Origin of the sequence: Streptomyces bikiniensis, from assembly GCF_000716625.1 — a bacterium.
Classification (GTDB): Bacteria; Actinomycetota; Actinomycetes; order Streptomycetales; family Streptomycetaceae; genus Streptomyces; species Streptomyces bikiniensis.
Genome location: NZ_JNXJ01000048.1, coordinates 1 through 57,291, shown reverse-complemented (window position 1 = coordinate 57,291; position 57,291 = coordinate 1). Strand labels below are relative to the sequence as shown.

At 72.5% G+C, this 57,291-nt stretch carries 36 protein-coding genes and 7 pseudogenes; 28 read left to right on the top strand and 15 right to left on the bottom strand.

Annotation, left to right across the window (positions count from 1 at the left end; translation table 11 throughout):
- Nucleotides 1-2: 2 nt before the first annotated feature.
- The 4 genes and pseudogenes from OO47_RS38185 to OO47_RS28450 all read right to left on the bottom strand — a co-directional run.
- Nucleotides 3-167, bottom strand: a pseudogene (locus OO47_RS38185) (IS5 family transposase); the annotation flags it as partial.
- A 22-nt stretch (nt 168-189) separates the two neighbouring features.
- A pseudogene (locus tag OO47_RS33645) lies at nt 190-828 on the bottom strand (transposase family protein); the annotation flags it as partial.
- A gap of 64 nt (nt 829-892) precedes the next feature.
- A complete protein-coding gene (locus tag OO47_RS37025) occupies nt 893-1,186 on the bottom strand; it encodes a hypothetical protein (RefSeq protein WP_158708711.1) in 294 nt (97 codons plus the stop codon).
- A gap of 42 nt (nt 1,187-1,228) precedes the next feature.
- The gene (locus OO47_RS28450) at nt 1,229-2,431 is read right to left on the bottom strand and encodes an IS110 family RNA-guided transposase (RefSeq protein ID WP_030221159.1); all 1,203 of its coding nucleotides are present in this window, start codon (nt 2,429-2,431) and stop codon (nt 1,229-1,231) included.
- Between the two features lie 658 nt (nt 2,432-3,089).
- On the opposite strand from OO47_RS28450, the gene OO47_RS28445 reads away from it, so the two are divergent.
- From OO47_RS28445 to OO47_RS28400, 10 genes are all read left to right on the top strand, one after another.
- The gene (locus OO47_RS28445; RefSeq protein WP_199812352.1) at nt 3,090-3,893 is read left to right on the top strand and encodes a class I SAM-dependent methyltransferase; all 804 of its coding nucleotides are present in this window, start codon (nt 3,090-3,092) and stop codon (nt 3,891-3,893) included.
- Nucleotides 3,894-5,350: 1,457 nt separating this feature from the next.
- On the top strand, nt 5,351-6,532 hold the full coding sequence (locus OO47_RS36520) for a hypothetical protein (RefSeq protein ID WP_051716319.1): 1,182 nt from the start codon (nt 5,351-5,353) through the stop codon (nt 6,530-6,532).
- Between the two features lie 1,104 nt (nt 6,533-7,636).
- Entirely contained in the window at nt 7,637-7,828 is a 192-nt protein-coding gene (locus tag OO47_RS28435) for a hypothetical protein (RefSeq protein WP_030221152.1), read from the top strand.
- A 43-nt stretch (nt 7,829-7,871) separates the two neighbouring features.
- A complete protein-coding gene (locus OO47_RS28430) occupies nt 7,872-8,063 on the top strand; it encodes a hypothetical protein (RefSeq protein ID WP_030221150.1) in 192 nt (63 codons plus the stop codon).
- 381 nt (nt 8,064-8,444) lie between these two features.
- Nucleotides 8,445-10,151, top strand: coding sequence for an alpha/beta fold hydrolase (locus OO47_RS28425; protein WP_234323327.1), 1,707 nt, complete (start codon nt 8,445-8,447; stop codon nt 10,149-10,151).
- Entirely contained in the window at nt 10,148-10,726 is a 579-nt protein-coding gene (locus OO47_RS28420; protein ID WP_030221144.1) for a hypothetical protein, read from the top strand. The genes OO47_RS28425 and OO47_RS28420 overlap by 4 nt, the downstream gene beginning before the upstream one ends.
- Before the next feature lie 50 nt (nt 10,727-10,776).
- The gene (locus OO47_RS28415) at nt 10,777-11,532 is read left to right on the top strand and encodes a class I SAM-dependent methyltransferase (protein ID WP_030221141.1); all 756 of its coding nucleotides are present in this window, start codon (nt 10,777-10,779) and stop codon (nt 11,530-11,532) included.
- Nucleotides 11,529-13,256, top strand: a complete 1,728-nt coding sequence (locus OO47_RS28410; RefSeq protein ID WP_030221139.1) for an ABC transporter ATP-binding protein — start codon at nt 11,529-11,531, stop codon at nt 13,254-13,256. Before OO47_RS28415 ends, OO47_RS28410 begins: the two co-directional genes overlap by 4 nt.
- Nucleotides 13,253-14,737, top strand: coding sequence for a phytoene desaturase family protein (locus OO47_RS28405; protein ID WP_030221136.1), 1,485 nt, complete (start codon nt 13,253-13,255; stop codon nt 14,735-14,737). Before OO47_RS28410 ends, OO47_RS28405 begins: the two co-directional genes overlap by 4 nt.
- Nucleotides 14,734-15,585, top strand: coding sequence for a nuclear transport factor 2 family protein (locus tag OO47_RS28400; protein ID WP_030221133.1), 852 nt, complete (start codon nt 14,734-14,736; stop codon nt 15,583-15,585). The genes OO47_RS28405 and OO47_RS28400 overlap by 4 nt, the downstream gene beginning before the upstream one ends.
- Here the strand turns inward: OO47_RS28400 and OO47_RS28395 are convergent.
- On the bottom strand, nt 15,570-16,397 hold the full coding sequence (locus OO47_RS28395; RefSeq protein WP_033210586.1) for a M23 family metallopeptidase: 828 nt from the start codon (nt 16,395-16,397) through the stop codon (nt 15,570-15,572). The two genes, OO47_RS28400 and OO47_RS28395, sit on opposite strands and share 16 nt — an antisense overlap.
- 146 nt (nt 16,398-16,543) lie before the next feature.
- Between OO47_RS28395 and OO47_RS28390 the strand changes: the two genes are divergently transcribed.
- The 11 genes from OO47_RS28390 to OO47_RS28340 are packed head-to-tail and all read left to right on the top strand — an operon-like array spanning nt 16,544 to nt 44,697.
- Entirely contained in the window at nt 16,544-17,587 is a 1,044-nt protein-coding gene (locus OO47_RS28390; protein ID WP_051716317.1) for a beta-ketoacyl-[acyl-carrier-protein] synthase family protein, read from the top strand.
- Nucleotides 17,584-17,865: an acyl carrier protein gene (locus OO47_RS28385; RefSeq protein ID WP_030221125.1), complete on the top strand. Its 282-nt coding sequence runs from the start codon at nt 17,584-17,586 to the stop codon at nt 17,863-17,865. Before OO47_RS28390 ends, OO47_RS28385 begins: the two co-directional genes overlap by 4 nt.
- Nucleotides 17,849-19,003, top strand: a complete 1,155-nt coding sequence (locus OO47_RS28380) for an acyl-CoA dehydrogenase family protein (RefSeq protein ID WP_051716316.1) — start codon at nt 17,849-17,851, stop codon at nt 19,001-19,003. Before OO47_RS28385 ends, OO47_RS28380 begins: the two co-directional genes overlap by 17 nt.
- Nucleotides 19,000-20,079: an HAD-IIIC family phosphatase gene (locus OO47_RS28375; RefSeq protein ID WP_030221119.1), complete on the top strand. Its 1,080-nt coding sequence runs from the start codon at nt 19,000-19,002 to the stop codon at nt 20,077-20,079. Before OO47_RS28380 ends, OO47_RS28375 begins: the two co-directional genes overlap by 4 nt.
- Nucleotides 20,069-22,123 carry a non-ribosomal peptide synthetase gene (locus OO47_RS28370; RefSeq protein WP_051716315.1) on the top strand — a complete coding sequence of 685 codons (2,055 nt, stop codon included), beginning with the start codon at nt 20,069-20,071 and terminating at the stop codon, nt 22,121-22,123. The genes OO47_RS28375 and OO47_RS28370 overlap by 11 nt, the downstream gene beginning before the upstream one ends.
- A gap of 16 nt (nt 22,124-22,139) precedes the next feature.
- Nucleotides 22,140-26,729: a condensation domain-containing protein gene (locus tag OO47_RS28365; protein ID WP_051716314.1), complete on the top strand. Its 4,590-nt coding sequence runs from the start codon at nt 22,140-22,142 to the stop codon at nt 26,727-26,729.
- Between the two features lie 38 nt (nt 26,730-26,767).
- On the top strand, nt 26,768-27,694 hold the full coding sequence (locus tag OO47_RS28360; RefSeq protein ID WP_234323326.1) for a 3-hydroxyacyl-CoA dehydrogenase family protein: 927 nt from the start codon (nt 26,768-26,770) through the stop codon (nt 27,692-27,694).
- Nucleotides 27,687-34,571 carry a non-ribosomal peptide synthetase gene (locus OO47_RS28355; protein ID WP_051716313.1) on the top strand — a complete coding sequence of 2,295 codons (6,885 nt, stop codon included), beginning with the start codon at nt 27,687-27,689 and terminating at the stop codon, nt 34,569-34,571. The genes OO47_RS28360 and OO47_RS28355 overlap by 8 nt, the downstream gene beginning before the upstream one ends.
- Entirely contained in the window at nt 34,568-43,912 is a 9,345-nt protein-coding gene (locus OO47_RS28350; RefSeq protein ID WP_051716312.1) for a non-ribosomal peptide synthetase, read from the top strand. Before OO47_RS28355 ends, OO47_RS28350 begins: the two co-directional genes overlap by 4 nt.
- The gene (locus OO47_RS28345) at nt 43,909-44,124 is read left to right on the top strand and encodes an MbtH family protein (RefSeq protein WP_030221103.1); all 216 of its coding nucleotides are present in this window, start codon (nt 43,909-43,911) and stop codon (nt 44,122-44,124) included. The genes OO47_RS28350 and OO47_RS28345 overlap by 4 nt, the downstream gene beginning before the upstream one ends.
- A 36-nt stretch (nt 44,125-44,160) precedes the next feature.
- Nucleotides 44,161-44,697: an ArsR/SmtB family transcription factor gene (locus OO47_RS28340; protein WP_051716311.1), complete on the top strand. Its 537-nt coding sequence runs from the start codon at nt 44,161-44,163 to the stop codon at nt 44,695-44,697.
- Here the strand turns inward: OO47_RS28340 and OO47_RS28335 are convergent.
- The gene (locus OO47_RS28335; protein WP_030221097.1) at nt 44,678-44,977 is read right to left on the bottom strand and encodes a hypothetical protein; all 300 of its coding nucleotides are present in this window, start codon (nt 44,975-44,977) and stop codon (nt 44,678-44,680) included. The genes OO47_RS28340 and OO47_RS28335 overlap by 20 nt on opposite strands.
- Nucleotide 44,978: 1 nt before the next feature.
- Nucleotides 44,979-45,407: an aromatic-ring hydroxylase C-terminal domain-containing protein gene (locus OO47_RS33635; RefSeq protein ID WP_199812351.1), complete on the bottom strand. Its 429-nt coding sequence runs from the start codon at nt 45,405-45,407 to the stop codon at nt 44,979-44,981.
- 149 nt (nt 45,408-45,556) lie between these two features.
- Here OO47_RS33635 and OO47_RS28325 point away from each other — a divergent pair, with 149 nt between their 5' ends.
- Nucleotides 45,557-46,114: a hypothetical protein gene (locus OO47_RS28325; RefSeq protein WP_158708710.1), complete on the top strand. Its 558-nt coding sequence runs from the start codon at nt 45,557-45,559 to the stop codon at nt 46,112-46,114.
- A 209-nt stretch (nt 46,115-46,323) separates the two neighbouring features.
- The gene (locus tag OO47_RS28320) at nt 46,324-46,524 is read left to right on the top strand and encodes a hypothetical protein (RefSeq protein WP_030221091.1); all 201 of its coding nucleotides are present in this window, start codon (nt 46,324-46,326) and stop codon (nt 46,522-46,524) included.
- 330 nt (nt 46,525-46,854) lie between these two features.
- On the opposite strand, the gene OO47_RS28315 is transcribed toward OO47_RS28320, so the two are convergent.
- Together OO47_RS28315 and OO47_RS28310 are read right to left on the bottom strand one after the other, a co-directional pair.
- Entirely contained in the window at nt 46,855-47,301 is a 447-nt protein-coding gene (locus OO47_RS28315; RefSeq protein WP_234323325.1) for a hypothetical protein, read from the bottom strand.
- Nucleotides 47,302-47,371: 70 nt separating this feature from the next.
- Entirely contained in the window at nt 47,372-47,815 is a 444-nt protein-coding gene (locus OO47_RS28310; protein WP_030221086.1) for a hypothetical protein, read from the bottom strand.
- A 1,358-nt stretch (nt 47,816-49,173) separates the two neighbouring features.
- Between OO47_RS28310 and OO47_RS28305 the strand changes: the two genes are divergently transcribed.
- Nucleotides 49,174-49,719 (top strand): GNAT family N-acetyltransferase, encoded by a 546-nt coding sequence (locus OO47_RS28305; protein ID WP_030221083.1) that lies wholly within the window; start codon nt 49,174-49,176, stop codon nt 49,717-49,719.
- Between the two features lie 26 nt (nt 49,720-49,745).
- Here OO47_RS28305 and OO47_RS35590 read toward each other — a convergent pair.
- A pseudogene (locus tag OO47_RS35590) lies at nt 49,746-50,404 on the bottom strand (IS5 family transposase); the annotation flags it as partial.
- 151 nt (nt 50,405-50,555) lie between these two features.
- On the opposite strand from OO47_RS35590, the gene OO47_RS28295 reads away from it, so the two are divergent.
- Complete coding sequence (locus tag OO47_RS28295) at nt 50,556-50,867, top strand: hypothetical protein (protein WP_030221077.1); 312 nt, start codon at nt 50,556-50,558, stop codon at nt 50,865-50,867.
- A 1-nt stretch (nt 50,868) separates the two neighbouring features.
- Here the strand turns inward: OO47_RS28295 and OO47_RS28290 are convergent, their stop codons facing one another.
- A complete protein-coding gene (locus OO47_RS28290) occupies nt 50,869-51,711 on the bottom strand; it encodes an IS5 family transposase (RefSeq protein WP_030221074.1) in 843 nt (280 codons plus the stop codon).
- Between the two features lie 215 nt (nt 51,712-51,926).
- Nucleotides 51,927-52,130 (bottom strand): annotated as a pseudogene (locus tag OO47_RS35585) (transposase); the annotation flags it as partial.
- Between the two features lie 234 nt (nt 52,131-52,364).
- On the opposite strand from OO47_RS35585, the gene lanKC reads away from it, so the two are divergent.
- Nucleotides 52,365-55,016 carry a class III lanthionine synthetase LanKC gene (gene lanKC, locus OO47_RS28285; RefSeq protein WP_051716307.1) on the top strand — a complete coding sequence of 884 codons (2,652 nt, stop codon included), beginning with the start codon at nt 52,365-52,367 and terminating at the stop codon, nt 55,014-55,016.
- 259 nt (nt 55,017-55,275) lie between these two features.
- On the opposite strand, the pseudogene OO47_RS38175 reads toward lanKC, so the two are convergent.
- A pseudogene (locus OO47_RS38175) lies at nt 55,276-55,467 on the bottom strand (EF-hand domain-containing protein); the annotation flags it as partial.
- A 49-nt stretch (nt 55,468-55,516) separates the two neighbouring features.
- On the opposite strand from OO47_RS38175, the gene OO47_RS37020 reads away from it, so the two are divergent.
- Both OO47_RS37020 and OO47_RS38170 read left to right on the top strand, forming a co-directional pair.
- Nucleotides 55,517-55,765: a hypothetical protein gene (locus OO47_RS37020; protein WP_078489973.1), complete on the top strand. Its 249-nt coding sequence runs from the start codon at nt 55,517-55,519 to the stop codon at nt 55,763-55,765.
- A gap of 9 nt (nt 55,766-55,774) precedes the next feature.
- Nucleotides 55,775-55,927, top strand: a pseudogene (locus OO47_RS38170) (Scr1 family TA system antitoxin-like transcriptional regulator); the annotation flags it as partial.
- Nucleotides 55,928-56,031: 104 nt separating this feature from the next.
- Here OO47_RS38170 and OO47_RS34185 read toward each other — a convergent pair.
- Nucleotides 56,032-56,454: a hypothetical protein gene (locus OO47_RS34185; protein ID WP_030221067.1), complete on the bottom strand. Its 423-nt coding sequence runs from the start codon at nt 56,452-56,454 to the stop codon at nt 56,032-56,034.
- A 751-nt stretch (nt 56,455-57,205) separates the two neighbouring features.
- Nucleotides 57,206-57,291: pseudogene (locus tag OO47_RS36510) on the bottom strand (IS5/IS1182 family transposase); the annotation flags it as partial.

Here is a 57,291-nt window from a genome sequence, read left to right as displayed (position 1 = left end):
GCTCAATGATTGACGTGTGTGAGGGGTCGGGGGCTTGGTCGGGTTGCCGGTCGGCCGCGGGTGAGTCGGTGGACCATGATGCCGATCACGGCCCAGCGGATCATGGTCTCGGAGTGTGCCGGCTGCTGCTCGTAGTCGCGGGCGAGGCGGCGGTGTGCGGCGATCCACGGCAGTGAGCCTTTTCCAACCTCACGCTGATGCGTGGTGAAGGACGAGGACGGCCTTCACCACGTCGGTGATTCGGTTGGTGCTGCAGCGGAGCTTCCGCAGGAGACGCCAGCCCTTGATGGTGGCCACGGCCCGCTCGCCGTGGCAGCGGATCTTGACGTGGGTGGTGTTGTGGCGACGCTTCTATCTCTTGAGGCCGCGGCCCCGAAACGGTACACGGACAGGTCCGCCGGCGCCTTGATATGCCTTGCCCGTCCAGCATTTGAGTTCCGCATCGGCGAGGGCTTCGATGATGCCGTGCTGCCGCGCGGCGGTCGGGTCGTGAGTCGAGCCGGGCAGGGCTGGCGAGGCCCAGAGCAGACGGCCGAACGGATCGGTGAGGACCTGGACGTTCATGCCGTGGCGTTTGTGTTTCCCGGAGTAGTACGGGGTGTCGGCGGCGATGCGATCGATCGGCAACAGGGTGCCGTCGAGGATGGCGAACGCCTTCGCCCGGACCGTCCGCACCGCCTCGGCCAGGGATGGGGCGAGGGCGGCCAGGGCCTCGACGGCTTCACGTATGTAGCGGTAGACGGTCGCGATCCCGATGTCGAACCCGGCAGCGAGCTGGGCGTAGGTGTCACCGCACCGTAGATGGGCCAGGACGAGCAGTGCCTGACGTGCGGGGGGCCCCTATCTCTTTGGTCAAGCTGTTGGGGTGCCCCCGGTGGCGGCGGAGCGTGCGTCAGCCATCCGCCGCTGTGTCGATGCCTGCGTATTCGTAGATCCAGCCCGCAGAGGTGTCGGGGGCTCGAACTGCCAGGTAGATGTGTTTGGCGGCGGAGTTCCAGGGTCCTGATGTTCGACCGGTGCGACCTCGGAAGCCTGCGGGTGGCAGTCCTGACTGGTCGAGCTCGACGATTTTGGTCCGTCCGTGGAAGGGGCCACTGACGACCTTGATGCCGACGGTGTTGTTGACGGTTTCGCCCGCGAGCCAGCGACGGATGAGTGCCAAGTGCTCGGAATTCTCGTCCCCCATGGCCGTAGCCGACCATGAGCTTGGGCGGAGGGCAAGCAGGTCTCAAGTCGCTCGGACGGGTTGGGGTTCGTAGAAGGTTCCGTCCCGGAGCATCGCGAAGAGGACGTCGGCTCGTCGTCTGGCGAGGCAGAGCAGGGCCTGGGTGTGATGCTTGCCCTGGGCGATCTTCTTGTCGTAGTAGGCCCGGGATGCCGGGTCGCCCAGGGCGGCGAACGCGGAGAGGAAGAAGGCCCGTTTGAGCTGCTTGTTTCCCCGTCTGGAGGGTTGCTCGCCGCGGATCGATGAACCGGAACTCCGGGTGGCAGGGGCGAGACCGGCATAGGCTGCGAGGTGGCCGGCGGTCGGGAAGGTGCTGCCGTCGCCGACCTCGATCAGGATGCGGGCTCCGGTCCTGACGCCGACTCCCGGCATCGACGTCAGGACCTTCGAAAGAGGGTGGTCCTCCAGGAGTTCCTCGATCCGCCCGGCCAGCAGTTTCCGCTGGTCAAGCACAGCGGTCAGGGACCCGGCCAGGCTCGGGACGATCAGCGTGGCCGCCTCGGTCCCCGGAACGGTCACGGTCTGCTCGTCCAGGGCGGCGAAGATCTCCTCGACCAGACGCTCGGCCATTCGCGGTGCCTTCGGCCGCAGCAGCGTGACCAGCCGCCTTCGACCCGCCTTGCGTATCTGTGCCGGTGACCCGAACCGCTCCAGTAGCGTCAGGACGGCCGGGTGCTGCAACCGCGGCCCCAGTACCCGTTCCAGCGACGGGTGGATCTGGGTCAGCAGGCCGTGCAGCCGGTTCGCGACCCGGGTGGCCTCGCCGGCCAGGTCGTCGTCGAACCCGACGATCATCTCCAGCTCGGCGATCGTCTCGTCCTCGCCGTCGATCGCCCGCAGCGTGTGCGGCATGGCGCGGGCCGCGTCCGCGATGATGAACGCGTCCTTCGCGTCCGTCTTCGCCTCACCTGGGTAAAGGTCGGCGATCCGCCGCATCGTCAGCCCTGGCAGGTAGGCGACCGGGCAGCCCATGTCGCGGGCGACTGCGAGCGGCAGGGCTCCGATCGAGGCCGGCTGGTCGACCACGACCAGCACCGTCCCGTGCTTGGCCTGAAGTTTCGCGAACAGCTCGCGGAGCTTGGGTTCGGTGTTGGGCAGGCGCTTGTCGAACGCCTTCTTCCCGGCCGGGGTGACGGCGGTGGCGTGGTGTTCGCCCTTGCCGACGTCCAGGCCGAGGAAGACGTCGATGTCGCCGGTGTCGATCACGCGCAGGCCCCTCCATCACGCTTTTCGTCCGGCTTTGCCTGGGCACCGAGCTGCCACATCCACGTTACGGAGAGCTCTTCCGGCCTTGGGTGAAGCCGGTGCTCAAGCCCCTCATCAGCGGTCCGTCGATGCCTCCGAACCCGGTGACACCACCCCCCGGATCATGAACAACAAGGGGGGGAAGTCATGCCGGACCCGAAGGTCGGAGGCCCCGTTGCGGAGCCACGAAAAAGGTAACGGGGGGGGAAAGGCGCCGCCACCGCATTCCGATCTCCTGACGCCGGGCTGTCAGTTGTCCGGTCAGGAACCGCAAGGTGCGGCTGGACGGATCGATCGAGGACGGGGAGGCAACCACACGAAGCTCCTGGCCGACGTGGGTGATCTTGGTTGAGAACCCGTCTACCAGGAGCTTGGTCGTTGCGCAGGACAGTCCAACTCGCGGTCAGACACCGCAACTGCGCCCATCGTGGCCGATGCGGCGCTGGTGGAGTAGGGACCTGCGTCGGTGCGGCGTGCCGCGGTTTCCCGTGAAATCCGGTGGAGTCTCAGCGACCGGAAGTGGTTGGGTCCTGCTCAATGCTTCGCTGACACGGCCCGGCACAGTGCGAGGCGCAGGGACCGAATCGCAGGCGCGGTCTAGCCCGCGCGTCGTCGAGTGATGGAGGTTATCGCGGTGGCTGGCTATGGGGCGCTCTCCGACGTATACGAGTGGCTGATCGGGGACGACAGGCTGACCCCCGCCCAGGCAGCCGCCGTTTACTACAGCGATGTCGTGGGCTCTCTGCCGTCCAACGCGCGCGTCCTCGACTGCGCGTGTGGAACCGGCCAGCTCGCCGTCGGTCTCGCGAGTCTTGGCCTGGACGTGGTTGCCGCAGACGCCAGTGATGGGATGGTTCGCCGGACCGAGAAGGCCGCCGACGAGCAGGGTGTCTCGCTTCGAGCCCTCCGCGCGAGCTGGGACGAGCTGCCCGACCACCTGGAGGACTCCACGTTCGATCTGGTGTTCTGCGTCGGCAACTCGCTCGGGCACGCCGAGGGCGCAGCCGAGCGCCTGACCGCACTGGAAGCGATGTCGCGGCTGCTGAACCCGGGCGGACGCCTTGTGCTCCACTCACGCAACTGGGAGCTCGTGCGCTCCGCCGGCTCACGGGTAGACGTCCGCGATCGACTCATCCGCCGCAACGACCGCGATGCGGTCGTCAGCTACTACTGGCAGATCGAGCAGCGCTGGGAGCAGGAACACTTCCTCGAGATCGTGGTCGCCCAGATCGAGCCGGATGGGGCAGTGCGAGCCTGCTCGGAGCGGTTGTCCATCTGGCCCTACCAGTACGAGGACCTCGTGGCGCAGTTGCGGAGTGTCGGGCTCACGGTGCAGTCCACCACCTTCGACCCCGAGAGCGATGGATACCTGGTGGTCGCCGGCCGCGACCAGGCGCGAGGCACATCGGAACCGGCGCGCTGATCCGTCTTCCATCGTCGTTGCCGACCTGCCGGCTCGCGACCGTCTGCAGCGCTTCGCGAAGTGTTCAGCGCTTGAAGCGCTTGAAGCGCTTGAAGCGGTTGCTGCGGGTGCGGTCCTCACCCTGTATCTGACCTGCTCAAACTGAGGTTGGAAACAGCTCAGTGTCTGCACGGCTACCGCAAGGGTTTACCCGCAAACCAAACCGCCGCGGTATGAAGCGTATTTCGGGTGGCCGTAGGGTCTGGATGAGAAGGCCACGTGAAGGTGGCAGTTGAATCTCGAGAAGAGGGAGAATCGTGAAGCGTAAGCTTGGAAGTGTTTTAGCTGTCGCTGCCCTTGCGGCCTCCGCCGCCGTAGTTAACGGGGCAAGTGCGTCTGCGAATTCGGTCGACGCCAGGGCGATGCGATGTAGTGTCGTGTGGAACGACTCCAACACCGCGGGTGTCAAGTGTACGGGCGGCGGTGCCTTCATCGGAGTGGCACTCTGCAAGAACGGAAAGACTGCTCAGGGGGCAAAGGCGGCTGCCGGCACTACCTCGTATGCCTACTGCACGTCCGTCAACTCCTCCTTGAAGAAGCCCGTTCAGGCGTGGGGTGTACAGGCCTGAACGGGCTGAAGACTGTTCTGCAACTCTCAGCACCGCTTGCCGATGTCCGGTTCAACCCGCTGGCCGGGGTCCAGTCGAAGGCGCGATGGGGATGGTAACCGGACAAGCCGATCCGTCTATGGCGACTCGACATCCTCTGCTCTGAGTTATGGGACAATGCCTGGCGGGGCCGCTCGATCGTGCTGCTGCCGATGCGCCGGACGGTGCCCTCTCTTTCTCCGTGTCGCCGCGGCGAGGGGGCGAGGCTCCACCGTGGTCGTGGGCGCTCGGATGCCGGCTGTTCACCGCTTCCCGGCTGCCCGTCCACTGGCTTCCTGTCCACCCCTGTACGGGAGGCGGCGGCCGCATCTCGGGGCCTGTCCCACCCCCGGCGCCCCCAGCGAAACCCCCCGCTCATGCGGGGGGTTTCACCGTTCCCGGGGGGTCCTTGTCGATCACCCGTCGGAGTGAATCTCTCCCTCGCGTACGCGAGCGCGGATCCAGCGGCACACCCCCAATCCCCCTGCCACGAACACCTATTTACACATTGCATGAAAATCCGGCATCTTTCGGTTCCGGTCCGGTCGGCGGGCCGCATGCCGGTGCGAGACGAGGAGCGAGAGATGTGGGAGGCGTACGGCGTGTGCGAGGCGGCGGGCCGCCTGAAGGTGTCGGTGGCGGCCTGGCGGTGGGCAGCGGCCTCGGGGGCGTCCCGGCGCCGGATGCCGGGCCGGGCCGGTGGCCGCGGGCCGTGGTGGAGGCCGCCGACGCGGAGGGCATCCGCGCGGCGCTCCCGGGTCCGGCGTCGGCATGGTGGGCGGCGGAGCGGCTGACCGCAGCGCTGGGGGAGCCGTTGCCGTTCGGCCGCCCGTGACCGCCACGGCGATCGGCCACCTCGTCCGCGCCGGCCTCCTCGCCTATCTCGGCGCCGACACCACCACCCCGGACGTGCACCCCGAGCAGGTCGCCGCCCTCGCGCGGCGCCGGGACCTGCCCGCCCTCCTGGATCGCCATGTTCCCCTTGGCCCCGACCGGGCCGCCCGCCGCCTCGGCGTGCGCCGCACCGAGTGGGACCAGATCGTGCGCCTCGGCTGGATCACCCCCATCGGCATGGTGGGGGTCGACTGCAAGCGTGCCCGGGGCGGGGTCATGGACGTCCTGTTGTATTCCGGTCGGGACATCGCCCTGCTGCCCGTCGTACGCCCGTCGGTGGACTGGTGGGCCCTGTGCGCTCTCGCCCTGGGCCGCCGCTCCCGGCTTACCGTGCTCGCCCCCCTCGGCCCCGGCCCGGAGGGGGGTGCGGTGTTCCTGGCGGAGGTCGTGCGGATGGCGGGGGTGGGACGGGCGGTGGTGGTGAACTGGCACCGCCGCCACGACGACTTCCCCGCCCCTGCTCCCGCTGCCGGGGCCGGTACCCGCCCGTGGTTTGGCCGGGCGGTGGTGGTCGCCTGGCTCCTGGCCCACGACAAGATCGCCGTGCCCGTGGACATGCCGTCGGCCACCTTGACCGTGTGGTCCGGCGAGGAGAGGGAGTGCCGGTTCCGGCTTGATGACCCGGTTCTGGAACTGCCCGACGACGTGGCCGATGAAGACCGCCTGACGGGCTGGATCAGCGACGCTGAGGCTGACGCTCTGGCCGTGCTCGCCGCCGCCTACGCCGGGGTGTCCGTCCGTCGTCTTGTCGTGCCTGTCGCGCCCCCGTTTGCGGTGCCGGGCGGGGTGCGGGTGCTTGGCCGGTTCCGGTCCGGGTCGGGAGTTCTTCGCTGTCAGATGAGAGAGGGGTTCCGCTTGCCGTGGCATCACGCCGGTGTGCGGCCAGGTCAGCCGGCGGCCGGTGGTGGGATCGAGGGGCCGGGAATCCTGATCGTTGTGCTGTGCGGTCGCGTCGGCCCTTCCGGTGACTCCGTGGTGGGCGACGTGCCCGCCCGGCTCGTTCCCGGGGGTGAGCAGGTCGCCGGGCGTGACGGTGGAGCTGATGCGGTGCCGCGCACCGCGTCGAAGCCGTCCTTGCCGCTCCCGCAACGACGCCACAGCTCGTCGACGAAGACGTGACTCTCTTGCTTCTCGCATGAGCGCCCGATCCGTCGCGCCGTGGGGAAGGCGACTATCCCGGGTAAATATGCCGGAAGCCTTGGGCGCATCCACCTTCAAGGGGCAAACGAATTTTCGCCACCTTTCAGTTCAGTCTGGTTTCGTTCGAGGCGGCCACCAGGTTTTAGCCAGGTGGCTTACGGGTGGGGGTATCCGAGCCTTGGGTCGCAATGTGGCGTGCGTCGTACTCGTAAAGTATTGCCCAAAGGCAGGTGATGTCCTCATTGATCCGAAACGCTTGGTTTCGGGCTCGCTTGCTGCGCGTGAACGGTCGGGTGAAGGATGTGTGGACGTGATCGTCGGACACGCGGGAAATCGTGCGGCTGACGCCGTTGTCCGTGCTGGTGGAGGGTCGGAACGGGGTGAAGGAGGAAGGTGTGTCCGGGTGCCGGCCGGTGCTCGGCCCACCGCTCGAAGGCCGTACGGGCATGGCTCGCCGGCCGTGAGGGCCAGGTCGGTCCGTACTTCCTGACTTCCGGTTCTTCCATCGCCGGCCGCGCCGGCCCCGCATCGTGCACGGGTGCTTCGGCGGCCGACGCGTCCGCTGGGGCGTCGACGGGTGACCTCCATGATCTTCCGGCCGGAATTAGGTGCTATATGGACAACCTTTACTGGTGCTTTAACTCGGGCATCTTCCGGGAACGGGCACGTAGGGATGCGTCCGGAGCGTCAAGATCTTTAGGTCGGCCGTGCCGGATCAAGTCAGAAGGTTCTGGTGGCCTGTTGCAGGCGATCGATCGTCGGCTAGCGTGATCCGCGCACCATGGGAACAGGCACTCGAAAAACGGATGCCGACGTCTTGACGAGCCGTCAGGCGTTTGTTCCGGGTGGCACGGGCGTGGAACCGGTTTTGGAGGCGTCGCGCGATCACGGAAACGGGAATCAGTGATTCCGGCTTTCTTTGTGACGCGCGTAGGTCGAGAGTCGTGCACCTCGGTCGACGGGGTCCTTCGACTCTTCCGGCACAGTGCGGCGAGCAACCCCTTTCATGTCCTGCGGCCCGGGAGGGCCTTCGGTCCCAGCTCGGACGTCTTACTCGCCACGAACAGACGGGAGATACCGGTAATGGAGCACAAGATCGCCGGATTCATGAACACGCAGGACTTCGGCACCCTGGAGCAGGGCTACCAGGACGACGCCGCGGCGCCGGTCCTGGCCACCCCGGCCGCGGTGGCCACCTGCTGGTACGTCGGCGGTGCCGTGGTCGGCGCCGGCGCCGTGGTCGGCGCCTACGTCACCGGCCGCGTCAACGGCTGACCCCTTTCCATCCCGCACGACCGACTCTCAGGAGGAAACCGAAATGAGCAGGATCGTGGACAGCGTCGTCGCTGTCACCCCGCAGCACCTCTCGGACGAGGCGCACGGCGAGTTCGGCGCCATGATGCCCGTGCAGGCCACCCCGGCGCTGATCGCTTTCGGCGTGGGATTCGCCGGCGGCGCGGGCGCGGCGTGGGTCACCGTCCAGGCGTACGAGGCCGGGGCGAACGACTGAGTGCTCGCTTCCGAGTGAGCACCGCGCGAGGAGTCCTGGCGACTTCTCGGGAACACCCTCCGGGAGCTTGAGTCCGGAGGCGGAGAGACCTGCCGGGCCACGCTGGAATCGTGGCCCGGCAGGCACCCGATCCTACCGTTCGGTAGCACCCGCAGCCGATTCGACGCGGAGTAAAACTTCGGTATGAATGTCTTAAAGCGGCTTTCCCGTGCGATTTTTTCCCCGATACCGATTTCACGAACTCGCGCGATCGGCATATCGGAACGCCTCGCAGCTCTCTCCAGCCTCTCCTCGTCCCTCGAATACCTGCACCAGCACCGGAACCTGAGGCCGGGCGGCCTCAACGACTGGGACATCATGAGGCAGACGCCGGAGAGCAAGATGCCGGCCATTCAGAAGCTCACCGACCTGGTGAGCGGCAGGCGCACCACGATGGCCCTGCACGCCTCGCGCGTGGCGTGCAGCCTGGCGATGCTCGCCCCCGGCAACAGCCGGTGGCGCGCCGCGGGCGACCTCTACCTCGGCCTCACGACCACCGTCCTGCAGGCCCGCCACCGCTACGGCACGGACGGCTCCGACCAGGTGGCCACCCAGGTCCAGGCGGTCACCGGCCTCGCGCGGCTGTCCCGCAGCCCCGAGGTCCAGGACGCCCTGATGTGGTACCTGGCGATCCAGGCGAACATGTCGTACTCGCTGTCCGGCCTGGCCAAGCTGGCCGGGACGAAGTGGCGTGACGGCTCCGCCCTTCCCGGCGTCCTGCGCACCCGCACCTACGGATTCGAGCGCGCCTACCGGCTGACGCAGCGCTACCCGCGCGCCAGCAAGGTCACGCAGCACGCGGTCCTGGCCATGGAGTGCCTCTTCCCCGTCGTCTACCTGGCCGGCGGGCGAATGACCCGGCCGATGATCGGCGCGGTCGGCAGCTTCCACGTGGTCAACGCCTTCGTGATGGGACTGGGCCGCTTCATGACGGCGTTCCCCGCGATGCACCCGATGGTCGCGTACACGTCCGCGCCCAAGACGTTCCCGGTGGTCGCCGGCCGCGACGACCGGATGATCAAGACCGCCCTCGTGCTCCTCGCGGCCGGGGTCACCGCCGCGGGTGTCGTGGCCACGCAGCGCCGCGCCCACGCGCTGGCCGGCTGGCCCAACTCCCGTACCGTCACCACTCGGTACGGCAACACGCTCTCGTACGACGTCGGCGGCCAGGACCTGGCCGACCGTCCCGTCCTGGTCTTCAGCCACGGCCTCGCCTCCACCACCGAGCACTTCTCGTGGATGATCGAGCGGCTCGCGTTCGACATCGGCCAACCGGTGCTCAGCTACGCGCGCGCGGGCTACGGGCCCAGCCGCCGGCTGCGGGACGCCCCCTATTCCGTACAGGAGTCGGTGGACGACCTGGAGGACCTGATCCGCGGTGCCCTGCCGGACGACCGCAAGGTGGTGCTCGTCGGGCACTCCCTCGGCGCCGAGCTCAACCGCCGGGTGGCGCAGCAGCTCGGCGACCGGGTGGCCGGCGTCGTCTACCTCGACCCGACGCACCCGGCGCAGCTGATCCGGTCGGACCGGCAGCGGCGGGGCAGCGAGCTGTTCACCACGTCGCTGGCCGAGCTGGCGCGCTGGACGCGACTGGGCACCGGCGCCCTGATGACCCGCCCCCGCTGGGTGGACCACCTGCCGTACTCGTACCGGGACAAGGCTTTCGCCCTCTACACCGACGCGCGTCTCTGGCAGGCCGCCTCCCGCGAGTGGACGGCCGTCCGCGCGGAACTGGAGGCCTACGAGGGCGAGCTGCCCCCCGTACCGGCCCCGGGCCTGGTCGTCGCCGCGCAGGTCACGGTCGACATGGATCCGGACCAGCTGCTCATGTACCACGACCTCGTCCGCTCCCACCAGGAGGCCGGCAGCCACGGCGAGGTGACGGTCGTCGAGCGGGGCGGGCACGACACGATCCTGACCGACGCCCGGCACGCGCGGACGGTGGCCGACCTGATCGCGGGCTTCGTGGAGGAGCACTGCACACCGCCGGCCGGCGCCGGCGGCGAACCGGCCGGGAGCGTACCGGAGAAGGTGGAGGAGTCGAAGTGAAGGCCGCCGCGTTCCTCAAGGACGCCCTCACGGGACCGGGCGCCGTCACGCGCGCGGCGGGGGCCGCGCTGCTCCTGACGACACTGGCCGCGCAGCACCCGCACCCGGCATTCGAACGCGGGCGGAACAAGGACCTGTTCTCGCTCGTGCCGAACTGGAAGTTCTTCGCGCCGAATCCCGCGACGCACGACTACCACTATCTCTACCGCACCCTCGACGAGAACCGCGAGACCTCGCCCTGGATCGAACTGGACCTGATCGAGAACCGCCGGATGATCCAGGCGTTCTGGTTCTCGTCCCGGCGGACCGAGAAGGCGGTCTTCGACATCTGCAGCGCCATCATCAAGAACATCGCGAAGGGCGAGGACCCGACGGGCTCTCCTTCCTTCCGGGTGCTGACCGAGTTCATCAGAAAGCAGATCAGGGACGCCCAGGACGTCTCCGCCGCGCGGGGATTCCAGTTCTCCGTCGTGCGCGCCAGCGGTCATGACGACAGCGAGGACCCCGAGGTCCTCTACGTCTCCACCTACCAGCCGATGGTCGCTGCCGCGCCCGGATTCCTGAAGGCGGCCTGAGGGCCCGGCATTCCGCACGGCGGCACCACTCACACAGGAACGGAGAAGCGATGACCATCGCGGACATCGGGTACGGCAAGCAGTTCGACGGCTGGTACGACCGCATCTTCCAGGACGACGCCTCCACCCGGGCCACCGTCGACGGACTCGCCGCGCTCCACCCGGACCCCGCCTCGGGGACGCTGGAGCTCGGCGTCGGCACCGGCCGGATCGCCCTGCCCCTGTCGCACCGCGTCGGCCCCGTGCTCGGTGTCGACTCCTCGCCGGAGATGCTGGCCGCCCTGGAGAAGAAAGGCGACAGGGGAGAGGTGACCGCCGAGCTGGCGGACATCCGGACCTATCGCTCCGGCCGCGAGTTCGGCCTGGTCTACTGCGTCTGCTCCACCCTCTCGCTCGTCCTCGACCCCGACGGCCAGCGGGAGGCGATCGCCCGCGCCGCCGAGCAGCTGCGGCCCGGAGGCCGTCTGGTGGTCGAGGCGCACAACCGGCCGGGCGTCGTCGCCCAGCACGAGGGCCGGACCCGCGCGTCGATCTTCCTGCCGTACCCCGAGCCGAACACGGCCATCCACCTGCACGCGATGCTCGTGGCGGACCAGCGGATCTGGCAGGTGTCCACGGTCTGGTACGAGGCGGACGGCACCCACCGCATCGGCACCGAGACGGTGCGGCTGCTGACGCCCGACGAGGTGGACGGGTACGCCCGGGACGCCGGCCTGGTCCCCGAGGGGCACTACAGCGACTGGGAGCGCAACCCGTACGTCCCCGCCGCCGGCCTGTTCATCGCCTCGTACACCAAGCCCGCATGAACCTCCGGGAGATCGTCCGCGGCCACCGGGCCCTGCTGATCGCCGGCGTCGGCATGGGCCTGGTGGGCGCGGCCGCCACGCTTGCCCAGCCGTGGATGCTGGGCCGGCTGATCGACGGCGTGGCGTCGGGCGAGCCGATCGCCGGCACCATCACGCTCATCGCGGTCTTCTTCGTCGCGGACGCGGCACTCAGCGCGGGGCACGCGTACGCGATCGGCCGGGCCGGCGAGAACATCACGTTCGACGTGCGGCGCGTCCTCGGCGGCCGGCTGCTGCGCAGCCAGTTCCCGCACTTCTCGCGCCTCGAACACGGGGACGTCTTCGCGCGGACCGTGTCCGACACCTCCATCGCCTGCCTGGTCATCACACAGGCCCTGGCGCAGGTCGTGTCCTCCGTGTTCATGGTGATCGGCTCGGTCGTCCTGATGGCCCGGCTCGACTGGAAACTGCTGCTCGTGACGGTCGCCTGTCTGGGCCTGGCGAGCGGGATCGCGCTGCTGCTCGCCCGCCAGGTGCGGGTCTCCGCCCTCCAGGCCCGGCAGAACGTGGGCGCCTTCGGCTCCGGCCTGCAGCGCGTGCTGGGCGCGATCACCACGGTCAAGGCGTCGCGCGCGGAAGAGCGGGAGACCGAGGAGCTGGGCCGGCTCGCCGGGCGGGTCCGGGCGAGCGGGATCCGGGTGACCGGGTTCAGCGCGCTGCTGACCCCGATGATGAACGTGGGGACGCAGCTGTCGCTGGCCGTGGTCATCGCCTGGGGCATGGCGCGGGTCGCGACCGGTTCGCTGTCGCCCGCCGACCTCACCGCGTTCGTGATGTACCTCTTCTACGTGGTCGCGCCGCTGGTGATGCTGTTCATGTCGATCGGCCAGATCCAGCAGGGGCGCGCGGCGGTCCAGCGGGTCAAGGAGCTGGGCGGCATCCCGCAGGAGGAGGAGGGCGACGCCCGGGCGGTGCCGGAGCGCCGGCCCGTCGCGGACACCGTCCCGGCCGTCGAGTTCGAGGGAGTCGGCTTCGCGTACCGCGAGGGCGCGCCGGTCCTGAACGACGTCTCCTTCGCCCTGCCGCGCCGCGGCCTGACTGCGATCGTGGGTCCTTCGGGCGCCGGCAAGACGACGATGTTCCAGCTGATCGAGCGCTTCTACCGGCCGGAGTCCGGCACGATCCGGGTCGGGGGCCACGACACGGCCACTCTCGAGCTCGCCGAACTCCGCGCGATGGTGGGGTACGTGGAGCAGGACGCACCGCTGCTGCGCGGCACGATCCGGCAGAACCTCACGTACGCCAATCCGGAGGCGGACGACGCCGACATCACCCGGGCGCTGCGGCTGGCGACCCTGGAGGAGTTCGTGGCCGGACTGCCCGACGGTCTGGACACGGAGCTCGGCGAGCGCGGAGCCGGTCTCTCCGGCGGCCAGCGGCAGCGGCTCGCGATCGCCCGCACGATGCTCCAGCGGCCCGAGGTGATCCTGCTCGACGAGGTCACCGCGCACCTGGACAGCGACACGGAGGCCGCGCTGCGGGACACGATGACGGAGGCGGCGGGGGAGTGCGCGGTGCTCGCCATCGCCCACCGGCTGTCGACGGTGGTGCACGCGGACCGGATCCTCGTCGTGGAGGACGGCCGGATCCGGACGATCGGCACCCACCACGAGCTGATCGAGACCGACGAGGTGTACCGGCGGCTCGCCGGGCAGCAGTTCGCCACCGAGGCGGCGCCCGCGTGAGCCGTCCCGACGTCGAGGTGGTCGGCAGCGGTCCCAACGGGCTGGCCGCCGCCGTCACCATGGCCCGCGCCGGTCTGACGGTGCACGTCCACGAGCAGGCCGACACCCCCGGTGGTGGCCTGCGCGGGGAGGCGCTGTTCGACTCCGAGGTGTGGCACGACGTGTGCGCGGCGGTCCACCCGATGGCGGCGGCGTCCGCCTTCTTCCGTGAGTTCGACCTGGGAGCACGCGGGGTCGACCTGCTGCACCCGCCGGTCAGCTACGCACACCCGCTGGACGGCGGTGTCTCCGGGCTCGCCCATCGCGACCTGGCGCGGACGGCGGCCGGGCTCGGCGCGGACGGGCCGCACTGGCGGCGGTTGATGGCACCGCTGGTGAGGCACAGTAGGGGAGTGACCGACTTCGTGCTGTCCGGCCAGCGGACCCTCCCGGAGGACCCCGCCGCACCCGCACTGCTCGGTCCCCGTCTCCTGAACCACCTCTTACGGGACGGCGGGCTGCGCACCGAGGCCGGCCGAGCCCTGCTCACAGGGGTCGCCGCGCACGCGGTGGGGCGGCTGCCGAGCCTTCCGGGCGCGGCCATCGCGCTGCTGCTCGGGCACCTCGCCCACGCGAGCGGCTGGCCCCTGCCGCGGGGCGGCAGCGTCCGGATCGCCGAGGCGCTGGTGGCAGACCTGCGGGCGCACGGCGGTGTGGTGCACACCGGTCACCGGGTGACGGACCTGGCCGAGCTGGACGCCCCGGTGATCATGCTGGACACGACGCCGAAGGGGCTGCTCGCCCTGGCGGGGAACCGGCTCCCGGCGTCCTACCGGCGGGCATTGGGCCGGTTCCGCTACGGCCCCGGCGCCGCCAAGGCGGACTTCCTCGTCAGCGGGCCCGTGCCGTGGGCCGATCCGGAGGTGGGACGGGCCGGGACCGTGCACCTGGGCGGCACCCGCGCGCAGACGCTGGCCGCAGAGAACGCCGCAGCCCGCGGCGAGCCGACCGACGAGCCGTTCGTCCTCCTCGTCGACCCGGCGGTGGCGGACCCCGGGCGCGCGGTGCGCGGCCGCCGCCCGCTGTGGGCCTACGCACACGTGCCGAACGGCGACGACCGGGACCCGGTGCCGCTGATCACCCGCCGCATCGAGAGGTACGCCCCGGGCTTCGCCGACACGGTGATCGCCGCCCGGGGCATCTCCGCGGCCGCGTACGAGAGGTACAACCCGAACTATCCGGGGGGCGACATCGGCGCGGGGGCGATCACGCTCACGCAGTCCGTGCTCAGGCCGGTGCCCACCTGGAACCCGTACCGCACGCCGCTGGCCGGCGTCTATCTCTGTTCCGCGTCCACTCCGCCCGGGCCGAGCGTGCACGGCATGTGCGGCCACCTCGCCGCCCGGGCCGCCCTGCGGCGCGAGTTCCACCTGTCCACCCCGCCGCCCCTCGGTCCGGGGGGTGGTGCCACGTCCCGCCCGACAGCCAGGAGAACAGCATGAGTACCGCCCACCACACTCTCGCCGCCGAAGACTTCACGGGATATCTGCGCACCTACCACGCCGACGCGTTCGACGGTTCGGAGCCGGTCGAGCAGGTGTGGGACCGCTACCACCTGCCCGAGGGGACCCACGTGGTCAACGGGAAGGTGTGGGACCGCAAGAAGCTGCTGCGCGACATCGAGTCGCGGCGGGCCCTGGGCGCGCCGTACGAGCTCCACATCCACGAGGTGAACGTGGAGGGGCGCCTCGCCGCCGCGCGGTACACGGTCAGCACGCCGATGCTGTGGAAGGTGCAGAGCGCCACGCAGACGGCGGTCTTCGCGGAGATCGCCGACGACGGCCGGGTGGCGCGCACCACGACCTTCGCGACGACGGGAGCCGGCTGGTCCGGTGCCGGGGGGGAGACGACGTACGACAGTGCGGCCCGTCCCGCGCCGGGCACGGTACCCGCGCCGCGGCCCGACGCCGGCGTCGAGCCGACGCCGGCGCAGGACCCCGCGCACTTCCTGCACGCCTACTACGCGGACGGGTACGAGAGCGCGCTGCCGGTGGCCGAGGTGTACGACCGGCTCTTCACCCCCGACGCCGTGCACGAGATCGGGGGGAAGACGCTGCAGCGGTCAGGGGTGCTGAAGGCGCTGGAGGAGGGCCGCGCCCGGAAGCACACGTACCCGGTGGAGGTGCACGAGGCGCTGCGGGACGGCAACCGCTTCGCGGCCCGGTACACCACCAGCCGGGGCGGCAAGCCGTCGAAGACCCAGGAGGTCTTCGTCTTCGGCGAGTTCGCCGAGGACGGCCGCGTGAGGTTCGCCCGCTTCCTGCTCGAACCGGATCACGGGGCGCTGTAGGGGACCGGCGGGAGCGAGTCGACCGGGACGAAGCAGGTGTTGTCGGCGGGGGCGCCCTCGTGCTCCTCGCCGTCGTCGTCCCGGAACCGCCAGGTGAAGCGGAGGCCGCGGGCCGAGGTGATGTCGGGGCCGTCCATGAGCTGGAAGTGCAGGTGTGGTTCGGCGGAGTTGCCCGAGTTGCCGCACTCGGCCAGCGTCTGGCCCCGCTTCACCAGGTCGCCCGCGGCCACCTTGACCGAGTGCCGCCGCAGGTGCGCGAAGACCGCGTACACGCCGTCGCCGAGGTCGAGGACGACGTGGTTGCCCAGCAGGTGCCGGGGGCTGCCGAGGGAACGGACGAAGGTCTCGGCGAGGACGTAGAACAGTCCCCACAGCGAGGTGCGCGTGAGGTGGTCGCGCTGCCGGTCCGAGACGGACACGACCCGGGCGTCGGCGGGCGCGAACAGGGGTTCGCCGAAGGACGGGTAGGACTCGGGGCGACGGGCCACCGGCCAGAGCCAGACGGGCTCCGGCGCCGGGCGCCGGGCGAGGTCGATGGCATAGGTCTGCGCGAGGTTGTGGGTGTGGCTGGGCACCTTGGTCGCGGGGCCGTTGCGGGCCATCCAGCGACCGGACACCGGGATCGCGAGCGGCAGTGGCGGGACCTCGTCACGCGGCCGCTGACCGAGGGTCATGGCACGGCGCATCAGCAGGCCGCCGACGAGCAGGGCGATCCCGGTGAACCATAACGGGCCCATGCCCTGACGGTTGACGAGGATGCACACGGCACCCGCGGCGACCACGAGGCCGTGGCGTTTCCAGAGGGATTGCACGATGGCGCCTTTCACGGTGGGAGACGTCGGGAGGACCCCAGCATTCCAGATGGGGGACCTCCAGAATTAAGCTATTACGTACTTGCGCAATATCGTATATCCTCTCTAGTGTTCCGCTGACGAAGCGTCGAAACCCGGGGAGCCACATGGGCGCCGAGGGCACGTTCCGCACCACCGCACCGAGGGTCGCGATCAACGCGGTCGGCCGGCACCTGCCGGACTGCCCCCGCCCCCTCGCGGACCTCCCTGAACTCGCCGGGCTCGACGAGGCCGAACGTCTCACCTGCCACGGACTCGGCATCGACACCGTTGCCGTCGACGACGGACTCACCGCCGCCGGCCTCGCCGAACGGGCCGCCCGCGACGCCCTCGACACCGCCGGGATCCCGGCCGCCGCGCTCGGCGCCCTGATCCTCGTCGAACCGCGCGCCCCCGAGACCCTGATCAGCTCCGACGCCACCCGGCTCCAGCACGCGCTGGGCGCGGACACCGCGCTCACCTTCTCCGTCGGCGGACTCGGCTGCGTCTCCTCCACCCCCGCTCTGCTCACCGCCCGCGGCCTGCTCGCCGCCGACCCCGGCCTCGGGCCCGTGCTCGTCGTGCACGGCAGCAAGCCCGCCGCCGCCCGGCGCTATCGACACCCGGTGACCGTCAACGGCGACAGCGGTCTGGCGCTCCTGCTCGGCCGCCCCCGCTCCGCCGCGCCGGTCCACCTCCTCGACCTCGTCCAGCGCACCAACGGCCGCTACTGGGACCTCTTCGGCCTGGAGTACCGCGACCGCCCCACCGCAGAATGGCGCGAGAAGTGCTCCGACCCGCCGGGCTACTCCTTCCGGCTGGCCATGGAGACCAGGAACCGCCTCGCCGAACTGGTCGCCGAACTCCTCGCGCGCAACGGGCTCACCCGTGCCGACATCGCCGGTTACGCCAGCCAGAACCTCTCGGCCGGCGGCCTGGCCTTCATCGAGGAGTCCCTCGACATCGCCCTGCTGCCGTCCTGCCGGGACAACCTCCGCGCCCTGGGCCACCTGGGCGCCAACGACACCTTCCTCAACCTTTCCACCGCCCTGGACCGCAAGGAACTGGCCGAGGGCGACCTCGCCGTCCTCGTCAACGTGAGCCCGGTGGCGGCATGGAGCGTCCTGCTGGTCGAGACGGGTCCGCCGAGCGGACCGGGGAGCATCGCATGAGCCGTGGATCCGCAGAGACCCTCGACGAGATCACCCGCTTCCTGACCGAGGCCCTGCGCAGGGAGGTCGGCCCCGACGACGACTACTTCGCCCTCGGGCTCGTCGACTCGCTGTTCGCGCTGGAACTCGTCACCCACGTCGAGGACCGGTTCGAGCTGACCGTCGAGGTCGAGGACCTCGATCTCGACAGCTTCCGCACCGCCCGCCGCCTCACCGCCTTCGTGCACGCCAAGAAGGCCGACGCCGAAACCGCCCCGGTCCATGCCGGCGACAGCTGAGGCGGACGGCGCGACCGGGACCTCGCCCCTGGTCGCCGCCGCCGCCGAACTCGCCGCCCGGGCCCGGGAACCCGCGAGCCGGTGGGACGCCGAGGGCCACGTGCCGCCGGACGTCCTGCGCGCCCTCGCGGCCACCGGCCTCCTCGCCGCCGATCTCCCCTCCCGGCACGGCGGACGGGACCTCGCCCCGGCCGACCTGGGAGAGGTCGCCGCCCACCTCGGCGGCGTCTGCAGCGCCCTGCGCGGCCTGCTCACCGTCCAGTCCATGGTCGCCGCGGCACTGCTGCGCTGGGGGACCCGGGCCCAGCGGGCCGACTGGCTGCCGCGCCTGGCCGACGGCACCCTCACCGCCGGTTTCGCCGCCACCGAGGACGGGGCCGGCAGCGCGCTCGGCGAGGTGACGACGGCCGTCGAGGACTCCGGCGACGGACTCCTCGTCACCGGCCGCAAGAGATGGGTCACGTTCGGGGAGAGCGCCGACGTCCTGCTCGTCCTCGGCCGCCACGCGGAGGGACTCACCACCGTCCTCGTCGAGACCGACCGGCCCGGCGTCCACCGGGAGTCCGTCACCGGCCAGCTCGGCATGCGCGCCGCTGGGATCGCCCACGTCACCCTCGACGGTGTCCGGATCCCCGCCGACCACCGGATCGCCCCGCCCGGCGCCGGACTGTCGCACGTCGCCGCGACCGCCCTCGACCACGGCCGCTACACCGTCGCCTGGGGCTGCGTCGGCATGGCGGAGGCCTGCGTCGCCGACGCCGCCGCGCACGCCGCGACCCGGCTCCAGGGCGGGGTGCCGCTCGGCCGCCACCAGTCGGTCGGCGCGCTCCTGGCCCGGAGCGCGGTCCGGGCCGCCGCCGCCCGCGAACTCGCCGCCCGGGCCGCACGCGCCAGAACCCGCGGCCCCGGTCACGGCGTCACCGAGACGATCATGGCGAAGTACGCGGCTGCCGACGCCGGCGCCGAGGCCGGCCGGGCCGCCGTGCAGGTCCTGGGCGCCGCCGGCATCGCCCCGGACAGCCGCGCCGGACGGCACTACCGGGACGCCAAGGTCATGGAGATCATCGAAGGAGCCCAGGAAGTGGCCGAATCCCATATGGCCGAACAGCTCTTACGCCGCTTCGGAGCGGTCACGTGACCGCCCCCGCCGCGCGGCCCACCGTCAAGTGCCTCGTCTGGGACCTCGACGACACCCTCTGGGACGGCGTCGTCCTGGAGGGCGACGTCCCCCCGCCCTTCCCGCCGGCGGCGACGACCCTGAAGACCCTCGACTCCCGCGGCATCCTGCACGCCGCCGTCAGCCGCGGCGACCACGACACCTCCACCGCCCACCTCGACGCCACCGGGCTCGGGGAATGGTTCTGCGCGGCCCGGATCGGCTGGGGCGACAAATCGGTCGCCGTACGGCACATCGCCGAGACCCTCAACATCGGCCTCGACACCGTCGCGTTCATCGACAACGACCCCGCCGAACGGGCCGAGGTCGCCGCCGCGCTCCCCATGGTCCGCTGCTACCCCGCCGACCTCGCGGGGCAGCTCCCGGAACTCCCCGAATTCCGCCCCGCGCACGTCACCGCCGAGGCGGCGGGCCGACGCCTGCTCTACCGCACCGAATGGCGCCGCCGCCAGGCCGAGGAGGAGTCCGGCGGCGACCGGCGGGCGTTCCTCGCCTCGCTCGGCCTCGTCATGGAGATCGCCCCGGCCACCGAGGGCGACCTCGCCCGCGCCAGCGAACTCACCGTGCGCACCCACCAGCTCAACAGCACCGGCCTGGTCTACGGCGAGGAGGACCTGCGCCGCCTGATCGCCGCACCCGACCACCAGGTCAGGCTCGCCCGGCTCAGCGACCGATTCGGCGACTACGGCGTCGTCGGCCTCTCCGTCACCGAACTCACCCCGACGGAGTCGGTGCTGAGACTGATGCTGATGTCCTGCCGGGTCGCGTCCCGGGGCGCGGGAGAGCTGATGCTCTCCCACATCGTCCGGCAGGCCCGCGCCGAGGGCCGCAGACCCGTCACCCACTTCGTACCGACCGCGGTCAACCGCACCATGCTCGTCACCCTGCGGTTCGCCGGATACGCGCCCGTCGCACGGGACACGGGCGACGGGGCGCCGATGGTCCTCGAAGTGCCGGCCGACCACCCGGTCCGCGAGCCCGGCAGCCACGTCCGACTGCTCGTCCGCCCCGCACCGGGAGGCCGGAGTGACCGCTGAGCGGGCCGGAACGAGCGAGCGGACCGAGAGGACGGGAGCGCCCGCCGGCCCGGTCCACGGGACCGGAGCGGCCGGACGGGGCGAAGGCGCCGAAGCGGCCGCCGAGGGGGCGGACGTGACCGCCGGGCGGGCCGGCAGGGCCCCGGCACCGACGGTGCCGCTGCTCGACGCCTTCCTCGCGCAGGCCGACCGCACCCCCCGCGCCACCGCCCTCGTCGTCGGCGACACCGTGCTCCGCTACCGCGAACTCGCCGACGCCTCCACCGGACTCGCCGCGCGACTGCGCGCGGCCGGAGCCCGCCCCGGGACCACGGTCTGCCTCCGGCTCGAACAGAGCGCCGCCGCGGTCGTCGCCGTCCTCGCCGCGCTCCGCGTCGGCGCCGCCTGGGCCGCGCTGGAGCCCGACCTTCCCGAGGCCAGGCTGCGGGCCCTCCTGCACGACACCGACTGCGCCGTCGTCATCGGCGGCCGGGACGACCGGACCCTGGCCCGCCTTCCCCACGCGCCGCCCCTCCTGCCCGCCGAGGACCTCGATCTCACCGCCCTCGCCGAGGCCGGGGCCCGCACGGCCGCATCCGCTGCGCCCCCGGTCCCGGAGAACGCCCCCGCCTACCTCGTCTACACCTCGGGATCCAGCGGCCCGCCCAAGGGCGTCGTGGTCACCCGCCGCCAGCTCGCGGACTCCGTCCGGCCGCGCGGCGCCGTCTACGGCACCGCCCCGTCGGTCTTCCTGATGGCGATGCGCCTCTCCTTCGACGGCATGCTCGCCGGCATGTTCTGGTCGTTCTCCCACGGCCACACCCTGCTGTTGCCGACCTCGCGCGAACTCCGGCTCGCTCCCGAGTTCACCCGGCTCGCCCACCGCCACCGGGCGACCCACCTCATCGTCGTGCCGTCCTACTACCGGCTGCTCCTCGCCGGCCCCGAGCGGCTCCCGGACAGCCTCCGGGTCGTCGTCGTCGCCGGCGAGACCTGCACGCCCGAACTGGTCAGGACCCATCGCGCGCAGCTGCCGGACGCCCGGCTCGTCAACGAGTACGGGCCCACCGAGACCGTAGTCTCCTGCACCGTCGAGAGCCGGCCCGACCCCGACGCGGAACGCGTCCCCATCGGCCGCCCCTGGCCCGGCGCCACCGCCCACGTCCTGGACGACCGACTGCGCGAGGCGGACCCCGGCGAGCAGGGCGAACTGTACGTCGGCGGAGCCTTCGTCGCCCTCGGCTACGCCCGCGCGCCCGGCCTCACGGCCGAACGCTTCGTCGCCTCCCCGTTCGGCCCCGCCGGAGCCCGCCTCTACCGCACCGGCGACATCGCGCACCGAGACGCCACCGGGGCCCTGCACTACCACGGCCGGATCGATCAGCAGGTGAAGATCCGCGGCGCCCGCGTCGAACTCGGCGACGTCGAGGCCGCCCTCGAAGCCCACCCCGACGTCGACCAGGCCGTCGTGACCTGCACACGACCGGCGGACGGCGAACCGGTCCTGACCGCGTTCCTCACCCCCGCGCCGGACCGGACCGTCCCCGCCCCCCGTGAACTGCGCCGTCACTGCCGCTTCCACCTCGTCGAGCAGGCGCTGCCGCACCGCTTCGTCGAGCTCGACCGGATGCGGCTCACCTCCACCGGCAAGGCCGACCGCAGGTCGCTCGCCGCCCTCGTACCCGCCCCGGGGGAGCCCGGCTCCCGGCTCGCCGACGGGGACGAGGACGGGGGCGAGCGGACCGCGCCCCGGCCCGGGACCGAGGACGGGCCGTCCGCGTTCCGGAACACGGTCCGGAAGATCTGGGCCGAGGTGCTGGGACACGAGGACGCGGGCCCCCACGACAACTTCTTCGGCGTCGGCGGCAACTCGCTCAAGGTCATCGAGCTGTACAGCGCCCTGGAGGAGCAGTGGCCCGGAACGGTACGCGTGGGGGAGTTGTTCGACCTCACCACCATCGCCGCGCAGGCGGCCGCCCTCGAAGAACGGACCGCGAACACCGGCGACGCCGGCCCCCCGCCACCGCCGTCCGCCCGCCCCGCCCCGGTCGCCTACGAGCTGTGACGAAGGAGTGTTCCGCGTGAAGGCGCAGACAACCGGCGCCGCCCCCGGCGGCATCGCGGTGATCGGCATCGCGACCCGCCTGCCGGAGGCGGCCGACCTCACGACCCTGCGCGCGAACCTGCGTGCCGGACGGGACTCCGTACGCCCCGCCCCTCCGCAGCGGATCGCCGCCACCGGACTCGACCCGGAACCCGACTATCCCGACATGGGCTACCTGGACCGGATCGACCTCTTCGACCACGAGCGATTCGGCCTCTCCCGCCACGAGGCGGAGGTCACCGATCCGCAGCACCGGCTGGCGCTCCACCTCACCCAGGAGGCGCTGGAGAACGCCGGGTACACCCCCGCGGCGCTGCGCGACAGCCGGACGGCCGTGGTGTTCAGCTCGCCCGGCAACGGATACCTGCCGTTCGTCGGCGAACCCGGCACCCTCAGTCTCATGGGCAACATGCCCTTCGCGCTCCCCGCCCGCGTCGCCCACCGCTTCGCCCTCACCGGGCCCTGCTACGGCGTCGACACCGGCTGCAACGGCTCGCTCGTCGCCGTCCACCAGGCCTGCCGCGAACTCAGGGACGGGGAGGCGGAGTACGCGGTCGTCGGCGGCGTGAGCCTGCGCCACGCCATCGCTCCGGCGGCAGCCGTCGGCGACTTCCCCGGCATCGCCTCGCCCACCGCCCGCTCCCGCGCCTTCGACGCGGAGGCGGACGGCGCGGGCGCCGGAGAGGGCGGCGCGGTCCTGCTCCTCACCACCCTCGAACGCGCCCTGGACGAGGGCGCGCACGTGCACGCGGTGATCCGGGGCACCGCCACCGCGCACAACGGCCGCCACTCCGCCACCATCGCCACCCCCAGCGCCCGCGCCCAGGCCGACGTCATCAACCGCGCCTGGGAGCGGGCCGGCCTCGATCTCGCCACGGCCGGCTACCTGGAGGCCCACGGCTCCGGCACCCGGCTGGGCGACGCCGTCGAGGTGGAGGGCCTGGCCCTCGCGCGCCGGGGGCGGGGCGGCACCCTTCCGATCGGCTCCCTGAAGACCAACCTCGGCCACCTCGACCACGCGGCCGGCATCGCCGGTCTGATCAAGGCGATCCTCAGCGTGCGGCACGCGGAACTGTACCCGTCCCTGCACTTCCGGCAGGTCGCGCCGGAGGTGGACCTGACCGGCGCCGACCTCGACGTGGTGACCTCGCTGCGGCCGTGGCGGTCCGCCGGCCCCCGACGGGCCGGCGTCAGCTCCTTCAGCCTCGGCGGGGTCAACGCGCACTGCGTGGTCGAGGAGCCGCCCGCGCTGCCGCGCCCGGCCCAGGACGGCACGGCCCGGCTGATCGGCGTCTCGGGACGCACCGAGGCCGACCTGTACGCGGTGTGCGAGCGGCTCTCGCTGGTGCTCCGCTCCGGCGACCTCGCCCTCGACGACGTGGCACGGACCCTGAACACGGGTCGGGAGCACCACCCCTTCCGGCTGGCCGTGGTGGCCGACCGCACCCGGCACCTCGCGGCCGAACTGGCGGCGGCGGTGACCTGGAGCGGGACGGGCGGGGGAGCGGGGGCACCCCCGGCGTGGCCGGGGGCCGCCGGGACTCCGGGGGCCCCGGCAGCCACGGCCGCTCCGGAGCCGAGGGGGACTCCGGGGGTTCCGGGCGCCTCCGTACCCGCGCGGCCCCGTGTCGTGCTCCTCCTGTCAGGCGACGCGGCACCGCCCTCCGGGCTTTCCGGCACGGACCCGCTGCCCGCCGCCCTCCCGCTCCCGGAGCACGAAGCCGATGTCGTACGGGGACAGCTGGCCGCCCACGCCGCGCTGGCCCGGGCGGGGATCGCTCCGGACGGGCTGATCAGCTCCGGGCTCTCCCGCTACGCGGTCCGCCACCTCAACGGCACCCTCACCGACGAGGACCGCAGGAAGCTCTCCGGCGGGGGCGTCACCGTCCCGCCCCTGCGCGCGGACCGGCTGAGGTCCGCTGCCGACGAGCAACTCGCCCTCGGCCCGGTGGTGTTCGTGGAGTTGGGCTCCCGGGGCGAGCTCAGCGACCTGCTGTCCGAGCACCTCGCCGGCCGGCCCGGAGCGGAGGTGCTCACCGCCGGGACCGCCACAGACGGCGTGCCCGGCGTACTGGCCCGGCTCTACGAGCGGGGCCACGACCTCGACTGGAGCACCCAGACCCCGCCGGAAGCCCGGCGGGTGCCCCTGCCCGGCGAGCCGTTCCGGGGCGTGCCGTGCTGGGCGGGCCGTCCGGGGGCGACGGCCGCGTCACGGACGACCGCCGCGGTCGTCCCGGCCGCTTCCGCTGCCGCTGCCGCACCCGCCGAGGCCGTCACGTCCACGACGCCCACCGTCCATGCCGAGCCCACCGGCGCCACCGAGCCCACCGGCGCCACCGAGCCCACCGCCCACGCCGAGCCCACCGGCCCCGGCTCCTCCGACGTGCTGCCCTGGCTGCGGCAGACGCTCGCCGAGCTGCTCTACGCGGACGCCGTCGCCCCCGACGACGACTACTTCGCCCTCGGCGGCAACTCGATCATCGCCCTGCTCCTCCTCAAACGCGTCGAACAGCGCTACGGGATCGAACTGCGCATGATCGACGTCTACGACCACCCGGCCGTCGCCGCCCTGGCGGCCGCCGTCGAGGCCCGGCGGACGATCGCCGGCGTCCCGGCCGCGCCCCCCGCACCGGTGCCGGCGGCCCCCGACGGGGACGCGCTCCCGCCGATCCGGCGGACTGACGCCCGGGTGCTCTCGTACGGGCAGGAACGCATGTGGTTCCACCACCAGCTCGACCCCGGCACCACCCTCTACAACCTTCCCGGCGCCTCCCGCCACCGCGGCCCGATCGACGCGAGCGCCATGCGCCTCGCCTGGGAGGACCTGGCCGAGCGGCACGAGGCGCTGAGGTCGAACTTCGTCTCCGTGGACGGCCGCGCGCAGCTCTCCGTCCGTCCCGAGCTCGGCGACTTCTTCCGCTTCGAGGACCTGACCGGACGGCCCAACGCCGAGCGGACGGCCCGCGAGATCCTCCGCACCGAGTCACAGCGCTCCCTCGACGTGGAACACGACCCACTGGTCCGGGTCACCCTGATCCGGCTCGCCCCCGACGACCACCTGTTCTGCTGGCTGACCCACCACGCCGTCAACGACGGCTGGGCCCCGCAGATCCTGATGCGCGAGTTGACGGAGTTCTACGAGGCCCGCCGCGAGGGGCGCAAGCACCGGTTCGAGCCGCTGCCCGTCCAATACCGCGACTACGCCCACTGGCAGCGCGAACTGATGGACCGGGGACTCCTCGAAGGCCAGCTGCGGTACTGGCGGGAACGGCTCACCGACCCCCCTGTACTGACGCTGCCCACCGACCGCCCGCGCGCCGCGCGGAAGGACTACGCAGGCGCCGCGCACGGTCTCACTCTCCCGCCCGCGCTCGTCGACCGGCTCCGCGCGCTCGGGGTCGCGCAGTCCGCCACTCTCTTCTCGGTACTGCTCACCGGCCTCAGCATGACGCTGTCCCGGTGGTCCGGCCAGGACGACGTCGTGGTCGGCACCCCCACCATCGGACGCACCCGCCCCGAGCTGTGGGGCCTGCTCGGCTTCTTCAACAACACCATCGCGCTGCGGACGGACCTGTCGGGCGACCCCGGGTTCCACACACTGCTGCGGCGGGTGCGCACCGACGTCATCGAGGGCTTGGAGAACCAGGAGATCCCCTTCGACGCCGTCGTCCGCGAGGTCGCGCCCGACCGCGATCCGGCCCGCAACCCGATCTTCGACGTCATGTACGTCCACCAGACCCTGCCTCCGCACTTCGTCTTCGGCGAGAGCCTGTTCGGCCCGGCCGTCGACGAGGAGGGCGGCCCGCTCTTCCCGGGACTGCCGCCGGGGACGTCCAAGTTCGACCTGTCGGTGGTCGTCGGCGAACGCGCCGGCGCCGACGACCTGGACGTGGTGGTCGAGTACAGCACCCACCTGTTCGACCGGAGCACGGTCGCGGACCTCGCCCGCTCCTGGGTCGACCTGCTGTGGGCCGTGACGGAGGACGCGGACCTCCCGCTCTCCGCGCTGCCCGGCCGGCCCGCCGGGCCCGGACCTGACGACGCCCTCACCGGGCTGCGCCCCTTCGAGCCGCCCACCGACCGGCCGCGGCCCCAGGGCGGCGGCACCGGCGCGACGGGCCGTCACACCCTCGTCCTGCCGGACGGTATCGCCCCGGGCCTCGGCGCCCCGGGGCTGCTCGCCGCCCTCGTCGCCCTGCTCACCGACCGGGCGGAGGCCGACGGGCTGCTGCTGGGACTCGTCCGCGCCGACGGTCCGCCGCTCCCGCTGCGGGTCGACGTGGCGGACGAGCCGTCCCTGACGGAGCTGGCCGCGCGGATCGCCCGGCTGACCGCAGAGGCGGAGGCCGCCCCGCCCACCGGGGGACCGTGGCCGTTCGACGTCACCGCCGATCCGCACGGCACCGGCGGCCGGACCGATGGGGCCGTACCCGACCTGCACTGGAGCGTCACCGACGACGGGATCACCGTCGACTACCGCACCGAGCTGTTCGACGAGGCGACCGTGCTCGCCCTCGCCGACGACCTCGTCGCCCTGGCGCGCGCCGTCGCCGCGTCCGCCGCATGACACCGCGAGCGTGCACCGACCGGGAAGGAATCCCCTCCGTGGGTGAGAGCAAGGACAGTGAGCCGTTGGACACGGCCGGAGCACCGGTCGGCATCGTCGGAGCCGGCACCATGGGCGTCGGCATCGTGCAGTGCTTCGCCGCCGCCGGACACCCCGTCGTGGTCGTCGACCCGGACCCGGCGGCGCGGGCGAGCGGGCCGGAACGGGTCCGCTCCTGGACGCGTGCCGTCCGGCTGCTGCGCGGGCAGGACGCCGGCCCGGTCGAGCAGCGGGTGGTCTGGGCTGCCGATCCCGCCGCCCTGTCCGGCGTCCGTCTCGTCGTGGACTGCGCCCCCGAACGCGTTCCCGTCAAGGAGGAGATCCTCCGGACACTGGACCGGGTCTGCCCCGCCGACACGGTGTTCGCCTCCTGCACCTCGGCGATCCCCATCGGCCACCTCGGCTCCGTCACCGGACGCCCCGAACGGGTCATAGGCACCCACTTCATGAACCCGGCGCCGCTGAAGGACACCGTCGAGGTCGCCACCTCCCCGGCCACCGCCGACCGGACCGTCCGCTGGATCCTGGACGTCCTCGCGGGCCTCGGGAAGAAAGCCGTCGTCGTCGGCGACGGCCCGGGATTCGTCAGCAACCGGGTGCTGATGCTGACGGTCAACGAGGCGGCGGCCGTCGTCGAGGCCGGCACCGCCGACGCCGCCACCGTCGACCGCGTCTTCCAGGACTGCTTCGGACACGCGACCGGACCGCTGCGCACCGCCGACCTCATCGGCCTCGACACCGTCGTCGACACCCTGGCCGTCCTCGGCCGGTTCACCGGCGACGCACGGTTCCGCCCGACCCCGCTCCTCGCCCGGCTGGTCGCCGAGGGGAACGTCGGCCGGAAGGCCGGCCGGGGCTTCCACCCGTACCCGTCGAACAGGTCCCTCGTCCCCCCGCGGCCCGCAGGAGCTGACACCCATGTCTGAGCACGCCCACGCACGGACCACGACCGGGGACTTCGTCGCGGAGGCCGTCGACATCGAGGGGCCGGTGGACATCGCCCTGCTGCAGCGCGCGATCCGGCAGGTCACCGGCGAGGCCGAGGCCGTGCGCCTGCGCTCCGGCGACGGTGCCTCCAGCGGTACGGAGCTCACCGACGGCGGCGCCGTTCCGCTGGACCTGGTGGACCTGGCCGACGCACCGGACCCGGCCGCCGCCCGCGAGGACTGGCTGAGCGCCGCGACCCGGGCCGGCCGGACGGCGTCACGCTCCTCCCAGGCCCTGCTCCGCCTCGCCGACGACCGCTACACCTGGTTCCACCTGCACCCCCGGCGCGCCCTCGACAGCTGGGGCTGCGCGCTCATCGGCCGCCGCACCGCCGAGGTCTACACCGCGCTCGCCGCCGGCACCCCGCCGGACGAGGGAGAGCTCCCCGGCCTCGCGCTGCTCACCGCCGCCGAGGACGCCTACCGGGCCTCGTCGGCGCCCGCCGAGGACCTCGCCTTCTGGCGGGATCGCCTCGCCGGCCTCACCCCCACCGGACCGGCCGGAGCCCCCGCCGCCACGAACGCGTCGGCCCTCGTGGCGCTCCCGGCCGCCGACACGGAACGCGTCCGCGCCGCCGCCCGCTACTGCGGCACCCATCCGCGCGCGGTCCTGATCGCCGCCGTCGCCGTCCACCTGCACCGGACCACCGGCGCCACCGACGTGGTCCTCGGTCTGCCCGTGGACGGACGGTACGAGCGGACCCTGCGGCGCGTGCCGGGCGCGGCCGAGGACGTGGCCGCGCTGCGCCTCGACGTACGGCCCGACGCGCCCTTCGCCGACCTCGTCCGCCAGGTCGGCCGCGAGTCGCGCCGGGCCCGGCGGCACCAGCGACTCCGGCACGCCGGGGTCTGCCGCGCCCTCGGGGCGACGGAGCCCGGAGCCCGGCTGTACGGGACGATCGCCGACGTACGGGAGGCGGCGCCCGCCCTCCGGTTCGGCGACCACCCGGCCACCGCCGGAGCCCTCGGCGTCCAGCCGTCCACCGCGCCCCGGTTCCTGCTGGAGGAGGCCCCCAACGGACGGACCCTCCTTGCCGTCCTCGGTCCCGAAAGCCCCGGCGAAGGACCCGACGCGGACGCCCGGCGGTTCCACGCCCTGCTGACCGCGGCCGTCACCGCGCCGGGCCACACCGTGGCCTCCCTCACCGCGCCGCGCCCCGGGGAACCGGCCGCGGCGGACTCCCCGGCACTGCCCGCCACCGCGGTCCCGGCGGAACAGGCCACGCTGACCTCGCTCCTCGAAGCGGCAGCGCGCCGCGTCCCGGACGCCGTCGCGGTCCGCGACGCGCACGGCGAGCTGACCTACCGTGAGCTGCACGAGCGGGCCAACCGGCTGGCCCGGCTGCTCGTCGGCCGGGGGGCAGGCCCCGAACGGCTCGTCGGCCTGCTGCTGCCCCGCTCCGCCGACACGCTCGTGGCGATGCTGGCGGTCCTGAAGTCCGGTGCCGCCTACCTGCCGCTCGACCCCGCCTACCCCGACGAGCGCCTCCGCCTCATGGTCGAGGAAGCCCAGCCCTCCTGCCTGCTCACCGACACCGCGCACGCCGGACGGGACCTCGGCGCTCCCGCCGGCACGGCCGTGGTCCTCGACGACCCGGCGGTACGGACGGAACTGGCCTCGGCCCCGTCGCACGACCTCACGGACGCCGACCGGGCCGCGCCGCTCGCCCCCGGCCACCCGGCGTACGTCATCTACACCTCGGGCTCGACCGGCACCCCCAAGGGCGTCGTCGTGGCGCACCGCGGCGTGCCGCCGCTGCTCGCATGGACGCAGGAGGAGTTCGGCGCGGACGCGCTGCGGCACACGCTCGCCGCGACCTCGTTCAGCTTCGACGTCTCCGTCGCGGAGGTGTTCACGCCGCTGGTCGCCGGGGGCACGGTCGAGGTCGTCCGAAACCTGCTGTTCCTGCTGGACGGTGACCCGCCCCGCTGGTCCGGCGGCCTCGTCTGCGCGATCCCCTCGGTGCTCAGCAAGCTCCTCGAGCGCACGGACCTCGACCTGTCGGCCCGGACCCTGGCGCTGGGCGGCGAGCCGCTGCCCGCCGCGCTCGCCGAGCGGGTGACCGCGACCATGCCGGACACCCGCCTGCTGAACGTGTACGGGCCGACCGAATCGACCGTGTACGCCACCGCCTGGCGCCCGGACGGCCCGTACGACGGGGCGGCGCCGCCCATCGGCCGTCCCCTCGGCCACGTCCGCGCCCACGTGCTCGACGCGGCCCTGGTGGAGGTCGGCCCGGGGGGCACGGGGGAGCTGTACCTGGCGGGCGACGGACTGGCCCGGGGCTACCTGGGCCGGCCGGCGCTCACCGCGGAACGGTTCACCGCCGACCCGTTCGGACCGCCGGGAACGCGGATGTACCGCACCGGCGACCTGGTGCGCCGCCGGGACGACGGGCAACTCGACTTCCTCGGCCGGGTGGACGAGCAGATCAAGGTCAACGGCCACCGGGTGGAGCCCGGCGAGGTGGAGGCGGCGCTGACCCGTCACCCCGAGGTCGCCGAAGCGATGGTCGTCGTCCGCCTCGACCACGCACGCGACGCCCGGCTCATCGCCCACCTGGTGCCGGCCGACCCGTTCGCGCCCCCCGCTCCGGAGGGACTGCGCGGGTGGCTCGCGACACTGCTCCCCGCCCACCTGGTGCCGGCCGAGCTTCGGTTCACCGCCGCGCTCCCGCGGTCCCCCAACGGCAAACTGGCCCGCGAGGCCGACCCGGAACCGCTCGCCGTGCCGGCCGAGCGGGCCCCGGCCCCCAAGGCCGCATCCGCCACTCCGGTCCCGCCGGTCGAGCCCGCCGCCCCGGACGCGGTCACACCCGCCCCGGACGACGCGCCCCCCTCCCGGGAGGACCTCGTCGCCGCCGCCTTCACCGCGGTGCTCCGCGAGACCGACGTCCCGCGCGACCGGAGCTTCTTCGACCTCGGCGGCGACAGCATCATGTCCATCCAGCTGGTCAGCCACCTGCGCCGGTCCGGCCTCGTCCTCGTCCCGCAGGACGTCTTCGAGCACAAGACCGTCCAGGCCCTCGCCCGCGTCGCCCGGGAGACCGGAGGCCGGACCACCGGCGAGGACGCGGCGGCCGTCGGCGACGTCCCCCTCACCCCCATCGTCCACTGGCTGCGCGACCAGGGCGGGCCCGTCGACGGCTTCCACCAGGCCGTGCTGCTCCGGGTCCCCGGCGGCCTGCGCGCCGACCGGCTGACCACCGCCGTCCAGGCGCTGGTCGACCACCACGACGCGTTCCGGCTCCGTCTCGACCGCTCCGTCCCCGGCTGGTCCCTGGAGGTCCGGCCGGTCGGCAGCGTCCTCGCCGCGGATCACGTGCGCCGCGTGCCCGCCGGGGGCGTCTCCGGCGACGGGCTGCTGCGGCTGCTGTCGGAGGAGACGGCGCGCGCCCAGCGGGAACTCGACGTCGTCAACGGGCGCATGATCCGCGTCGTCTGGTTCGACGCCGGTCCCGACCGCCCCGGCCGGCTCCTGTTCATGGCCAACCACCTCGCCTGCGACGGCGTCTCCTGGCGGATCGTCGTGCCCGACCTCGTCGGCGCCTACCAGGACGCCGAGGCCGGCCGCGCGCCCGTCCTCCGCCCGGTCGAGACGTCCCTGCGGCACTGGAGCCGGTCTCTGTCCGAGCAGGCCCGCACCCCCGAGCGGCAGGCTGAACTCCCCCTGTGGGAGAAGACGCTCGACGTCTCCGGCCCCCGGTTCGCCCGCCGCGCCCTGGACCCGGCCCAGGACACCACCGGCACCGCCCGCTCGCGCACCGTCGTCTACGAAGCGGAACGCGCCCGCCACCTCTTCACCACCATCCCGCTCGCCTTCCACTGCGAGATCAACGACGTGCTGCTCACCGCGCTGGCCGTGGCCGTGCAGCGCTGCCTCGGCACCACCGGGGACGTGCTCATCGACATCGAGGGCCACGGCCGCGAACCGGTGGTGCCCGGGGCCGACCTGTCCCGCACGATCGGCTGGTTCACCAGCATGTACCCGGTACGCATGGCGCCCGGCACCGCGGCAGCGGGCACGGCCGTACCCACCGGAGCCGCGCTCGGCGACGCCCTGCGCCGGGTGAAGGAGCAGCTTCGCGCCATCCCCGACAAGGGCATCGGCTTCGGCATGCTCCGCCACCTCGGCCCCGAGGAGGGACGCCGCAGGCTGGCGGCCGCCGAACCCCGGGACATCGGCTTCAACTACTTCGGCCGCTTCCTCCTGCCGTCCGAGGGCGGCGAGGAGGACTGGTCGCCCGCCCCCGAGACCGGCATGACGGCGGGCGCCGACGCCGACATGCCGCTCGACCACCCGCTGTCCGTCAACGCCCTCACCGAGGACACTCCGGAGGGCACCGCGCTGCGCATCGCGTTCTCCTGGGCCGACGGCGCCGTGGACGACGACCGGGTCGAGGAGCTGATCGGCCACTGGTTCGAGGCACTCGACGCGCTGGCTGCGCACGCCGCCGAACCGGGCGCGGGCGGCCGCACGCCCTCGGACTTCCCCCTGGTCGCCCTCGGGCAGCGGGAGGTCGAACTGCTCGAGCGCGAACACCCCGGCCTGGACGAGATCCTGCCGCTCTCCTCCCTCCAGCAGGGCATGCTCTACCACCTGCTGCTCGGCTCGCTGAACAGCTCCGAAGACGGCCGCGCCGAAGACCCGGCGAACGCGCTGTACACCGTCCAGTTCTGGCTGGAGCTGGCCGGCGACCTGGACACCGGCGCTCTGCGGCAGGCCTTCCGCGCCCTCCTGGACCGCCACCGCAATCTCGGCGCCGCCTTCGTGCACACCGGCCTCCCCCAGCCCGTGCAGGTCTTCCGGCCCGGCGTGGACGTGCCCTGGCGGGAACACGACCTCGGCGGACTGGCGGAGGACGAGCAGGAGCGCGAGACGGAACGCCTCCTGGTCGAGGAGCGGTCCCGGCCCTACGACCCGGCCCGGGCGCCGCTGTTGCGGGTGCTCCTCGTCGACCTCGGCGACGGACGCCGCCGGCTGGTGCTGTCGACGCACCACATCCTGCTGGACGGCTGGTCCCTGCCGATCGTCGTCGGGGAGCTGTTCGCCCACTACCGGGCAGAGGTCACCGGCACACCGCACGCCCTGCCCGCGGCCACGCCGTTCCGCGAGTACATGCGCTGGCTGTCGCATGTGGACGTCAAGGCCGCCGAGGACGCCTGGCGTGCCGCGCTGAACGGCTTCACCCCCACCCGGATCGGTGACCGGCACACCGGCGAGCCGCTGCCCTCCCGGCACCTGCGGTTCTCTCTCGGCGAGGAGGCGACCGGCGCGCTGACGGGCACCGCCCGGCGGCACGGCCTGACGCTCGCGACCGTGCTCCAGTCCTGCTGGGCGCTCGTGCTCGGCGAGGAGACCGGCCACCCGGACGTCGTGTTCGGTTCGGTGGTGTCCGGGCGCCCGGCCGAACTGCCGGGCGTGGAGAAGATGGTGGGCCTCTTCATCAACACCGTGCCGACCCGGGTGCGGATCGACCCGGCCGAGTCGCTCGGCGACCTCTTCGCACGGGTTCAGGACGAGCAGGCCAGGCTCCTGCCGTACCAGCACATCAGCCTCACCGACATCCGCCGCATCACCGACAGCGGTGACATGTTCGACACGATGATGTCCTTCGCCAACTACCCCTTCGACGGCGAGGCCCTGCGCCACCCGGCGCCCGGTCTGGAACTCGTCCGCGCCTCCGGCGAAGACCGGCAGCACTACCCGCTGGGCGTGGTCATCAGCCACCGCGACGACCTCCTGACCGTGCAGGTCGAGTACCACCCCCACCTCATCGACCCGGACCGGGCCGAGGACCTGGTCCGGCGCTTCGTCGCCCTGCTGCACCGGAGCGCGCGGGCCCCGCACAGCACGGTGGGCGCCCTCGACACCGCCGCACCGCTCGCGGCCGGCGCGGACGCGCCCGCCGTCGAGGAGCGCGCGGCCGCCCCGTCGGCCCTCGACGGCGGGACGGGCGTGCTGCTGCCGCTGCGCGAGGAGGGCGGCCGCCCGCCGCTGTTCTGCGTGCACCCCGCGGCCGGAATCGCCTGGTCGTACGCCGGCCTCACCGGGCCCCTGGGCACCGACCAGCCGCTGTACGGGCTCCAGGCGCGCGGCCTGGACGGGTCACGCGTCCTGCCCGGGTCGATCGCCGAGATGGCCGCGGACTACGTGACCCAGATCCGCACCGTGCAGCCGACCGGCCCGTACCACCTGCTCGGCTGGTCGTTCGGTGGCGTCGTCGCGCACGAGATGGCCGTCCAACTCCAGCGCGCGGGGGAGGAGGTCGGACTCCTCGCCGTCCTCGACGCGATGCCGCTCGCCGCTCCGGCGGACGACGGCCCCGACCCGGACGCGCCGGCCGCCGCAGGAGGCGACGGCGACGCGGACGCCACCGCGCCCCGGTTCGGCCCCGACCACGTGATGCGGACGGTCCTGCAGTTCTTCGGGTACGACCCCGCCCTCTGGGCCGACGAGGAGATGACCTACCCGCGCTTCCTGGAGATCGCCCGCGCCTACCCGGGCCTCCTCGCCACCTTCGACGAGGCCGTGATCGAGACCCTCTGCCGCGTCTACACGAACAACGCCGTCCTCTCCCACGACCACGTCCCCTCCCGCTACACCGGCGACCTGTTGGTCTTCACCGCCCTCGAAACCTCCCCCGAGGCGGCCGCGCGGCAGTGGGAGCCGTACGTCGACGGCGGCAAGCCCGAGGCCCGCCCCGTGGACTGCCCGCACGCCGAGATGGGGCGCCCCGGGCCGCTCGCGGAGATCGCCGAGACGCTCGTACTGCTGCTGCGGGGCGAGCGCACGGTGACGGACGCGCCCCGGTGAGCGGCCCCGACCACCCGCCGGTGCCGCTGACGACAGCCCAGCGCGGCATCTGGCTGGGCGAACAGCTCGCGGAACCAGGGCGCTACCACGTGGGCGTGGCTCTCGACATCGCCGGGCCCGTCGACCCCGGCCTCCTCGAGACGGCCTTCGCCGCGGCCGTGACCGAGACGGCCCCGCTGCGCGCCCGGTTCACCGTCACCGACGGCGGCGAACCGGAGCAGCGGGACGGGCCCCCGCCCCCGTGGAGCCTGACCCGGGTCGACCTGCGGGCTGCCCCCCGCCCGGCCGCGGCCGCCCTGGCGTGGACGCGGGCGGACGTGGCGCGGCCGTTCGACCTCGGCGGCGGGCCGCCGTTTCGCACGGCGCTGCTACGGCTGGCCGACGAGCGGTACCGCTGGTACCTGGCCTGCCACCACCTGGTCCTTGACGGTCTGGGCAGCGCCCTGCTGATCCGGCGGGTCGGTCGGCTCTACGCGGCGCTGGAGCGCGGGGAGCGCCCGCCGCCCGCCGTGCACCCGCTGGACGCGCTGCCCGCCGCCGAACGCGCCTACCGCGCCTCGGCCCGGTTCGAGGCCGACCGCGCGTTCTGGCGCTCCCGGTTCTCCGGCGCGGACGCGATCCGCCCCGCCGCCACCGGAGGAGTCGCCGCGCGCGGCGGCGCCCGCCTGCCCGCCGGAGGGTTCGCCCGGCTGAGGGCGGCCGCCCGGCGCCTCGACGTGGACTGGCCGGTGCTGGCCACGGCCGCCGGGGCACTGCTCGCGCACGTCCGGACCGGGGCGGGCGCCCCCGCGGAGGTGGTACTGGGCCTGCCGGTACCGGCCCGCGACCGGGACGTGGCGCTCCTGGCCGCCGGCACCGCCTCGAACATCCTCCCGCTGCGCATCGCCGTCCACCCGCACCGGCCGGCCCGCGCACTGGTGCGCGCGGTGGCGGACGAGATGACGGCCGTCCTCCCGCACCGGCGCCACCGGTACGAGGACCAGCTCGCCGACCTCGGCCCGACCGGCTCGGGCGGCTCGTTGTACGGACTGGCCGTGAACATCCTGCCCTTCAGCTACGGCCGAGACTTCGCGGGCCGCCCGGCGGCGATGCGCAACGTCGCCATCGGTCCCGTCCAGGACCTGTCCGTCACCGTGTACCCGGACGACGGACACGGGGGCCTGCGCGTCGACCTGGACGCCGACCCGGGCCGGTACTGCCCCGCCGAGGCGACCGCCGAGGCCCGCCGTTACGTCCGGTTGCTGCACCGGCTGACCACCGGCCAGGACGGCGCCCTCCGTGACTGCGACGCCCTTTCCGCCGCCGAGCGCCGCCGCTCGGCGCCCCGCCCCGCCGCCCCGGGCCCCGGCTCCGGCGCCGGCGCCGGGCCCGTCACGCTCCCGGACCTCTTCGCCCGTTCCGCGTCCCGCTTCCCCGACGCCGTCGCCGTCCAGGACGCCGCCACCGCCCTCACCTACCGCGAACTCGCCGCGCGCGCCCACCGCCTGGCCCGGGCCCTGGTCCGGCGCGGTGCGGGACCCGGCCGCACGGTCGCCGTCCGGCTGCCGCGCTCCGTCGACCTGGTGACCGCGATCCTCGCCGTGGCCGCGTCCGGAGCGGCCCTCGTCCCCCTCGACCCGGAATGGCCGGACGAGCGCGCCGAACTCGTCCTGGCCGACACCCGCCCGGTCCACGTCCTGACGCCCGGCGAACCGGCCTCGCTGCCCGGGGCCGCGGACGCGGCCACCGCCCTCGACGACGACGACCGGATCACTCCGCTGCTGCCCGCCCACCCCGCCTACGTCATCCACACCTCCGGCTCGACCGGCCGGCCCAAGGGCGTCGTCGTCCCCCACACGAGCCCGGTGGCCCTTCTCACGGACGCCGCCGCCCCCTTCGGCTTCGGAGCGAGCGACGTGTGGACGCTCTTCCACTCCTGTGCCTTCGACTTCTCCGTGTGGGAGGTGTGGGGAGCGCTGACGCACGGCGGGCGGCTCGTCGTGGTCCCGCACGACGTGGCCCGCTCGCCCCGGGCCTTCCTCGACCTCCTGGCCCGCGAGCGCGTCACCGTGCTCAGCCAGACCCCGTCCGCCTTCGCCGCCCTGGACCGCGCCGACGCCGAGGACCCGGCGCGCGGCCGCGGACTCGCCCTGCGCTGGATCGTGTTCGGGGGAGAAGCGCTGCGTCCGCGGACCCTGCGCGACTGGTACCGGCGCCACGGCGGGCCGACCGCGCCCACCCTGGTCAACCTGTACGGGATCACCGAGACCACGGTCCACGCCACCCGCCGCGACCTGACCGCCCGGGACGCCGACCGCGACGGCAGCCCGATCGGGACCCCACTGCCCGGGACCCGGCTCCACCTGCTCGACGACAGCCTGCGCCCGGTGCCCGCCGGTGTCCCCGGCGAACTGTACGTGGGCGGCCCAGGCGTCGCCCGGGGCTACCTGGGGCAGCCCGGCCTGACCGCGGCCCGGTTCGTCGCCGACCCCTTCGGTCCGCCCGGCGCCCGGCTCTACCGCTCGGGCGACCTGGCCCGGTGGACACCGGACGGGGAACTCCACTACCTGGCACGGGCGGACGACCAGCTGAAGATCCGGGGCCACCGCATCGAACCCGCCGAGATCGAGGCCGCGCTGCTCGCCTCGGACGGCGTGACCGCCGCCGCCGTCACCGCCGTGCCCGCCCCGGACGGGGACCCCCGCCTGATCGGCTACGTCGTCGCACGCTCCACGGACCGGCACGACCTCCCCACCGGCCCCGGGCCCACCACACCCGGCTCCACCACCGGACCCGCCCCCGTCCGGGCCGCCCCCGCCGACTCCGGCCCCGCCTCGCCCCGGGACCGGGAGCCGCTCGCCGACCGGCTGCGCCGGGCCCTGCGCGCGCGGCTGCCCGCCCACCTGGTCCCCGCCCGCCTGGTGCTCGTCGACGAGCTGCCGCTCACCCCGAACGGCAAGCTCGACCGCGCCGCCCTGCCCGCGCCCGGCGACATCCCGCCCCACCGCCCCGCACGCCCCGAGCCCGCCACACCGCTCGAACGCCAGGTCGCCGACCTGTTCGCCCAGCTCCTCGGCACGAGCCGGGTGCGACCCCACGACGACTTCTTCGACCTCGGCGGGGACAGCCTGCGCGCCGCCCGACTGGCCGCTGCCCTCCGCGCCGCCCACCACACCGACATCGACGTCCGCGACGTCTTCGACAACCCCACGGTCTCCGCCCTCGCCGCCCGGCTCACCGCGCCTGCCGAGCCCGCCGCCCTCGGAGAACCCGCCGCACGCCCGGAGCGGATCCCGCTCTCCCCCGGGCAGCGGCGGCTCTGGTTCCTGCACCGCCACACCGCCGCCGACCGTGCCTACAACGTGCCCCTGACGATCCGTCTCACCGGCGACCTGGATCCGGCCGCGCTCGCCGCCGCCCTCGGCGACGTGACCGACCGGCACGAGATCCTGCGGACCGTCATCGAGGAGGAGGGCGGCAGTCCGTACCAGCGGATCCTGCCGCCCGAAGCCGGCCGTCCCCGCCTCACCGAGATCACCGTCGACCCCGGCGAACTGCCCGCCCGGCTGGCCCTCGCCGCCCGGCACGCCTTCCGGCTCGACCGCGACACCCCGCTGCGCGTGACCCTGTTCACCACCGGCCCCGACCGACCCCGCACGCTCCTCCTGCTCCTCCACCACATCGCCTGCGACCACACCTCACTCGGCATCCTCACCGCCGACCTGGAGACCGCGTACGCCGCGCGGCTGCGAGGCGCGGCACCCACGGACCTGCCGCCCCTGCCGTACCAGTACGCCGACTTCGCGCTCGACCGCGCCGCGGACCCCGGCCCCGGCTCCGCCGCCGAGGACGACGGCCTCGCCCACTGGACCCGCGCCCTGGACGGGCTGCCGGACCGCATCGCCCTGCCCGTCGACCGGACGGCACCGCCGACGGACGAGGGAGCCACCGCCTCCTTCCGGATCCCCCCGGCACTGCACCGACGCCTCGCCCGGCTCGCCGCCACCGAACGCGCCAGCCTGTTCATGGTCGTCCACACCGCGCTCGCGGTCCTCCTCACCCGCCTCGGCGCCGGCACGGACGTCCCCGTCGCCACCGCCGTCGCCGACCGGCCCGACCCCCGGCTCGACGCATCGGTCGGCTTCTACGTCAACACCCTCGTCCTGCGCACCGACACCTCCGGCGACCCCACCTTCCGTGAACTCCTCGCCCGGGTCCGTACCGCCGACCTGGACGCCTTCGCCCATCAGCACACCCCGTTCGAACGGGTCGTGGAGGCCCTGGCCCCGCACCGCCCCGAGACCGGGCCGCCCCTCTTCCAGGTGATGCTGGTCCTCACCCCGCCGCCCCCCGAGCGGCTCGACCTGCCCGGGCTGCGCGCCGAGGTCGCGACCGTCGCCACCGGCACCGCCAAGTGCGACCTGGCATTCAGCCTGTACGAGCGCCGCGGACCCGGTGGCGAAGGCGAGGGCCTCGACGGCGTCCTGGAGTACCGCACCGCCCTGTTCACCCCGGAGACCGCCCGCACCCTGGGCGAACGCCTCGTCCGACTCCTCACCCGGCTCGCCGACGCCCCCGACACCCCCGTCGGCACCGCCGACCTGCTCGCCCCGGAAGAACGCGCCCGGCTCCTGGACCGCTGGAGCAGGACACCCGCCCGCCCCGCGCCACCCGGCCCCGCCCCCCGCAGCGTCGCGGAGGGGATCGCCGCCCACACCCGCCGCGCCCCGCAAGCCGTCGCCCTGCGCTCCGACACGGAAACGCTGACCTACGCGGAACTGGAGACCCGGTCCGACCGGCTCGCCGCCCACCTCACCACCGCCGGGGTGCGCCGGGAGACCCGCGTCGCCGTCCTCATGGAGCGCGGCGTGCTGTACGCCGTCACCGCCCTTGCCGTCCTCAAGAGCGGCGGCGTCTACGTCCCCCTCGACACCCGCGCGCCGCACGCCCGACGGTCCCGCGTCATCACCGAGGCGGACGCCGCCGTCCTCGTCGTCGGACCCGGACTGACGCCCGGGGAACAGCCCGCAGGCGCGCCCGTCGTCCTCGACGCCGCCGAGGCCCTGGCCGCGCCGCCTCCGCCCGCCCCGCCCGCCCCGGCCGGTCCCGCCGTACCCGGACAGCTGGCCTGCGTCATCTTCACCTCCGGATCGACCGGCGTCCCCAAGGGCGTCGCCCTCACCCACGAGGGCATCCTCGCCCTCGCCGCCGACACCTGTTACGAACCCACGACCGCCCGCCGGATGGTGATGCACTCCCCGCACTCCTTCGACGCCTCCACCATGGAACTCTGGGTGCCCCTCCTCAACGGCGGCGAGGTCGTCGTCGCCCCGCCCGGCGACCTCGACCTGCGGACCCTGCGGCGGCTGCTCACCGAAACCCGCCCCACCAGCCTCTGGCTGACCGCCGGCCTCTTCCAACTCGTCGCCGAGGAGGACCCGGGCTGCCTGCGCGGCCTCGACGTGGTGTGGACCGGCGGCGACGTCGTCTCGTCCCGCGCCGTCCGGGCCGTCCGGCTCCACTGCCCGGACACCGCGGTCGTCAACGGCTACGGACCGGCGGAGACGACCACCTGCGCCACCTGGCACCAGATCGTCGACGCCGACCTGGCCGCCGGGACGGGCCGCCGGGGCCTCCCCATCGGCCGCCCCCTGGACGGCGGCCGCAGCTACGTCCTGGACGCCGGGCTCCAGCCGGTGCCCACCGGGGTGACGGGGGAGCTCTACCTCGCCGGGACCGGCATCGCGCGCGGCTACCTCGGCCGTCCCGGACAGACCGCCGAACGCTTCGTCGCCGACCCCTACGGCCCGCCCGGCACCCGCATGTACCGGACCGGCGACCTGGCACGCTGGCTGCCGGACGGCACTCTGGAGTTCCGCGGACGCACCGACGGACAGGTCAAACTGCGGGGCTTCCGCATCGAGACCGACGAGGTCGCCGCCGCGCTCGTCGAGCACGCCACCGTCGCCCAGGCCCTCGTGGCAGTGCGCGAGGAACGGCCCGACAGGAAGCGGCTGGCCGCCTGGGTGGTCCCCGCCGACGGAACGGAGGCCGACCCGGAGGCCCTGCGCCGGCACCTCACCGAGACGCTCCCCAACTACATGGTCCCGGCGGAGTGGGCCGTCCTGACCGCACTGCCGCTCACCCACAACGGCAAACCGGACCGCGCCGCCCTGCCCGAACCGGCCCCGGTGCCCCGCCCGCACGCCCTGCCCGGCACCGCCGGGCCCGATGACACCGCCGCACCCCGCACCGCACGAGAACGCCTCCTCCTGGTCCTCTTCGCAGAACTCCTCCACACCCCGGCGATCGGCGTCCACGACGGCTTCTTCGACTCCGGCGGCGACAGCATCACCGCCATCCAGCTCGTCAGCCGCGCCTACGAGGCCGGGCTGCGCATCACCGTGAACGACCTCTTCCGCGCGCCCACCGTCCACGGCCTCGCCGCGCGCGCCGAGGCCGTGGACCCCCCGGCCCCCGCCGCCACGGGCCCCGACGGCGACGCCGGACCGCTCCCGCCGACCCCCATCGTCCACTGGTGGCGCGAACAGGACAGCGACCTCGACGCGTTCAGCCAGCACATGGTGGTCCGCACCCCGGCCGGGCTGACCGCCGACCGCCTCACCGCCGCCCTCCAGGCGCTCGTCGACCGGCACGCGGCCCTGCGGATGCGCCTCGACCCCACCGGCGAGGAGTGGCGGCTCGACATCCGTCCGGCCGGCCGGATACGCGTCGACGACCGGGTGCGCCACCTTCCCGCCCCCGCCGACGGCCCGCCCCTGCTGCCCCCCGACGCGCTGGACGAGGCACTCGGACAGCTCGCCCCGACACGGGGACACCTGCTCTCCGCCGCCTTCCTCGATCGGGGACCCGATGCGACCGGGAGGCTGCTGCTCGTCATCCACCACCTCGCCGTCGACGCCGTCTCCTGGAGGATCCTGCTCTCCGACCTGGCCGCCGCCGACCAGGCGCTGGCCGCCGGAAAGACCCCCGAGCTCATCCCGCCGCCCGTGACCCTTCCGGAGTGGGCCCGCACCTTACTGACCCAGGGGACGGAGGGGACGCGCCGGACTGAACTGCCACTGTGGACAGAGACACTGGCGGGCACGGACCCCGCCCTCGCCGACCCCCGCCCCGCCCCTCCTCCCGCCCCGGTCTCCGGCCCCCTCGCCGGAACCCGCTCCGCCCCCCGTGCCTGCGGGACATCCTCGGCGGCCCCCCCGCCGACGCGCACCCTGACCGCCACGCTGCCGCCCGGCCGGACCTCACCCCTGCTCACCGAGGTCGGCGTCGCCTTCCACTGCGGGATCGAACCCGTCCTCCTCACCGGCCTGGCCCTGGCCGTCGAGGAGTGGTGCCGCCGCCGCAGCAGGCCGCCCGCCCCGGACGGCCTGCTCGTCGACCTGGAGTCGCACGGCCGCCCCGACCACTCCGGCACCGACCTGTCCAGGACCGTCGGCTGGCTGACCGCCCTCTACCCGGTCCGGCTGCCCGCCACCGGCTGCTCCTGGGCCGACGTGCGCAGCGCGGGAACCGGCCTCGGCCGCGCACTGCGGCGGGTCAAGGAGACGCTACGCGCGATCCCCGACCGGGGCGTCGGCTACGGCATCCTGCGCCACCTCGACCCGGCGGCCCGGCCCGCACTCGACGGCCGGACCCCGCCGCAGCTCGGCTTCAACTACCTGGGCCGCCTCGCCACCACCGCCGACACGGACTGGAGCATCACCGGGGAGCAGGTCCCGTCCCGTACCGCCGGAGCCTCCGGCCTGCCGGGCGGACACGTCCTCGACATCAACGCGCTGACGACCGACGGACCCGACGGCCCCCGGCTGAGCGCCACGGCGACCTGGACGGACGGCCGGCTCACCGAGGCCGAGGTCCGCCTCCTCACCGACCTGTGGTTCGCCGCTCTCGACTCCCTCGTCCTGCACGCGCGGACCCGCGGCAGCGGCGGCCGCACCCCCTCCGACCTGCCGCTCGTCCGGCTCACACAGGAAGAGGTCGACCACCTGGAGGAGGCCCACCCCGGCCTGGCGGACGTCCTCCCGCTCACCCCGCTCCAGGAGGGACTGCTCTTCCACGCCCTGTACGCCCCCGACGCCCCCGACGTCTACCAGGCACAGTGCGTCCTCACGCTCCACGGCGGCCTGGACCGGGACACCCTGCGCGCGGCCACCGCTGCCCTGACCGCCCGCCATCCCCACCTCGGCGCCGCGTTCGTCCACCAGGGCCTGCGCCGCCCCGTCCAGGTCGTCCCCGCCACGGTCCCGCCGAGATGGCGCCTGCTCGACCTCACCGGCGTCTCCGAGAAGCGCCGGAAGCAGGTCTTCGACCGGATCAACCGGGCCGACCTGACCCGCCGCTTCCCTCCCGACCGGCCGCCGCTGCTCCGCTTCACCCTCACCCGGTGGGGACCGGACGAGCACCGCCTCGTCCTGACCCATCACCACCTGATCCTCGACGGCTGGTCCATGCCGCTCCTCGTCGGGGAACTGCTCGAGCTGTACGCGCACGGGGGCGACCCGGCCGCGCTGCCCCCGGCCACCCCCTACCGTGACCACCTCGCGTTACTGGCGGCCCAGGACGCGCCCGCCGCCCGCGCGGCGTGGCGCGCCGCCTTCAGCGGCGCCCCCGCGCCCCGGCGACTGACCGGGGCCGCGCCCGTCGGCGTCGGGCCCGCGGCCTCCCTGGACGCCGTGCTGTCCGAGGCCGCCACCACGGCGCTGCGCGCCCCGGGCGGCGACGCCGTCACGCTCAACACCGTGGTCCAGTACGCCTGGGGCCTGCTGCTGGCCCGTCGTCTCGGCACCGACGACGTCGTGTTCGGCGCGACCGTTTCGGGCCGCCAGCCCGAGCTGTCCGGGATGGACTCGATGATCGGTCTGTTCATCGACACGGTGCCGGTCCGCGTGCGCGTCGACGGCACGGAGACCGTGCGCGAGGCCCTGCGCCGGTTGCGGGACGAACAGACCCGGCTGCTGTCGCACCACCACATCGGGCTGAGCGAGATCCAGCGCGCGGTCGGACGCAGGGAACTGTTCGACACCCACCTGGTGTTCGAGAACTACCCTCTGGACCGGGCCACCCTCTCGCGCCCCGCCCAGGGCCTCCGGGTCGCCTCCGTGACGGGCCGGGACGCCACCCACTACCCGCTGACCCTGGTGGCGTTCGCCGTCGACGGCGCGCTGCACCTGCGCCTCGACCACCGGCCGGGCGCGCTGGAACCAGGTGCCGCCCGCGCCCTCCTCCACGAGCTGACCGACCTGCTCGACGCCTTCGCCACCCGGCCGGAGGCGCCGGTGGCGGAGCTGCTCGGCACGGAGTTCCGGAACGACGACCGAAAGAGAGAGGCCATCCCGTGACCAATCCGTTCGACGACGAGACCGCCGCCTTCCTGGTGCTCGTCAACGACGAGGGGCAACACTCCCTGTGGCCCCGGTTCGTGAAGGTGCCGGTCGGCTGGACCCGTGTCTTCGGGCCCGACGACCGCGCGGCCTGCCTCCGGTACATCGAGGAGCACTGGACCGACATGCGGCCGAAGAGCCTCATCGCCGCCCTGCCGCCGGACGCCTGATGCGCCCGGCGACGGGGCCACCGATAGGCTGGTTCGATGAATGAGTACGCGTCTTCCTGGGAGGCCCTGGCGGGGCAGGTCGCCGACATGGCGCAGCGACTCTCCGAAATCGAGGCCAGGCTGGACGGCGACCACCGGGGCCCCGTCCCGGACGAGACGCCGGCCGAGGCCTACTGGGCGCTGCCCCAGCTCCGCGAGCGGCTCCAGGAAGCGGCGCACGGCGGGGTCCTGTTCGCCGGGTCCGTGGTCGGCCTCGACGGGGACCTCGTCGAGTGGGAGCGCTCCGACACCACCGACTCGATGCTCAGTTCGGACTGGTCGGAGGCGGCCGACGCACTGGGGGCACTGAGCCACCCGGTGCGGCTGCGGCTCATCCAGGCGCTGGCCGGAGGACGTACAGCGGTCGCCGAGCTCATCGAGCTGGAGGGGCTCGGCACGACCGGCCAGATCTACCACCATCTGCGGCAGCTCGTCTCCGCCGGCTGGCTGGAGACGATGGGGCGCGGCCGCTACCAGATCCCGCCCACCCGCCTCGTCCCCCTCCTGGTGATGGTCACCGCGGCACGCCGCTGACCCCGTCCGGATTCGTCCAGCGCGTGCGCGACATCAAACACGGCAGGGCACGGAACCAACGGGGTCCCTTCGGCCCCGGCCTCCTCCCTTCCCCCCTCCGGAGGACGACGCGGATGTTCTTGCCGTCGGGCGGTGATGTGACGGCGACGTCGGTGCTGGGGCGGGTGATGACGGACCAGCCGAATCCGCCGGGGTTCGTGGTGCCTGCCGGTGCGGTGGTGGGGCGGTCGGTGAAATGGCCGACCGCGTCGAGATCGGCACCGTCGAAGAGGAGGCGCATCTCAGGTTCCCGTGCCAGGGGCGCCCGCCCACACGGCGAGCGTCCGTGTGCGTTCGGCCCGCCGCTCGGCCGTGTCACCGGTTCGGCTCGCCCAGGCGACATGGCCGTCGGGGCGCACCAGGATTTCGGATGCCCCCGCCAGTTCGGGGTGATGGTCCCATCCGGTCACCGTCACGGCCTCGACGCGTCCGCTCCACCCGGCCTCGACGGCGGGCGGGAGCGTCTCGTCGCCGACGAAGTCCAGCAGCAGGAAACGGCTGCGGTCGGCCGGCTCGTAGACCCGCGTGGCGGAGGATCCTGCGGTGGTCGGGCCGATGCCCGACATGCGCCGCCCCTCCAGCGGATCGGCGTCCGGGCGGCGGGCGGGGTAGGCGGTGCCGAGGGCGGACACCCGCGCGGCCAGGTTCTGGTTGACCTCGGTCGTGCCCAAGAACTCGTCGAGCACCCGACGCGGTGCGGCGGCGGCCCCGCGTACCGCGGGACGAGTGCCGGTTCCCCCTGCAGGGTCTGGACCTCGGTGTCCTCGACGACCGCCGCGCCGACCGGCCGGCGTTCGGCGTCAGCGCGATGGTGTTCGTGATGAGCAGCGATGGTCTCTTCCACCGCCGCCACCTGCTTGCCGAGGCCCGGCGCTTCCTCGTCCTGGTTCAGCGCGGCCGCCGCCGCGAGCCCGGTCTGGACGAGACGATCGTGAACGCGGCCATCGCGGCGTACTGCCTGGACATCACCGAACCGAAGACCACCCGCGGGCTCCTGGCGGACTACCGCCTCTGCACCGCTCGCTGGGCCCACTACGAGGGCGTCACCGCGCACCAGCAGGCCGCGATGCCCGAACAGCTCCTCCTCTTCCCTGACACCGACGTCGAGGAGCCGGAGGGCGAAAGCGAGCCGACGGACTATATGGAGCGGCTGCGGGCGCTCCAGAGGGCGCGCGCCAAGACGGGCACACAGGACCTGACCACCGAGCAGATCAGCATCCAGGCCCGCATCGAGGAGATGAAGACACGCGCCAAGATGCTCCGGGAGCGCTACGAACCCCGACCCGAAGCTCCCGCTCCCCGGCCGGTCCTCAAGGACCAGGAGCACCGGCAGCATCCCGGCCAGCCCAGCACCGGACACGGCGGGGCGAGCCGCTGAATGGGCTCCACTCTCCACGGGTGAGTTCCACTCCGTGGGGAAGGGAGTCCACCGAGTGGAGCCCACCATTTCGTGCTCCGGTCCGCCGGGTGGGCCGGGGGCCGAAGTCGCGGTCGCACCGGCTGGGACGCGACCGGCGGCCACGTCCTGGCGACGGGGAGGGAGACGAGGGTGGGGGAGCCGGTCACCGAGGTACGGAGGTCTTCGCCATGGTCCACCCGATCCCGGATCTCGCACCCGAGTACATGGAGCGCTTGGAGCAGCTCGCCGACGCGGTCCGGCTGCGGGCGGTGCTGTACGCGGCGCCCGCCGTGCCCGCGCCGGTGTGGGGGAACCGGACGCGGCAGTACTCCGGAGGCCGGTCGAACCCGCCACGGGCCGTACGTCCGCACCGTTCCCGCCGTCGCTGAACCCGCCCTTCCACTCGGCACTACCGTGCGCCCGGGGGCGTGCTGCACCGCGCCACCGAGTGGAAGTGGACTCCACCGACGCCGGGGCAAATGGTGCGGTCAAGGGGTGGTCAAGGGGTAAAACGGACACCGTGATGCGCGGATCCCACCCCCAGAGCGGGCCGACCGAGTGGATTCCACCGGATGGACCGCGGCTCCCACCGAAGTGGTCGCCACGGACGCGGGTTCCACCCGGTGGAGGGTGGAGCCCACGTCCGTTCCGCTCCACCCGGTGGACTCCACCCACCGTTCCGGCTGCCGGGTGGAGTTCACCGAGGGCGCTGCCTGGGGTCAGGCGGTGGCCGGCCTTCCGGTGGCGATGTCGCCGCGGACGTCGGCGAGGAACTGGCTGACCTGGTCGACCTCCTGCATGCACTCGATCAGGAACTGGGCCGCGGACCAGGCGGCCTCCACCGCGTTACCCGTCAGGCACCGGCGCATGAGGTCCCGGTTCGTCACGGTCGCCAGCCTGTCCAGGACGTAGCCGGCCTCGCAGCCGACGTGCCCGTCGGGCACGGCGGTGAGGTGACGGGTCAGCAGCAGCGTGCCGAACTCGCCGACCGTCCGCGCGAGCCGGTTGTCGGCGTGGAACGCCGCCAGCTCGGTCTGCTCCCGCTCGGTGCCCTGGTGGCGCCAGACCAGCTCGACGTAGTCGGCGGCCCGCGTCATCCGCTCCCGGTACTCGGCGGCCTGCGCGGTCTGCTCCGAGACGGTGGTGGTATGCGTCGTGGTTTCCACAGGGGACTCCTTGTCCGTGTCGGTGGCGGGCACCTACCGCGCCCGCCTGCCTGGAGAGGTGGGGAGGGCGTTACCGGGTAGCGGGGGCCGGGTGGGCCTGGATCGCCTGGTGCAGGGCGACGGTGTCGAGGTGCTCCAGGACGTCGGCCAGGTCCTCGTGATCCTCGACGAGCAGCTGCGCGATGAGGTGCAGGGCGGTGCGGGCGAGGGGTTCGGCGGTGTCCGGGCCGGCCGTGGCCCAGGCGCCCAGGGCGGTCACGAAGACCCGGCCGAGGGCGTCGAGGACGAAGGACTCGTCGCACGGCTCCGCCGTGCGTTCGCCGACCGTGGTGACGGGGACGACGATCCGCTCGACGACGTCCACGATCAGCTCGGGCATCCGCGGCCCGGCGACCACGAGTTCGCCGGCGAACTCGCTGTCGGCGACGCTGGCCGCCCGCAGGTGGCCGAAGACGTCCATCACCGCCTGCGGGGTCGTCGGGACGAGTGGCGTGATGGTGGTGTTCTCGGGCACGTATGGCTCCTCGGTTCCGGACCGCTCCGCTGATCGTGGCGGCCTCAGAACGAGTCTCAAATCGCGGGCCTGTGGGCAGAGGACGAAGAAATCTCCCCTAGCCCGAAGGGGGCGTAACGGTACTGCAAGGGTCAAACCCGGCCCCTTGTCCGGCAGGGTCGGCCCGACCGTGAGCCGGGCCATGACCCCTTGTCCACCTCCGCTACCGCTCTGGTGGCCGATACGTTCTCCAGGGAGGCGGTCGTGATGCCACTCACGGACAAATCCGCACCACAAGGGCCTAGTCGAGGAGGAATCGGACACCGGATGCCGTGGGCGGTTAGACCGCGGACAAGGGGGGTGCTTCCGACGGTGGCCCCGGCCCGCACGCACATCCGCGTACGGGCCGGACGACCCCCGATCCGGCCCGCAGGCCGGGGAAACCGAGGACACCGTGCCCGCCGATCTCACGCCCGAGCCCGCCCACGGCCACCACGGCGCCCGTAACCGCCGGCCTTCCGAGCAACCAGCCCTCCGCGGTCTCCTGCCCGGCGGGTAAGACCGTCCTTGGCGGCGGAGGCGAGATCCAGGGGGAGGACACCACCCTCACCAAGAGCTACCCGTCTGCTTTCACCTCGTCCGGGCCGACGCAGTGGACGGTCGAAGGGCGTAACAACCAGTGGAGCAACGTCGGTGTCGCCGGCTATGCGACGTGCGCCGATCCCATCGAAGACAACCAGTGGACGACCTATAAGATCAGCAAGAACCAACCCTCGGGCGGATTCCTGACCTGCCTGAACGGCCGACGGGTCACCAGCGGCGGCGCCGCCGCGAACACCTAGGAGTCGGCGCTCCGGGCGTCCCGGCCCGGTCTGATGGGCGAAGAGGCCGACCGCGACGGCTGGTGGGTGCAAGCCGGCAGCTTCTACGAGCCGATCGAAGTGGACCTCTACGTGATGTGCAGCACCCGATAGCAAGGAGCCTTCAGGAGCGGTGCAGTGTCGCGGCGGCCGAGACGGTCGGCCGACTCGTCTGGGAGGCGTGGGGCGCTGTGCCGAAGGCGGCCAGGCGGTGGGCCAGGCGAGATGGGCGAGGAGCGGCCATCAAGGTCCTCTCCGTGGCGACCGCTCCGGGCACGGATGCTCCGGCTGTGGTCATTTCCGTTGGACCGCGTCCATGATCTGTACGCGGTCCGGCGCGCGGAAAGAGCGCGTGGAAGCATCCGCAAGCGCCCGGCGTATCCGAAGCGCTCCGGTCAGCCGCCCCTTCATGTCTACGTAGGAGTCGACTAGGAGGTGTCTCTTTGAAGGCGTGAGTCGTAGGTGGCTTCTGAGGCTTGACTCACTTCGATGTCAGCACCGACTGGGATGCTCCTGTGCATGAAGCAGAAGATCAGACCCACTCTCACCCAGATCACCGGGATGCATGAGGTCTCTTCCGATCTGAGGCGTCAGCTCGTCGACTGCTGGATCGCGGTCACGAACGCAGGCGGTGCCGCGGGGTTTCCTTTCCCTCCGGTCCATGACGACGACGTCGCGCCGGTCGCAGACGAGTTCCTCAGCCATCTCGAACCGTCGCGCAGCCGCCTCATCACCGCCAGGTTCGGTGAGGCTCTTGCCGGGTGGGTTGTCCTCAAAAGTGATCCCTTTCGGCTCGTCGCACACTGGGGAACGGTCCATCACCTCCAGACCCATCCCGGTTTCCGCGGCTGTGGTGTCGGCTCCGCTCTCATGCGAGAGTTGCGAACGGTCGCCCGTGACGAGCTGGGGCTTGAGCAGCTCCGTCTCACGGCCCGGGGAAGAGAAGGGTTGGAGGACTTCTACGGCCGCCTGGGATGGCGGGAGGTCGGCCGCTGGCCCAGCGCCTTGCGCTTCGCGCCCGACGACACCCGGGACGAGGTCCTGATGCTCCTCGATCCTCTCTGACCGAAAACCCATGGGCGGCCTCTCGATCACTCGCGAGCCCAGACGAGGGTGGCGGCAAGGTGGAGGGCAGCCTGGTAGGCGATGGCCAGCTTGTCCATACGCATTGCCAGACCGCGCCACTGTTTGAGCCGGTTGATGCATCGTTCGACCGCGTTGCGCTGCTTGTATGTTTCGGCGTCGAAGGCGGGTGGCCGGCCACCGGTTCGGCCTCGCCGCAGGCGGTGACGGATCTGATCGGAGGGCTGAGGAATGACCGCTCGGATCCCGCGTCGGCGGAGATGGCTCCGGATCGCGCGGGATGAGTACGCGCGGTCCGCCAGGACGGCGTCCGGTCGGGTCCTCGGCCTTCCCTGCCCGCTTCGCGGAACACGGATGCCGGCCATGACGGCTTCGAAGGCTGGCGCGTCGCCCGCCTGACCCGCTGTGACGCGGAGGGCCAAGGGCCGTGCAAGGCTGTCGCTGGCGAGGTGGACTTTCGTGCTCAGGCCGCCGCGGGAACGTCCGAGCGCATGGTCGCCAGGCTCAGCCCGATCTGGCGCTCCTTTTTCCTGGCTCCGGTGGCGTGCTGGTGGGCTCGGCAGACGGTGGAGTCCACCGACACGGTCCAGCCGATGTCATCCAGACCGTCGGCCACTGTCAGAAGCGCGGCAAAGATCCGTTCCCAGGTGCCGTCCATGGCCCACCTGAAAGAGCGTTTTGTCCCGGCAGGGCTGTTTGATATCTCGGGTGGCAGGGCGACTTCAGGCGGTCGTGCGTGCGTGACGATCGGGTCGTGTGGGCCCGTACTCTGCAGCTGCGTGCGGGATCGCCCGTAGAGGCAAGGAGGGGTGCGGGGAATGGACAGTGTCGGAACAGCGCGGCTGCTGATCAGCAATGGAGGTGAGTCCGCGCTGGAGTTGACCGTGGAGCCCTGGGCGGACACGTACCAGATGCTCCCAGAGCAGACGTGGGCCGTTGTCACCCACTCGCCTGCAGCGGATGGCTCATGGTCCGGAACTCTGCGGGGGGACGAACCATTCCAGGTCGACCATCGGCCCGAATCGGTCACGGTGTGGGTCAACGGAAACTGCTTTCACCTCAGTGACATGGAGGAGGATGCGATCGACTCGGCCGACTGGCACTGCCCTGCTCAGGGCGCTTTCTCCTGACTCAGGAGTCGCGCCAGTTCGAGGTGGATTCGTGGGTGAGTCGTCGGCTCATGAGGTCGATCATGGCCACCTTGATCATGGCTTCAGAGCGGTGGGGGTGGGTTTCGTAGTCGCGGGCGAGGCGACGGTGATGCATGAGCCAGCCGAAGGTCCGCTCGACGACCCAGCGCCGCGGAATCACCTTGAAGCCCTTCTGGGCGGGGTCGCGACGCGTGACTTCGACATCGATGCCCAAGCGGGCACCGTGGTCGACGGCCTTGGTTCGATAACCGCTGTCGGCCCATGCCTTTGTGACGCGCGGGTGGCCTGCGGCAATGTCCGAGAGCAGATGGATGCCACCGGCGTTGTCGGAGACACTGGCGGCGGTGACCAGCACGGCTAGGAGGAGGCCGAGTGTGTCGACGCCGATGTGACGTTTGCGGCCCGCGATCTTCTTGCCCGCGTCGATGCCCTGGCCGACCGCCGGCACGTTGGCCGAGGCCTTGACGCTCTGGACGTCGAGAACGCAGGCGCTGGGCTCGACATCGCGGCCCTCAGCCTTACGGACCAGGCGCCGCAGAAGACCATTGAGCTGGTCGAAGACCCCGTCCTTCTGCCAGGCGGCGAAGTATCCGTAGACGGTTTCCCACGGAGCGAAGTCGTGCGGCAGATACCTCCATGGGATCCCGGTCCGGTCGACGTAGAGGATGGCGTCCATGATCCGGCGCAGATCATGCTCGGACGGCCGGCCGATGTCCAGGCCCTTCCCCCTTCGTTCGGTCCGCCAGGCTGTCAGAGTTGGTTCCAGCAGTTTCCAACGGGCATCGGACAAGTCGCTCGGATACGGTCGCGATCTGCGAGGCATGTTTCTGTAGTAGCGATGACGGCTCTCCCATTACAGGGCGCAAACAGGCGCGACCGGGGGCGCGTTGGGATCAGACAGGAGCGAAGGGACTGAAACGGGCCCTCGAAAGACGTCACCCGCCCCACCTGCCACAACAGACGTCTGAAGCCTCAGCCGACCCTAGCCGTTCCATCACCCGAATTGTGACGAAGCGCTCCTGCCGGGACAAAACGCTCTTTGAGCAGCCGTTTGGGAGCGGTCTGGAACGAGCCCAGCTCGTCCGGCAGGTCCCGCCAAGGCGAGCCGGTGCGGTATTTCCAGGCGATGGCCTCCAGGGTTCGGCGGTGGTCGGCCCATCGCCGACCGCGGACCGGGTCGGCCGGCATCCACGGCTCGATCCGGTCCCACATCGCATCAGTGATCACTAACTGGACGGACACGTCTAATCAACCGACAAGCGAATCAAGGAGACACGCTCTGGGCGGCGGGTCGGTCGGACAGAAAAATCGGCCGACTTTCCAAGCATGCGCGGACCCTGCGGGCCGTCTCGGGGACGCTCTCGCTCGACACTGGTCGCACACACCGCCGCCGGAACCGCCGCCGCACCTGCCGGTACCAGTGCCCGGCGCACGAGACCGTTGAAGCGGCCCGTCACCGCTCTGTGAGGAGATCCCGTGCTCGAAGGCTTCGGCGAGGCACTCGCGGACCAGGAGTACTTCCTGCCGCTGCCCAGCGCGGCCGACCCCGGACCGTGCTTCGCTCCCGGTGAGGTGCCGCCTGGCATGCACGGCTCCTCCCAGGGGCTTTGGACGGTCTGGTCCGGTCCGCGGACCGACTTCCCCGAACAGGGCTGGAAGATCCACGTGTCGGCGCGTCTGGAGCGGGCGCAGCACGTGCTCGACACGGTCGCCGGAATCTGCTTCGCCGAAGGAGTGCCCTTCAAGCACCTGAGCGCCCGCCTCTTCTTCCTGTTCCTCCACCACAAGCACGCCGTGCGTACCCAGGCGGGCAAGTTCTGCACCGTGTATCCACCGGACACGACGACCGCACGCCGACTGCTGGAACGCCTGCGCGAGGCGCTCGACGGGGAGGAGGGACCCTACGTTCTCACCGACCGGCGCTTTCGCGACTCGCGAACGGTCCACTACCGCTATGGCTCCTTCGACGGCGCCAGCAGCCGGCTCAGGGCCGACGGCACCCGTGAGGGGGTGATCCGCGACGGCTTCGGCCGCGAGATCGTGGACTCACGGCTGCCCGCCTTCCACCTGCCCCCGGGAGTCACGGACCCATTCGTCGAGCGGGAGGGGCAGCCGCACGCGGGCCCGATCCTGATCCGCGACTACGAGGTGGACCGAGCGGTGCGCCTGAGCAACGCCGGTGGTGCCTACCGGGCCCGCGACCGGCGGACCGGCCGCACCGTCTTCCTCAAGGAGGCCCGTGCCCACAACGGTCTGGTCTTCGACGGGACCGACGCGAGGCAGCGGTTGCGGCACGAGTACGACGTGCTGCGCGACCTGCACGCGGCCGCCCCGGGGGTGGGCCCGGAGCCCCTGGAACACTTCACGGAGTGGGAGCACGATTTCCTCGTCACCGAGTACGTTGCCGGGCAGCCGTTGGTGGGCTGGTTGAGCCGGTCCTCCCCACTGGCACGCGCCGACCGCACGGCCGACTCCGTTGCCGCGTACTACGAGGCGTGCCGGCGGCTGCTGGCCTCGCTGGACGCCTCGCTGGAACGACTGCACACCGCCGGTTACCGGTTCGGCGACCTCAACCTGGGCAACGTCCTGGTCACGCCGTCGGGCGGGGCACGGCTGGTGGACTTCGAGGCGGCCTCGGCACTGTCCGCTGCTCCGAGCGGGATGGGCACTCCGGGGTTCACCCCGCCGCCCGGGCTGCGCCGGGCCGACACCGATCCGCTCCTTCAGGACCGGTACGGCACGTCGGCGGTCGCCCTCGCGTTCCTGGCGCCGTTCAACGAAATCGCCGAGCACGCGCCCGACAACCTCTTGCTCCTGCGCCGCGATCTGGCGGACGTTGCTCCCCCGCAGGACCTGTGGCAGCGCGCGACCGTCTTCCACCTGAACGACGACGGTTCCGATCGTCTGCCCTCCACCGAGCCGGACACCGATCTGCACGGCCGTCTCACTCGGCTGGCCGAGGAGGTGACGGCGGGGCTGCTGGAGATGGCCGACGTCGACCGTCCGGAGTGGGCTTTCCCTCCCTCCCCCGAGGCGTTCCGTACCAACAACGTATGCCTGGCCTACGGTACGGCCGGAGTGGTGTACGCCTTGCACCGCGCCGGGACCGCGGTGCCGGAGGAGATATGCGAACGACTGCGCCGCGACGTACTGGCCCTGCGTGGCGCGCTGTCTCCGGGGCTGCTCGTCGGGTCGGCCGGTGTCGCCCGGGTCCTGGCCGGCCTCGGTCGGCTGGACGAGGCCGTCGATCTGCTCCAGGACGCCGACGGCCACCCGCTCACCGCCTCGTGTGCCACGCTGGCGGGCGGGCGGGCCGGGGTCGGCCTGGGCTGGCTCGCCCTGCACCGGCTGACCGGAGAGAACAGCCACCTGGAGCGAGCCGCCGCGGCAGGGGAAGGCCTGCTGGGCATCCCCGACCTGTCGGCAGCCCTCGGCGAGCACGATGCCCGCGGCCTGCTGCACGGCCGCTCGGGTCTGGCCCTCTTCCTCCACCGCCTGGCGCGTGACACCCGCGAGGCGCGCTTCCTGGAGGCAGGCCGTCTGCTGCTCCACCAAGAGCTGGATCGGACCTTTGCCTTGGAAGACGGTGCCCTGTCCCTCTCGGACAACGCACGACTCACCCGCGCCATGCCCTACCTGGCCACGGGCGCGGCCGGTCTCGCGGCGGTGCTCACCCGCTACACGACCACCACGCCGGACGAACGCTGCGCGGCGGCACTTCCGCGGCTGGTGACCGGCATCAGGGTTTCCCGTGCCACGAAGGAGGCGGGCCTGTACCGGGGACTGGCTGGACTGACCTGGTTCCTGGCCGACCACGCCGAAGCGACCGGCACGGACGCCGCACGCGAAGACGCCGTGCGCGCCGGGACCGGTCTTCTGAAGTACGCCATTCCGTACCGACGCGGTGTCCGCTTCCTCGGAGCGGGTTCACAGCGGTTCACCGCCGACCTGTCCAGTGGCGGAGCCGGTGTCCTCCTGGCCCTGCACCGCCTGCTGTCCGGCCCGCTCCTGTCCGCGTCCCACGACGGCCCCTCCCGGGCTCCCGGCAGCCGTCCGACGTCACCGGCCCGACCTCCCATGACCTCCTCGGCGCGGCGGCAGACGTCTCCGCGCCGAGGTGTGCGATGACCGACCGACACGATCCCGTCAGGAAAGAGGAGACCATCCATGTGCCAGATCCTCGCGCTCCAAGCTCTGGACACCGAGCAGGAGGACCACGCGTTCATCCCTTGCTTCAGCGTCGCCTGGAGCATCAGTGACATCTTCCCCGAGCCGATGTGACGCGTCGGCGTCCGCGCGGACCGGGACCGGTGGCAGGGCCACCGGTCCCGGTCCGTACCTTCTCCCGCCTGACAACCGGCCTTCGTCCGGGGCCTGGTGGCGCCGTCGCGCCGCGGCCGTAGGTGCCGCCCGCGTCGACGGCGTCGCGGTGGAAGGCGGTCCGGAACAGGGCCCGGTACTCGTCCGCGTCGATGGTGTGGTCCCCGTTCTTGTCGGTGACGTCGAAGAGGACCTCGGCGACCCTGATCAGCGCGGGTTCAGCCAGGGAGGGCACGGCGGCGGCGTGGTGGGCGGCGGAGCGGCTGACGGAGGCGCTGGGGGAGCCGTTGCCGTTCTGTCGGCCGCTTATGACCGCTACGGTGGTCGGCCATCTCGTCTGCGCGGGCCTCCTCGTCTACCTTGGCGGCGACATCGCCACCCCGGACGTGTACCCCGACCAGGTCGACGCCCTCGCCCGCCGCCGGAACCTGCCCCTCCTCCCCGACCGCCACGTCCCCCTCGGCCCCGACCAGGCCCCGCCCATCGCCTCGTCGTACGCCGCACCGACTTCGACCACGTCGTCCGCCTCGGCTGGATCGCCCCCACCGGCACGGTGACGATCGACTCTCCTCGAGGAGTCCGTCCTGCGCTACCGCACCGCCGCGCCTGAGGCGATGCGCGGGCAGCTGCGCCACCTCCTGGCCGTGATGCCGCTCGCCTCCGTCTCGCTCGGGATCATCCCGTTCACCGCGCAGCGCACCGTGTGGCCGCTGGAGGCGTTGGCTTCGTTCGCCTCCAGTGACAGCGTTTGTCGACCAGTTTGAGCAGCGGTTAGCGATCACTGGGGCGATAAATGTTCACGAGTTTTGGACGGCGCTTCGCGTCAGTGATCTTGGTCTGGAGTCCGTGCGGAGCAGTCGTGTCTGTCGCCGGGCAGGCCCATGACGTTCAGCACCGGTTCCTCGCCTTCGGGGATCTCGAAGGTGAAGTTCGCTCCTGACGGGATCGCCGTGAGCGAGCACTGGTCGCCGAAGGTCAGCGGAGGGTAGGGCTCCCAGGAACAGCCGGCCTTGTCCAAGGCGGAAACGACGTTCGTGTGCCTGAGCCCGGCCGGGAAGGTGCCCGTCCCCCCGACAATCGATGGGGGGAGTTCGACGACGTCACGCCAGGTCTGGACGCAGATGAGGGAGATCCTGCGGCAGCGGCAGACACTCAGTTCCAGGTCTCCGTAGGCGAAGAGCCCCGGCCACTTTCTGTTCCGGCTCACGGTTCCGATGTCCCACGGCTCGCCGAGTGCCGCGGTCACCTCGTCCCAGTTCGGCTCCGCTGAACACCGGGCCCAGTCGGCCTGTCTTCGCCATGCTGGTCAGGACATCGAGTATCTCCGCGAGACGGAGCCTGACAGGTGTCCTGACCAGCAGTCCAGCGGTTTCAGCCAGCTGCGGTCTGTTCGGTTCGGGCTAGGGTGCTGGTGAGGCGGTAGGAGTCGGTGCCGGTCTCCACAGGCAGATGTAGCGCGCACCGGTGGCGTGCGCCTCGCGACAGGGCCCAGCCGGAGCGGGAAGGTCGCCGATGAGACCCTGGCCGTCATCGACATCCCGCCCGCCGCGTTGGACACGCCACTACCCCGGCCCGTTTCGCGTCCTGCCCGTCCGGCGGCCGTCCTCGTGGAGGAAGGCGGTCGTCTCTGCCTGGAAGTGGGACCCGACTGGCACCTTGCCCTCACCGGCACGAAGTGGCCTGCCGTTTGGTAAGTGATGGAACGTGTATGAGGCGGTTTGTCGGTTTCGGTGAAAGTGGTTCAGAGGAGGCTGTTGGTGGGGTAGAACTGCAGGTCAGAAAGACTGCTCCCCGCGCCCGCGGGGATGGACCCCACGCTGGTATGGGTGACGATGATGTCCTTGACTGAGTCTCCGCCAACTTGAATTCACAGGTCAAAAGGCTGGCGTGACAGCCTTCCGGGGTGCTCACACCGGTTGTGGATGGCAGTCTGCGGCGTAGATCGTTGGGCAGATCCTGAGCGGTCCCGGTCCGGAGAGTGTGTCAATGAGCGTTTTTCATCCTCGGTCTGAGCTGGCCAGATGCAGGGTGAGGACGGCTTGAACGAGGGCGGTGATGCGTGTGGTGGAACACCGCAGCTTCC

What these genes read in the sequence shown, in the direction of transcription:
- OO47_RS28295 (WP_030221077.1), top strand. Translation starts at nt 50,556, where the DNA reads ATGGACAGTGTCGGAACAGCGCGGCTGCTGATCAGCAATGGAGGTGAG.
- OO47_RS28320 (WP_030221091.1), top strand. Translation starts at nt 46,324, where the DNA reads ATGGTCCACCCGATCCCGGATCTCGCACCCGAGTACATGGAGCGCTTG.
- OO47_RS28340 (WP_051716311.1), top strand. Translation starts at nt 44,161, where the DNA reads ATGAATGAGTACGCGTCTTCCTGGGAGGCCCTGGCGGGGCAGGTCGCC.
- OO47_RS28290 (WP_030221074.1), bottom strand. Translation starts at nt 51,711, where the DNA reads ATGCCTCGCAGATCGCGACCGTATCCGAGCGACTTGTCCGATGCCCGT.
- OO47_RS28430 (WP_030221150.1), top strand. Translation starts at nt 7,872, where the DNA reads ATGAGCAGGATCGTGGACAGCGTCGTCGCTGTCACCCCGCAGCACCTC.
- OO47_RS28415 (WP_030221141.1), top strand. Translation starts at nt 10,777, where the DNA reads ATGACCATCGCGGACATCGGGTACGGCAAGCAGTTCGACGGCTGGTAC.
- OO47_RS28335 (WP_030221097.1), bottom strand. Translation starts at nt 44,977, where the DNA reads ATGCGCCTCCTCTTCGACGGTGCCGATCTCGACGCGGTCGGCCATTTC.
- OO47_RS28435 (WP_030221152.1), top strand. Translation starts at nt 7,637, where the DNA reads ATGGAGCACAAGATCGCCGGATTCATGAACACGCAGGACTTCGGCACC.
- OO47_RS28400 (WP_030221133.1), top strand. Translation starts at nt 14,734, where the DNA reads ATGAGTACCGCCCACCACACTCTCGCCGCCGAAGACTTCACGGGATAT.
- OO47_RS28305 (WP_030221083.1), top strand. Translation starts at nt 49,174, where the DNA reads ATGAAGCAGAAGATCAGACCCACTCTCACCCAGATCACCGGGATGCAT.
- OO47_RS37020 (WP_078489973.1), top strand. Translation starts at nt 55,517, where the DNA reads ATGACCGCTACGGTGGTCGGCCATCTCGTCTGCGCGGGCCTCCTCGTC.
- OO47_RS28445 (WP_199812352.1), top strand. Translation starts at nt 3,090, where the DNA reads ATGGAGGTTATCGCGGTGGCTGGCTATGGGGCGCTCTCCGACGTATAC.
- OO47_RS28390 (WP_051716317.1), top strand. Translation starts at nt 16,544, where the DNA reads ATGGGCGCCGAGGGCACGTTCCGCACCACCGCACCGAGGGTCGCGATC.
- OO47_RS28325 (WP_158708710.1), top strand. Translation starts at nt 45,557, where the DNA reads ATGAGCAGCGATGGTCTCTTCCACCGCCGCCACCTGCTTGCCGAGGCC.
- OO47_RS28380 (WP_051716316.1), top strand. Translation starts at nt 17,849, where the DNA reads ATGCCGGCGACAGCTGAGGCGGACGGCGCGACCGGGACCTCGCCCCTG.
- OO47_RS28410 (WP_030221139.1), top strand. Translation starts at nt 11,529, where the DNA reads ATGAACCTCCGGGAGATCGTCCGCGGCCACCGGGCCCTGCTGATCGCC.
- OO47_RS37025 (WP_158708711.1), bottom strand. Translation starts at nt 1,186, where the DNA reads ATGGGGGACGAGAATTCCGAGCACTTGGCACTCATCCGTCGCTGGCTC.
- OO47_RS28425 (WP_234323327.1), top strand. Translation starts at nt 8,445, where the DNA reads ATGCCGGCCATTCAGAAGCTCACCGACCTGGTGAGCGGCAGGCGCACC.
- OO47_RS28385 (WP_030221125.1), top strand. Translation starts at nt 17,584, where the DNA reads ATGAGCCGTGGATCCGCAGAGACCCTCGACGAGATCACCCGCTTCCTG.
- OO47_RS28355 (WP_051716313.1), top strand. Translation starts at nt 27,687, where the DNA reads ATGTCTGAGCACGCCCACGCACGGACCACGACCGGGGACTTCGTCGCG.